The 57,671-nt window shown below is 52.1% G+C and carries 44 protein-coding genes (2 of these 44 running past the window's edge); 29 read left to right on the plus strand and 15 right to left on the minus strand.

Annotated elements, in window-relative coordinates; genetic code table 11:
• Nucleotides 1-685: the final stretch of an ATP-dependent endonuclease gene (locus tag ACIP6T_RS02745; protein WP_097094381.1), read on the plus strand. Its footprint begins 956 nt before the window's first position; only the last 685 of its 1,641 coding nucleotides appear in the window; the start codon falls outside the window, past its left edge; its stop codon occupies nt 683-685.
• Nucleotides 686-775: 90 nt separating this feature from the next.
• Here ACIP6T_RS02745 and cspD read toward each other — a convergent pair whose 3' ends face one another.
• Entirely contained in the window at nt 776-1,003 is a 228-nt protein-coding gene (gene cspD / locus ACIP6T_RS02750; protein WP_007887624.1) for a cold shock-like protein CspD, read from the minus strand.
• A gap of 323 nt (nt 1,004-1,326) precedes the next feature.
• Here cspD and clpS point away from each other — a divergent pair, with 323 nt between their 5' ends.
• Together clpS and clpA are read left to right on the plus strand one after the other, a co-directional pair.
• The gene (clpS, locus tag ACIP6T_RS02755; protein ID WP_007887621.1) at nt 1,327-1,647 is read left to right on the plus strand and encodes an ATP-dependent Clp protease adapter ClpS; all 321 of its coding nucleotides are present in this window, start codon (nt 1,327-1,329) and stop codon (nt 1,645-1,647) included.
• Between the two features lie 55 nt (nt 1,648-1,702).
• Complete coding sequence (clpA, locus tag ACIP6T_RS02760; RefSeq protein ID WP_097094380.1) at nt 1,703-3,982, plus strand: ATP-dependent Clp protease ATP-binding subunit ClpA; 2,280 nt, start codon at nt 1,703-1,705, stop codon at nt 3,980-3,982.
• Nucleotides 3,983-4,072: 90 nt separating this feature from the next.
• Here clpA and infA read toward each other — a convergent pair whose 3' ends face one another.
• From infA to trxB, 5 genes are all read right to left on the minus strand, one after another.
• Nucleotides 4,073-4,291: a translation initiation factor IF-1 gene (gene infA, locus ACIP6T_RS02765; RefSeq protein WP_002211347.1), complete on the minus strand. Its 219-nt coding sequence runs from the start codon at nt 4,289-4,291 to the stop codon at nt 4,073-4,075.
• 346 nt (nt 4,292-4,637) lie between these two features.
• The gene (gene aat, locus ACIP6T_RS02770; protein ID WP_400455245.1) at nt 4,638-5,330 is read right to left on the minus strand and encodes a leucyl/phenylalanyl-tRNA--protein transferase; all 693 of its coding nucleotides are present in this window, start codon (nt 5,328-5,330) and stop codon (nt 4,638-4,640) included.
• A gap of 33 nt (nt 5,331-5,363) precedes the next feature.
• On the minus strand, nt 5,364-7,094 hold the full coding sequence (gene cydC / locus ACIP6T_RS02775) for a heme ABC transporter ATP-binding protein/permease CydC (RefSeq protein WP_345829906.1): 1,731 nt from the start codon (nt 7,092-7,094) through the stop codon (nt 5,364-5,366).
• Nucleotides 7,094-8,863 (minus strand): cysteine/glutathione ABC transporter permease/ATP-binding protein CydD, encoded by a 1,770-nt coding sequence (gene cydD, locus ACIP6T_RS02780; RefSeq protein WP_400455248.1) that lies wholly within the window; start codon nt 8,861-8,863, stop codon nt 7,094-7,096. The genes cydC and cydD overlap by 1 nt, the downstream gene beginning before the upstream one ends.
• Before the next feature lie 145 nt (nt 8,864-9,008).
• Nucleotides 9,009-9,974 (minus strand): thioredoxin-disulfide reductase, encoded by a 966-nt coding sequence (gene trxB, locus ACIP6T_RS02785; RefSeq protein ID WP_097097562.1) that lies wholly within the window; start codon nt 9,972-9,974, stop codon nt 9,009-9,011.
• Nucleotides 9,975-10,493: 519 nt separating this feature from the next.
• Here trxB and lrp point away from each other — a divergent pair.
• The 6 genes from lrp to ACIP6T_RS02815 all read left to right on the plus strand — a co-directional run bounded on the left by lrp (nt 10,494) and on the right by ACIP6T_RS02815 (nt 19,490).
• Entirely contained in the window at nt 10,494-10,988 is a 495-nt protein-coding gene (lrp, locus tag ACIP6T_RS02790) for a leucine-responsive transcriptional regulator Lrp (RefSeq protein WP_006118610.1), read from the plus strand.
• Between the two features lie 119 nt (nt 10,989-11,107).
• Nucleotides 11,108-14,494, plus strand: coding sequence for a DNA translocase FtsK 4TM domain-containing protein (locus ACIP6T_RS02795; protein WP_400455251.1), 3,387 nt, complete (start codon nt 11,108-11,110; stop codon nt 14,492-14,494).
• A 174-nt stretch (nt 14,495-14,668) separates the two neighbouring features.
• The gene (lolA, locus tag ACIP6T_RS02800) at nt 14,669-15,280 is read left to right on the plus strand and encodes an outer membrane lipoprotein chaperone LolA (protein ID WP_097094376.1); all 612 of its coding nucleotides are present in this window, start codon (nt 14,669-14,671) and stop codon (nt 15,278-15,280) included.
• A gap of 7 nt (nt 15,281-15,287) precedes the next feature.
• A complete protein-coding gene (locus tag ACIP6T_RS02805) occupies nt 15,288-16,634 on the plus strand; it encodes a replication-associated recombination protein A (protein ID WP_345826975.1) in 1,347 nt (448 codons plus the stop codon).
• A gap of 97 nt (nt 16,635-16,731) precedes the next feature.
• A complete protein-coding gene (serS, locus tag ACIP6T_RS02810) occupies nt 16,732-18,024 on the plus strand; it encodes a serine--tRNA ligase (RefSeq protein ID WP_097094375.1) in 1,293 nt (430 codons plus the stop codon).
• Between the two features lie 314 nt (nt 18,025-18,338).
• Nucleotides 18,339-19,490, plus strand: a complete 1,152-nt coding sequence (locus tag ACIP6T_RS02815; protein ID WP_400455253.1) for an MFS transporter — start codon at nt 18,339-18,341, stop codon at nt 19,488-19,490.
• 54 nt (nt 19,491-19,544) lie between these two features.
• Here the strand turns inward: ACIP6T_RS02815 and pflA are convergent, their stop codons facing one another.
• From pflA to ycaO, 4 genes are all read right to left on the minus strand, one after another.
• Entirely contained in the window at nt 19,545-20,285 is a 741-nt protein-coding gene (pflA, locus tag ACIP6T_RS02820; RefSeq protein ID WP_097094373.1) for a pyruvate formate lyase 1-activating protein, read from the minus strand.
• Nucleotides 20,286-20,447: 162 nt separating this feature from the next.
• Nucleotides 20,448-22,730, minus strand: coding sequence for a formate C-acetyltransferase (pflB, locus tag ACIP6T_RS02825; RefSeq protein ID WP_097094372.1), 2,283 nt, complete (start codon nt 22,728-22,730; stop codon nt 20,448-20,450).
• A gap of 68 nt (nt 22,731-22,798) precedes the next feature.
• The gene (focA, locus tag ACIP6T_RS02830; protein WP_097097560.1) at nt 22,799-23,659 is read right to left on the minus strand and encodes a formate transporter FocA; all 861 of its coding nucleotides are present in this window, start codon (nt 23,657-23,659) and stop codon (nt 22,799-22,801) included.
• Nucleotides 23,660-24,016: 357 nt separating this feature from the next.
• Complete coding sequence (ycaO, locus tag ACIP6T_RS02835; protein WP_400455257.1) at nt 24,017-25,780, minus strand: 30S ribosomal protein S12 methylthiotransferase accessory factor YcaO; 1,764 nt, start codon at nt 25,778-25,780, stop codon at nt 24,017-24,019.
• 311 nt (nt 25,781-26,091) lie between these two features.
• Here ycaO and serC point away from each other — a divergent pair, with 311 nt between their 5' ends.
• From serC to ACIP6T_RS02895, 12 genes are all read left to right on the plus strand, one after another.
• Complete coding sequence (serC, locus tag ACIP6T_RS02840) at nt 26,092-27,177, plus strand: 3-phosphoserine/phosphohydroxythreonine transaminase (protein WP_400455260.1); 1,086 nt, start codon at nt 26,092-26,094, stop codon at nt 27,175-27,177.
• 81 nt (nt 27,178-27,258) lie between these two features.
• On the plus strand, nt 27,259-28,545 hold the full coding sequence (aroA, locus tag ACIP6T_RS02845) for a 3-phosphoshikimate 1-carboxyvinyltransferase (RefSeq protein WP_097094369.1): 1,287 nt from the start codon (nt 27,259-27,261) through the stop codon (nt 28,543-28,545).
• Between the two features lie 199 nt (nt 28,546-28,744).
• Nucleotides 28,745-29,425: a (d)CMP kinase gene (gene cmk / locus ACIP6T_RS02850; RefSeq protein ID WP_097094368.1), complete on the plus strand. Its 681-nt coding sequence runs from the start codon at nt 28,745-28,747 to the stop codon at nt 29,423-29,425.
• A 120-nt stretch (nt 29,426-29,545) separates the two neighbouring features.
• Nucleotides 29,546-31,222: a 30S ribosomal protein S1 gene (rpsA, locus tag ACIP6T_RS02855; protein WP_049851017.1), complete on the plus strand. Its 1,677-nt coding sequence runs from the start codon at nt 29,546-29,548 to the stop codon at nt 31,220-31,222.
• A gap of 86 nt (nt 31,223-31,308) precedes the next feature.
• Nucleotides 31,309-31,593, plus strand: coding sequence for an integration host factor subunit beta (ihfB, locus tag ACIP6T_RS02860; protein WP_003849360.1), 285 nt, complete (start codon nt 31,309-31,311; stop codon nt 31,591-31,593).
• A 201-nt stretch (nt 31,594-31,794) separates the two neighbouring features.
• Entirely contained in the window at nt 31,795-34,053 is a 2,259-nt protein-coding gene (locus tag ACIP6T_RS02865) for a DNA internalization-related competence protein ComEC/Rec2 (protein WP_400455265.1), read from the plus strand.
• Between the two features lie 34 nt (nt 34,054-34,087).
• Nucleotides 34,088-35,836 (plus strand): lipid A ABC transporter ATP-binding protein/permease MsbA, encoded by a 1,749-nt coding sequence (gene msbA, locus ACIP6T_RS02870; protein ID WP_097094366.1) that lies wholly within the window; start codon nt 34,088-34,090, stop codon nt 35,834-35,836.
• Nucleotides 35,833-36,834: a tetraacyldisaccharide 4'-kinase gene (gene lpxK, locus ACIP6T_RS02875; RefSeq protein ID WP_097094365.1), complete on the plus strand. Its 1,002-nt coding sequence runs from the start codon at nt 35,833-35,835 to the stop codon at nt 36,832-36,834. The genes msbA and lpxK overlap by 4 nt, the downstream gene beginning before the upstream one ends.
• A gap of 22 nt (nt 36,835-36,856) precedes the next feature.
• Nucleotides 36,857-38,074 carry a winged helix-turn-helix domain-containing protein gene (locus ACIP6T_RS02880; RefSeq protein WP_400455269.1) on the plus strand — a complete coding sequence of 406 codons (1,218 nt, stop codon included), beginning with the start codon at nt 36,857-36,859 and terminating at the stop codon, nt 38,072-38,074.
• Between the two features lie 89 nt (nt 38,075-38,163).
• Nucleotides 38,164-38,346: a Trm112 family protein gene (locus tag ACIP6T_RS02885; protein ID WP_039332435.1), complete on the plus strand. Its 183-nt coding sequence runs from the start codon at nt 38,164-38,166 to the stop codon at nt 38,344-38,346.
• Nucleotides 38,343-39,092 carry a 3-deoxy-manno-octulosonate cytidylyltransferase gene (gene kdsB / locus ACIP6T_RS02890; RefSeq protein WP_097094363.1) on the plus strand — a complete coding sequence of 250 codons (750 nt, stop codon included), beginning with the start codon at nt 38,343-38,345 and terminating at the stop codon, nt 39,090-39,092. The genes ACIP6T_RS02885 and kdsB overlap by 4 nt, the downstream gene beginning before the upstream one ends.
• Before the next feature lie 110 nt (nt 39,093-39,202).
• A complete protein-coding gene (locus tag ACIP6T_RS02895) occupies nt 39,203-40,096 on the plus strand; it encodes a YcbJ family phosphotransferase (protein WP_400455272.1) in 894 nt (297 codons plus the stop codon).
• Here the strand turns inward: ACIP6T_RS02895 and elyC are convergent.
• Complete coding sequence (gene elyC, locus ACIP6T_RS02900) at nt 40,076-40,861, minus strand: envelope biogenesis factor ElyC (RefSeq protein WP_345826965.1); 786 nt, start codon at nt 40,859-40,861, stop codon at nt 40,076-40,078. The genes ACIP6T_RS02895 and elyC overlap by 21 nt on opposite strands.
• Nucleotides 40,862-40,985: 124 nt before the next feature.
• Between elyC and cmoM the strand changes: the two genes are divergently transcribed.
• The 7 genes from cmoM (at nt 40,986) to ACIP6T_RS02935 (ending at nt 51,657) form a co-directional block, all read left to right on the plus strand.
• Nucleotides 40,986-41,756: a tRNA uridine 5-oxyacetic acid(34) methyltransferase CmoM gene (gene cmoM, locus ACIP6T_RS02905; RefSeq protein ID WP_400455276.1), complete on the plus strand. Its 771-nt coding sequence runs from the start codon at nt 40,986-40,988 to the stop codon at nt 41,754-41,756.
• An 11-nt stretch (nt 41,757-41,767) separates the two neighbouring features.
• The gene (gene mukF / locus ACIP6T_RS02910; RefSeq protein WP_097094360.1) at nt 41,768-43,090 is read left to right on the plus strand and encodes a chromosome partition protein MukF; all 1,323 of its coding nucleotides are present in this window, start codon (nt 41,768-41,770) and stop codon (nt 43,088-43,090) included.
• A complete protein-coding gene (mukE, locus tag ACIP6T_RS02915) occupies nt 43,071-43,805 on the plus strand; it encodes a chromosome partition protein MukE (RefSeq protein WP_097094359.1) in 735 nt (244 codons plus the stop codon). Before mukF ends, mukE begins: the two co-directional genes overlap by 20 nt.
• The gene (gene mukB / locus ACIP6T_RS02920) at nt 43,802-48,268 is read left to right on the plus strand and encodes a chromosome partition protein MukB (protein ID WP_400455279.1); all 4,467 of its coding nucleotides are present in this window, start codon (nt 43,802-43,804) and stop codon (nt 48,266-48,268) included. Before mukE ends, mukB begins: the two co-directional genes overlap by 4 nt.
• A gap of 156 nt (nt 48,269-48,424) precedes the next feature.
• Nucleotides 48,425-50,251, plus strand: coding sequence for a L,D-transpeptidase (gene ldtD, locus ACIP6T_RS02925; RefSeq protein WP_345826963.1), 1,827 nt, complete (start codon nt 48,425-48,427; stop codon nt 50,249-50,251).
• A 188-nt stretch (nt 50,252-50,439) separates the two neighbouring features.
• On the plus strand, nt 50,440-50,991 hold the full coding sequence (locus ACIP6T_RS02930; RefSeq protein ID WP_097094356.1) for a YcbK family protein: 552 nt from the start codon (nt 50,440-50,442) through the stop codon (nt 50,989-50,991).
• A 36-nt stretch (nt 50,992-51,027) separates the two neighbouring features.
• Entirely contained in the window at nt 51,028-51,657 is a 630-nt protein-coding gene (locus ACIP6T_RS02935; protein WP_400455282.1) for an MBL fold metallo-hydrolase, read from the plus strand.
• Nucleotides 51,658-51,696: 39 nt separating this feature from the next.
• Here ACIP6T_RS02935 and ACIP6T_RS02940 read toward each other — a convergent pair whose 3' ends face one another.
• From ACIP6T_RS02940 to pncB, 4 genes are all read right to left on the minus strand, one after another.
• Nucleotides 51,697-52,887: an amino acid aminotransferase gene (locus tag ACIP6T_RS02940; protein WP_097094354.1), complete on the minus strand. Its 1,191-nt coding sequence runs from the start codon at nt 52,885-52,887 to the stop codon at nt 51,697-51,699.
• Nucleotides 52,888-53,086: 199 nt separating this feature from the next.
• Nucleotides 53,087-54,199, minus strand: a complete 1,113-nt coding sequence (gene ompC / locus ACIP6T_RS02945; RefSeq protein WP_345826958.1) for a porin OmpC — start codon at nt 54,197-54,199, stop codon at nt 53,087-53,089.
• A 299-nt stretch (nt 54,200-54,498) separates the two neighbouring features.
• Entirely contained in the window at nt 54,499-55,899 is a 1,401-nt protein-coding gene (gene asnS / locus ACIP6T_RS02950) for an asparagine--tRNA ligase (protein WP_345826956.1), read from the minus strand.
• A gap of 152 nt (nt 55,900-56,051) precedes the next feature.
• Nucleotides 56,052-57,257, minus strand: coding sequence for a nicotinate phosphoribosyltransferase (gene pncB, locus ACIP6T_RS02955; RefSeq protein WP_176519189.1), 1,206 nt, complete (start codon nt 57,255-57,257; stop codon nt 56,052-56,054).
• A gap of 253 nt (nt 57,258-57,510) precedes the next feature.
• On the opposite strand from pncB, the gene pepN reads away from it, so the two are divergent.
• A protein-coding gene (gene pepN / locus ACIP6T_RS02960; RefSeq protein ID WP_400455286.1) for an aminopeptidase N crosses the window boundary here: on the plus strand, nt 57,511-57,671 show its 5' end (the start). 2,455 nt of this gene lie beyond the right edge of the window; the window shows 161 of its 2,616 coding nt (coding positions 1-161); the start codon lies at nt 57,511-57,513; its stop codon lies off the right edge, out of view.

A 57,671-nucleotide genomic window follows, 5' to 3' on the forward strand; every position in this document is an offset into this window, starting at 1 on the left:
GGGTGAACTGCTTTCGCAAGTACCGCTGGAGAACGTGTGTCGCCTGGTGCGTGAACCTACCCGCGTGGCGGCATGGCGCATTGGTCCTGAAGGCTTGAGTGCTGAAGAGAGTCGTCGCATCGGTTTTCATATTCGTGTTAATCGTCCCTCCGCGCTCTTTGCCCGCTGCTGGCTTTTGGTGGAGGGCGAAACGGAAGTGTGGATCATTAATGAACTGGCACGGCAACACGGCTATCACTTTGCGGCGGAAGGCGTAAAAGTGATTGAGTTTGCGCAGTCGGGTCTTAAGCCTTTACTGAAGTTTGCCCAACGAATGGGCATCGCCTGGCATGTTCTCACCGATGGAGATCAGGCGGGCAGCAAATATGCTGCTACCGCCCGCAGTCAGCTCCCTTCGCACGGTCGCGAAGAGGAACATCTCACACAATTTCCGGCACCGGACATTGAGCATTTTCTCTACAAGCAGGGTTTTAGCGATATTTATCATCAAATGGCGCACCTGCCGTTAAACGTCCCCATGAATCCGCGGCGTATTATTACTAAAGCGATTCAACACAGCTCAAAGCCTGAGTTAGCGATTGCCGTTGCCATGGCCGCGGCAGAACGTGGGCCTGGCGCCATCCCGCCGCTGCTTGAACAGTTGTTTTCCCGCGTAATGTGGTTAGCGCGTGGTCGAGCAGATTAAGGAAGGCGGAGTTCGCCAAATAAAAATGCCAGCGTCTGCGGCTGGCATTTTTTTTCGGGAGTGGTCAGAATACGTGAAACAGCATGCGCGTTAAGCGACCGCGGCTTGCGTGGCTTCACAGGGCACTATCAAGCTGGCGTGATTGCCTTTTGGTCCTTCATGGACATCAAACTGAACCTGCTGGCCAGCTTTCAGCGTTCTGTATCCCTCCATCTGGATCGTGGAGTAGTGTGCGAAGATATCGTCGCCGCCGCTAATCGGACAGATAAAACCGAAGCCTTTGGCGTTGTTGAACCATTTTACTGTACCCGTCTCCATGCTTTTACTTCCCTCGCAAGACATTTTGATAAGTAGGTGAGGTCATTGAAGCTGTGAGTCGAGCTTGTTTAAAACTCAATCAGCTTGTGTTAGTAGAATGTAGAGAAACGGACCTTATCGTCAAGCAAACGGCCCTGGCGGATGGGGATAAATTCATCAAAATTTGAGGCAGTTAACGCTATTGCAAATTTTGTGATACAGGTCGCGCATGTGCTTTTAGGGCCACTTTTTAGCAAGTAAAAGCCGGCTTGACAGGCATGTTAAACTTTAGGAATGGGCGCAGAAATGTGCACAACCGTAACGCAGAATTTCGACGGAACATTATGGCAAACACAAACGACTGGCTTAATTTTGAACATCTCGCCGAAGATAAAGTACGCGAAGGGTTAAAGCCGCCTTCAATGTATAAAGTCATTCTGAATAATGACGATTATACACCTATGGAATTTGTTATTGACGTTCTGCAAAAGTTCTTTTCTTATGATATTGAACGTGCAACGCAGCTGATGTTGAAAGTTCACTACCATGGAAAAGCAATCTGTGGTGTATTCACTGCAGAAGTGGCGGAGACCAAAGTAGCCCAGGTGAACAATTACGCACGAGATAATGAACATCCGTTGCTGTGTACGCTAGAAAAAGCCTGAGACCATCTCCATATAGGAAATAGGTTGTCAGAGCGATAATTGTGGGAGGTGCCAAATGCTCAATCAAGAACTGGAACTCAGTTTAAACATGGCTTTCGCCAGAGCGCGCGAGCACCGTCATGAGTTTATGACCGTCGAGCATCTGTTGCTGGCATTGCTCAGTAACCCGTCGGCCAGAGAGGCACTGGAAGCCTGTTCGGTGGATATCGTGGCTCTGCGTCAGGAACTCGAAGCCTTCATCGAACAAACCACACCGGTGCTGCCAGCCACTGAAGAGGAGCGCGATACCCAACCTACGCTCAGCTTCCAGCGTGTGCTGCAGCGTGCAGTATTCCACGTCCAGTCCTCCGGTCGCAGCGAAGTCGCCGGCGCCAATGTGCTGGTCGCGATTTTCAGCGAGCAGGAGTCACAAGCGGCTTATCTGCTACGGAAACACGAAGTGAGCCGTCTCGATGTGGTGAACTTCATCTCCCATGGTACGCGTAAAGATGAACCCGGCCAGCCGCAGAACAATGCGGAGAATCCGGTTAACGAAGAGCAAGCAGGCGGGGAGGATCGTATGGAAAACTTCACCACCAATCTTAATCAGCTTGCTCGTGTCGGCGGAATCGATCCGCTGATCGGCCGCGATAAAGAGCTGGAGCGTGCCGTACAGGTATTATGCCGTCGTCGTAAGAATAACCCGCTGCTGGTGGGCGAATCGGGCGTAGGTAAAACCGCGATTGCTGAAGGTCTTGCCTGGCGTATTGTGCAGGGCGACGTGCCTGAGGTGATGAAAGAGTGCACCATTTACTCTCTCGACATCGGCTCGCTGCTGGCCGGTACTAAATATCGGGGTGATTTTGAAAAACGCTTCAAAGCGCTGCTGAAACAGCTGGAACAGGACAGCAATAGCATCCTGTTTATTGACGAAATCCATACCATTATCGGTGCCGGTGCGGCATCGGGTGGCCAGGTGGATGCGGCAAACCTGATCAAGCCATTGCTCTCCAGCGGTAAAATCCGCGTGATGGGTTCAACTACTTATCAGGAGTTCAGCAACATCTTTGAGAAAGATCGTGCGCTGGCGCGTCGTTTCCAGAAGATCGATATCACCGAGCCTTCTGTGGAAGAGACCGTGCAGATCCTCAATGGTCTGAAGCCGAAGTACGAAGCGCATCATGACGTGCGCTATACCGCGAAAGCGGTGCGTGCGGCGGTGGAGCTGGCGGTGAAATATATCAACGATCGTCATCTGCCCGATAAGGCAATTGACGTGATTGATGAAGCGGGTGCGCGTGCGCGTTTGGTGCCGGTGAGTAAGCGTAAGAAAACGGTCAATGTCTCTGACATCGAAACGGTGGTGGCGCGTATTGCACGTATTCCCGAGCAGAGCGTGTCACAAACCGATCGTGATACGCTGAAAAATCTCGGTGATCGTCTGAAGATGCTGGTGTTTGGTCAGGATAATGCGATTGAAGCACTGACTGAAGCAATCAAAATGAGCCGTGCTGGTTTGGGGCAGGATCGTAAGCCGGTGGGTTCGTTCCTGTTTGCTGGACCTACGGGTGTGGGTAAAACCGAAGTCACGGTTCAGCTGGCAAAAGCGCTGGGCATTGAGCTGCTGCGTTTTGATATGTCCGAGTATATGGAGCGTCACACCGTTAGCCGTTTGATCGGTGCACCTCCGGGTTACGTCGGCTTCGATCAGGGTGGTTTGCTGACCGATGCGGTGATTAAGCATCCACATGCTGTGGTGTTGCTGGATGAAATCGAGAAAGCACACCCGGATGTGTTCAACCTGCTGCTGCAGGTGATGGACAACGGTATGCTGACCGATAACAACGGCCGCAAAGCAGATTTCCGCAACGTGGTGCTAGTGATGACCACCAATGCTGGCGTGCGTGAAACGGAACGTAAGTCGATTGGCCTGATTCATCAGGACAACAGCACAGACGCGATGGAAGAGATTAAAAAGATCTTTACGCCAGAGTTCCGCAACCGTCTCGATAACATTATTTGGTTCCGTCACCTGTCACAGGAGGTGATTCATCAGGTAGTGGACAAATTTATCGTCGAGTTGCAGGCTCAGCTGGATGCTAAGGGCGTATCGCTTGAAGTGAGTGATGATGCGCGAGATTGGCTGGCTGATAAAGGTTATGACAAAGCGATGGGTGCGCGTCCGATGGCACGTGCCGTCCAGGAAAATCTGAAGAAACCGTTGGCGAATGAACTGCTGTTTGGTTCGCTGGTTGATGGTGGATCGGTGTCAGTCGCGCTGGATAAAGAGAAAAACCAGCTTACTTATCATTTCCTGAGTGCGGAAAAACGTAAAACCGAAGGTACCGTTCACTGATTGTGGCGTAGATATGAAAAAGGCCGGATGCGAATCCGGCCTTTTTTTCGCGCTAAATAAAGGTAACCAACGCGAGGTGTGAACAGTTACTTAGCGACTACGGAAGACAATGCGGCCTTTGCTCAGGTCGTACGGGGTCAACTCGACAGTCACTTTGTCGCCCGTCAGGATGCGGATGTAGTTTTTGCGCATTTTACCGGAGATATGAGCGGTAACCACGTGCCCGTTTTCAAGCTCTACGCGGAACATGGTGTTCGGTAACGTATCCAGTACGGTACCTTGCATTTCAATATTGTCTTCTTTGGCCATCGAATCCTCTGGGTGTACTACCAAACTGTTGAACCGGCAAGATAATGCCGAATTCCATGATTTATGTAAAGAACCGTTGATGATTTTGCCAACGCTTCGCCGTGCGTCGCGCCGTTGCGCGTGCAGTACGGATAAATTAGGGTGTTTTTTGACGTCTGCGGGGGATTAGCGGGCTAAGAATCTGTAGCAATCGGCATCAGGTGCACAATCAAAACAGCTTCGGGAAATGTGTGAGATTCCCAACCTGGCAATTCCGGCTCGCCACAGCGAAGCGCGGACGACATACCAAACTCGCTTATTGTATCACTTTTGTCGGGAATTGTGTGCAAAACATCTGGGAGCAATGTCAAAAAAGGGTTTGTGTTTGCCAGCAATGATCTAAAACGGGTTGCCACGCCAGCGTTTGCACGTACTGTAAGTAATCAACACGCGGAATTTCAACCGCTCCCAGCGATGCAGTATGCGGATTCAGTAACTGGCAATCTATTAACCGCCCATGATGAGCAAGAAAATGCTGCGAGAACACCCAAAGCGCAGTTTTTGAGGCATTTTCCTGGCGACTAAACATCGACTCGCCGCAAAAGATTTGTCCCAGCGCCAATCCATACATGCCACCTACCAGTTGCTGATCGTTCCACACCTCAATCGAATGCGCATGGCCTAATTCGTATAAACGTAACCAGGCGCGTTTCACTTCAAAAGTGATCCAGGTACCTTCCTGGCGATTGCTGGCGCAGCCTTCCAGCACCTGAGGAAAGGCATGATTCATGGTGACACGATAAGGCGATCGCTTATGGAAGCGCGCCATACTGCGGCTGAGATGGAATGATTCCGGCAACATCACTGCGCGAGGATCCGGCGACCACCAAAGTATGGGATCGCCAGGAGAAAACCACGGGAAAATGCCACGCTGATAAGCATTCATTAAACGGGCAGGGGAGAGATCGCCGCCCATCGCCAATAATCCATTTGGCTCGCGCAGTGCCATTTCAGGGGGGGGGAAATTTAATGAATCCCGTGAAAGCTGTATCAGTCTCATTGCATTAATCACACTCAGTGCTGTTGGCTAAGACTATAGCGTAAAGCGCTGATGGAAACGCCAGTAGCGGCCTGCTTTTGAGATTAATTCGGCGTGGGTACCGGATTCAACAATCTGCCCCTGATCCATCACGCAAATACGATCCATTGCGTCTAAACCGGTCAAGCGATGCGTCACCATAATCAACGTTTTACCGCTGCTCACGTGCCGCAACAGCGCAAGAATCTGCTGTTCGGTGCTGGCATCCAAACCTTCGGTGGGCTCATCGAGTAACCATAAATCGCCATCGTGCAGCAATGCACGAGCAATCGCCAGGCGACGCATTTCGCCGCCGGATAGCGGTCGGCCGCCATCACCCATCCATGCATTCAAACCTTCGCTCTGTTCGACAAGCTGTGGCAAACCAACGTGATGCAGCACCTCAACTAACTGCTCATCAGTGGCGTTTGGTTTGGCCAGCAACAAATTATCGCGCAATGTTTGGCTGAACAAATGTACGCGCTGCGTAACGACGCTAATGCGGCTTCGCAACGTTGCTTCATCCCAATCAGCCAGCGCGATGTCATTCAACGTGATTGAGCCTCGTTGTGCTTCCCATCCTCGGGTAATCAGGGCTAACAGACTCGATTTGCCGCAGCCAGTCGGCCCAAGGAGTGCCACATGTTCGCCAGCACGAAGTGATAAGGAGAAATGCTGTAATACGGGTTCTGGACGTTGCGGATAGCTGAAGCAGATGTTTTCCAGTTTTAAGTGAATACCCGCAGCGCTTTCAACCTTAACGCTGGGGAAACGAATGGCTGCGGGTTGTTCAATGATCTCCTGCACGCGCTGTGCAGCGCCGCTCACCTGCGCCAGAGGCAGAAAGGCGGCGGCAACCGGTGCAAGGGCTTCAAAGGCCGCTAATCCACAGAATACAAACAGCGCAATCAGTGCACCTGGAGCAGAATTATCGCCTACGCCGTTGGCAGAAATCCACAGCAGAAGCGTGACCGTAGCTCCACTGATCAGCATTAACAGACTTTGCGCCAGCGCCTGCAAACGATGCTGCCGGCGTTGTGCCTGTTGCCAGCGGAACTCTTCTAGATTGAGATGTTTGCGCCATAGCTGCGCTGCGCCATAGATCTTCAGCTCAGATAATCCGGTAAGCCAATGTGTTAATTGCATGCGCCAGCGGGATTGATGTTGCGCAATTTGATGTCCAGATGCCGTACCTAAACGCCAGAAAAGCGGTGGCATAAGTAGCAGCGTAAGTAGCATGACGCCTCCCAACAGCAGTGCTAACGGGACATCCAGCAGGGCTAAACCGCAGGTGACGACCACGATGACGACGGCTGCGCCAACCAGGGGGGAAATCACCCGCAGATAAAGGTGATCTAGCGTATCCACATCGCTGACGAAGCGGTTCAGTAATTCACCCTGACGAAAACGCGCTAACTGTTCAGGTGCCAACGCAATAAGTTTGCTGAAGGTGAATACCCGCAAATGTTGTAGTACGCGGAAGGTGGCATCATGGCTTACCAAACGCTCAAAATAGCGTGCTGCCGTCCGCGTGATAGCCGCGCCTCGCACGCCTGCGGCAGGCAGCATGTAATTGAAGCTGTAAAGTCCAGCGACACCCGCCAGGGAAGATGCGGCGAGAAACCAGCCTGATAGCGTTAGTAGTCCAATGCTAGCGAGTAAGGTGACGATCGCGAGAATAATGCCAAGTCCCAGTCGCCACGGGTGACGACGAAAAAGACGCAGAAAGGGCAATAAGCTGTTCATCATGCGATCTCCTTCAGACGATGTTTAACCATTTGGCGTAACGGTCCATCCTGTGCAATCAACTGCTGCCAATGACCTTGCTGGATCAACTGCCCCGCCTGCATGACCCACACTTCGTCCCAGTTCTCCAGATCGTTAAGTTGATGGGTGATCATGAGCGTGGTCTGTTGTGATGCCGCCTCGTGTAATGCGTTGATAACGTGTTGTTCACTTTGACTATCAAGGCCAGATCCGGGCTCATCAAGCAGCAACAGTTGCGCGGGTTTAAGTAGCGCACGCGCAACAGCAACACGCTGCGCCTGACCAACGGAAAGGCCAATTCCTCCATCGCCCAGAACGGTATCTAATCCTTGTGGCAGACGGTCTAAAAACTCAGTTACTCCCGCTTTCTGAAGCACAGCTTTAAGCGTGACGTCATCCACATGGTTGTTCAGCAGCAAGTTTTCACGCAGCGTTAAGGCAGGTAAATGCGGATTTTGTCCTACCCATGCGAGATGGTGTTGCCAGCTATCGCGATTGATCTCCCGCAGTTCCTGACCATTTATCCACAGAGAACCCTGGTAAGGCAGGAAGCCGAGCAGTACGTTCATCAACGCCGTTTTCCCGGCACCGCTTTGTCCTACCAAGGCGACACGCTTACCAGCAGCAAGGGTGAAATTCAGCGGCTGCGATAATGCTTCACCTCTGGCGGTCATCACGACCAAATTCTTCGCCTGTATCACCAGCGGTGCAGCGAGGGAAAGCACAGTCGAATCTTGTTCAGTAGCGGCATCGGGGCTTTCGCGGAGAAACTGATCCAGCGCATCTGCTCCACCAATCGCCTGGGCTTTAGCGTGATAGAAGGTGCCTAAATCGCGCAAGGGTTGGAAAAACTCCGGTGCCAAAATCAACGCCAGGAATCCGGCAAAGAGCGTTACGCCGGTACTGTAATGGCCAAAATTTAATTCGCCAAGATAGGAGAAGCCGAAATAGACCGCCACGACCGCTATCGCCAGAGAAGCGAAAAACTCCAGCACGGCGGAGGAGAGGAAAGCCAGGCGCAACACTTCCATGGTGCGCTGGCGGAAATCTGTAGTGCTATTGGCGATTGCCTGCTCTTCGGCGGCGGCACGATGGAACAGGCGCAGCGTTTCACGACCCCGCAAACGATCGTAGAAATCGCCGCTAAGCCTTGCCAGGGCCAGGAAGTTACGACGATTCGCATCCGCTGCCCCCATACCGACCATTGCCATAAACAGCGGAATGAGCGGCGCGGTCACGAGTAGAATCAGCCCGGCTGCCCAATTGATTGGGAATAGGGCAATCAAAATGGCCAGCGGAATAAAGATAGCGAGTGACATTTGCGGCAAATAGCGCGCGTAATATTCCTGCATCTCTTCGATTTGTTCGAGCAGCAGTGTAGCCCAGCTACCAGCGGGCTTGCCCTGTATCCAGGCGGGGCCTAATGCATTGAGCCGATCCAGCACCTGCTGACGTAGCGCACGACGAATCGCGACGCCAGCACGATGCCCTGCCATTTCGCGTGCATAGTGCAAACCTGCTCGTAGAACAAAACACAGCAGTAATAGCAGGAAATCGTTGAGAAGCGTTGCGCGAGGCTGTTGTGCCACAATCAGATTTTGTAAAAGCGACGCCAGTAGCCAGGCTTGCGCGATAATCACTAATGCGCCAGCAAAACCCAACAGTGAAGCCACGCGTAAGCTGCGCGCACCATGATGCCGTTGCTGACGAAGCCAGCGGAGAAGTTCTTGTTGCCGTGATTTGTTCATGCGATGCCGTTTGGTAACTCAAAAGAGATATGAATCCCGGATGAAAACCCAGCAATGTCGGGCGCCTGAACTGTAGCATGCAGGTAACAAAAAAGGCGACCAAAACTGGCCGCCTCGTAGCGATTATGATCAGGTTATTAACAACTTACTTATCGTTTTTAACCAAGCCATCGAGGAAACGTTCGGCATCCAGTGCTGCCATACAACCGGTGCCAGCGGAAGTGATCGCCTGGCGATAGATATGGTCCATAACATCACCGGCAGCGAACACCCCAGGAATACTGGTTTGCGTGGCATTGCCGTGCAAGCCGGACTGCACTTTGATATAGCCATTTTCTAAATCCAGCTGACCATCAAAAATCGCAGTATTTGGGCTGTGGCCGATGGCGACAAAGAGGCCCGCGACGTCGAGGGACTCTGGTGCCTCGCCTTGAGTCGACAGCAGTTTTACCCCCGTTACGCCCATTTGATCGCCAACCACTTCGTCGAGTGTACGGTTGGTGTGCAAAACGATATTGCCACTGCGTACTTTTTCCATCAGACGATCGATGAGAATTTTTTCGGCGCGGAAGCTATCGCGCCGGTGAATCAGATGTACTTCAGCAGCGATATTTGCCAGATAGAGGGCTTCCTCAACCGCGGTGTTACCCCCGCCTATCACGGCAACTTTCTGATTGCGATAGAAGAAACCATCGCAGGTGGCGCAGGCTGAGACGCCTTTACCTTTGAAGGCCTCTTCAGAAGGTAAGCCGAGATAGCGTGCTGATGCGCCTGTCGCAATGATCAACGCGTCCGCGGTGTATTCTCCGCTATCTCCCACCAGACGGAACGGGCGGTTCTGTAGATCAACGGTATGGATATGGTCAAAAATGATCTCGGTGTTGAACTTTTCGGCATGCTCTTGCATGCGTTCCATCAGCGCTGGCCCCGTCAGGTCGTTGGGATCACCCGGCCAGTTTTCTACGTCGGTAGTGGTGGTGAGCTGGCCGCCTTTTTCCAGTCCGGTAATTAAAACCGGGTTCAGATTAGCGCGCGCTGCATAAACCGCAGCGGTATAACCGGCAGGACCGGAGCCCAGAATGAGCAGCTTACTGTGTTTGGCCGTACTCATACGTTCCTCAATATTTTTGACAACATAGTTTTTGATTGTAGGGAAATTAACGCTGCAAAAAAAGGTTTCAGCAATTTTGTTAACAATCACTGCAAATGGCGTAGACGATGAGCGGAGATTCTGCACGCGCGTTGCGCTAAAAGGGGGCAATGCTCGGCAATTAGTGGTGCAGCAGCATAAAAATTCTCATTTAAAAACAGCAACCCAGATCTCTATCTGGCATCTTGTACTGAATTTGGATGTTTTACTTTGACAATCGCCTGCGCTTTTGCGAAAACATTGGGAGAAGCAGAGAATATTTAGCGATTCGAAACAGAATTTCCTTTCTGTTTTGGGCTTTTTAGCCGAATAAACTCAGCCTGACATTGGTAATGACGCATGGTGTGGACAGACAACATGCGTCATACGGATGGATGCATCACTGCACAGGCTTAATGTCTTCACTTCAGTAAGGCCCTGAACAATGAGCGTTTTCAGGGTGTGGCAGGTAAAGGGAAGGAATTAAGAGAGACAATAATAATGGTAGACAATAAGAAACGCCCCGGAAAAGATTTAGATCGTATCGACAGAAATATTCTGAATGAGCTGCAGAAAGACGGTCGTATTTCCAATGTCGAGCTATCGAAACGGGTTGGATTATCGCCGACACCTTGTCTTGAGCGCGTGCGTCGCCTGGAGCGTCAGGGCTTCATTCTGGGTTACACCGCTCAGCTCAACCCACATTATCTGGACGCTTCACTGCTGGTATTCGTTGAGATTACTCTGAATCGTGGCGCGCCTGATGTGTTTGAACAATTTAACGCCGCAGTGCAAAAACTTGAGGAAACTCAAGAGTGTCACCTGGTTTCAGGTGACTTTGACTACCTGCTGAAAACGCGCGTACCTGATATGTCCGCCTATCGTAAGCTGCTGGGTGAAACCTTGCTACGCCTGCCGGGCGTAAACGACACCCGTACCTACGTGGTGATGGAAGAGGTCAAACAGAGCAATCGTCTGGTGATTAAAACCCGGTAGTGCAGGGCAGGTGCAAAGCTTGCAGGATTTCGGTACACTCCTGTGAATTCATACAGGACCAGCGTCGGGCATGCCCGACGTTGTTGCCTTCTTAATTTACAGGCACCTGGAGAGTTCTCTTGAGCCAGGAATATACAGAAGATAAAGATGTTTCGTTACAACCGCTGAGCAGTGGACGTCGTCTGCTGGAAGCGTTGCTCATTCTTGTGGCCTTGTTCGCCATCTATTTGATGGTGTCGCTGGTTAGTTTTAACCCTTCAGATCCAAGCTGGTCACAAACCGCATGGCACGAGCCCATCCATAATCTGGGTGGCAGCGTCGGCGCATGGCTGGCAGATACGCTGTTATTCATTTTCGGCGTGATGGCCTACGCCATTCCTCCGGTCATTATTGGTCTTTGTTGGATCACTTTCCGTCAGCGTGACCGCCAGGATTACATCGACTACTTTGCCGTTGGTCTGCGCCTGATTGGTGTGCTGGCATTAGTCGTGACGACTTGCGGTCTTGCTGCGCTGAACGTCGATGACATCTGGTATTTTGCCTCAGGCGGCGTTATTGGCAGCCTGGTAAGCAATGCCATGGCACCCTGGTTTAGTTCAGCGGGCGGCACGCTGACGCTGCTGTGTGTATGGGCGGCAGGCATCACGCTGTATACCGGTTGGTCCTGGCTGACTATCGCTGAAAGAATCGGCGGTGTCGTGATGGGTGTTCTGACGTTTGCCAGTAATCGCTCACGACATGAAGAACCGTGGCAGGAAGAGGAGTATGACGACGAGGAGCAGTCTGATGATGTGCCGGTTTCATTGCCTGCAGCTCAGTTTGAAAGCGCAGACGATGATGTATTGTTGGCGAAACCCCGCAAAATTAGCGAACCCGTTATAGAAGCGTTAGGTGATGATCCGCTGCTGGCCAAAGCCAGTGCCGCAACTGCCGCTGCGATTGCTGTCACCACGCAAGCCGCACAACAAGCGCCAGCAGCCGCGCAGCCAGGGAACAGCGCGTCCGTAGAACCTGCACCTGTACCACGTTCTGTTGAACCCGTGCCAGCGTCGACTTTTGCTCCCGAGCCCGTTACTGCGACACCGGAACCGGTCGTGCAATCCTCGACGCCGCGTTATCGCTTCGAAGTGCCAAATGAACCGGTGCCTTCACCCTTTTCGCCTGCCGAGGATGACGAAGGCCCAAGCATGGGCAACTGGCAGGATGCAGCCCCGTCTTCAGCGCCATTAAATACCGCCGCTGCCGCATCATTGGCCGCGGGGGCGATAAAAACGGCGTCATCAACTTCGGCCTACTCGCCAGCATTTGATATCGTGCCCGAGCGTGATTACAACCCGCAAGTGAAGCAGGGCATTGGCCCAGAATTGCCGCGTCCGAACAAAGTCAAATTACCAACGCGTCGTGAATTGGCGTCGTATGGTATTAAGCTGCCTTCACAACGTATGGCGGAAGAGCAGGCAAAAGAAGCTGAACAGCAGCAGCCTGAGGTGACGGCCAGCTATAGCGCGACGTCGCATGAGGATGATGTTGCGTTACAGGAAGCGCAATTGCGTGAGGCCTTCCAGTCTCAGCAGCAGAATCGTTATGGTGAAAGCTGGCAGAATGTGGCTGAGCCCGAAGATGAAGATGCGTTGCAGCAAGCGCAACTTGCTCGTCAGTTTGCCGATCAGCAGCAGCAACGCTATAACGAACCTGCGGAAAAGGAGACTCCAGTCTTTAATCTGGATACGTCTTCTGCCTTTGATTTCTCACCAATGAAAGATTTGGTTGATGATAGCCCAAGCGAGCCGCTGTTCACGCTTTCTGCAGCTCCAGAGGCTGAAGAGCCAGCGCATTGGCAGCAACCTGAGCCGTCACAACCTAAACCGATGCCTTCATTGAGTGAAGAAAGCAGCCCCTGGTCTTCGCCCGAGCAGGAAGCGTATTCTGCGCCGGCGGCCCCCGTAAAACCTGCCGCGCCGGTTCAGGACAGTTTGTTCCACCCGTTCCTGGTTCGCCATGAGCAGCCGCTGGAAAGACCGTCTACGCCGCTGCCAACATTGGATTTGCTCACGCCGCCGCCATCAGAGGAAGAACCCGTTGATATGTTTGCGCTCGAGCAAACGGCGCGTTTGGTTGAAGCGCGACTGGCCGATTATCGTGTGAAGGCCGAAGTCGTTGGTATTTCACCGGGCCCAGTAATTACCCGTTTCGAACTCGATTTGGCGCCGGGCGTTAAGGCTTCACGCATCTCAAATCTGTCGCGAGACCTGGCCCGCTCACTCTCTGCCGTCGCAGTACGCGTAGTGGAAGTGATCCCCGGTAAACCTTACGTTGGGCTTGAGTTGCCTAATAAACATCGTCAAACCGTTTATCTGCGCGAAGTGCTGGATTGCCCTAAGTTCCGTGAAAATCCTTCTCCGCTTGCGGTGGTGTTGGGTAAAGACATCGCTGGCCAGCCGGTCGTGGCTGATTTGGCGAAAATGCCTCACTTACTGGTTGCTGGTACTACCGGTTCCGGTAAATCAGTGGGCGTTAACACCATGATCATCAGTATGTTGTATAAAGCTACCCCGGAAGAGGTGCGCTTTATCATGATCGACCCCAAAATGCTGGAGTTGTCAGTCTATGAAGGCATTCCGCATCTGCTGACCGAAGTCGTTACCGATATGAAAGATGCGGCGAATGCGCTGCGCTGGAGTGTGGGTGAGATGGAGCGTCGCTATAAGCTGATGTCAGCATTGGGCGTGCGTAACCTTGCGGGTTACAACGAAAAGATTGAGCAAGCTGCAGCGATGGGCCGACCAATCCCCGATCCATTCTGGAAGCCGGGCGATAGTATGGATACCACGCCACCGGTACTGGAAAAACTGCCGTACATTGTGGTGTTGGTCGATGAATTTGCCGATCTGATGATGGCCGTGGGTAAGAAAGTCGAGGAGTTGATTGCTCGTCTGGCACAGAAAGCGCGTGCGGCGGGTATTCACTTGGTGCTGGCGACGCAGCGTCCTTCAGTTGACGTCATCACCGGTCTGATCAAAGCCAACATTCCAACACGTATTGCCTTTACAGTTTCCAGTAAGATTGATTCACGCACCATTCTTGATCAGGGTGGCGCGGAATCACTGTTGGGGATGGGTGACATGCTCTACATGCCGCCTAACTCCTCCATGCCTGTGCGTGTGCACGGTGCGTTTGTACGCGATCAGGAAGTGCATGCAGTGGTTCAGGACTGGAAAGCACGTGGTCGTCCGCAGTACATCGAGAGTATCACCGCCGGTGAAGAGAGCGAGGGCGCTGCGGGTGGGATGATGGGCGATGAAGAGTTAGATCCGCTGTTCGACCAGGCCGTCTCTTTCGTGGTGGAAAAACGGCGTGCATCAATCTCCGGAGTTCAGCGCCAATTCCGCATTGGTTATAACCGTGCAGCGCGCATCATCGAGCAGATGGAAGCGCAAGGCATTGTTTCTGAACCAGGACACAATGGTAACCGCGAAGTGCTTTCGCCGCCGCCACACGAGATGTAATTTCTGCGTACAGTTGTTTGCTCATGGGCCAGTTAACGCTGGCCCATTGTTTATCTGTTGGTCGATCCCCATATTTTCGGGAGCTTTCGGCTTTTTCTCCTGTCGAAGAGACAGGGCGGCAACTACGTTTAATGTTGTAAGTGTCGGGAAACAATGAATAAGGAATCGAATCAGATGAAATTACGCGTTATTGCCTGCGGCCTATTGGCCAGTTTTGTTTCCGCTTCAGCTTTGGCGGATGCGTCTAGCGATTTACAACAGCGTCTAAATAAAGTGAACAGCTTCCACGCCAGCTTTAGTCAGAAAGTGACTGATGGCAGCGGTGCGAATGTGCAGGACGGTGAAGGCGAACTTTGGGTCAAACGCCCGAGTCTGTTTAACTGGCACATGACTGCGCCAGACGAAAGCGTAATTATTTCTGATGGTAAGAATCTGTGGTTCTATAATCCATTCGTTGAGCAAGCGAGTGTCAGCCTGCTGCAAAATGCCGCGAGTAATACCCCGTTTATGCTTATTGCTCGTAATCAGCCAAGTGACTGGAAGCAATACAATATCTCGCAGAAAGGCGATAACTTCGAGCTGACCCCAAAAAGTAGTGACGGCAATCTTAAGCAGTTCACTATCAATGTTACCTCCTCCGGCACAATCAATAAGTTCAGTGCTGTTGAGCAAGATGGTCAGCACAGCGATTATCAGCTAAAAAGTCAGAATAATGGCGCAATTAGCCCGGATAAATTCACCTTTACTCCGCCAAAAGGAGTAACGGTGGACGATCAACGACAATGAGGTAATGGTGAGTAATCTGTCTCTGGATTTTGCCCCATCAAATGAGTTTCAACCGCTGGCCGCACGCATGCGGCCGGCTACGTTGCAACAATATATTGGGCAGCAGCATCTGCTGGCGCCTGGCAAACCACTGCCGCGCGCCATTGAGGCAGGACATCTGCATTCAATGATTTTATGGGGACCACCAGGGACAGGTAAAACAACGCTCGCAGAAATTATTGGTCATTATGGCAAAGCCGATGTGGAGCGCATCTCTGCCGTGACCTCTGGTGTCAAAGAGATACGTGAAGCCATTGAGCGAGCACGTCAAAATCGACAGGTGGGACGGCGTACTATTCTGTTTGTCGATGAAGTGCATCGCTTCAATAAAAGCCAGCAGGATGCTTTCCTTCCACACATCGAAGACGGCACGATAACCTTTATTGGTGCCACGACAGAAAACCCCTCATTTGAGCTGAACTCGGCGCTGCTTTCGCGTGCGCGCGTATATTTACTCAAATCTCTTACCACGGCCGACATTGAGCAGGTTTTGCTGCAAGCCATGCAAGATGACGATCGCGGTTACGGTAAGAGCGATATTCTGCTACCGGATAATACGCGTCGCATGATTGCCGAGCTGGTGAACGGTGATGCACGGCGTGCGTTGAACACGCTGGAAATGATGGCGGATATGGCAGAGAACAATGCGCAAGGCCAGCGTGAACTAACGCCACAACTGCTCAATGAAGTATCAGGTGAAAGGGCGGCGCGCTTTGATAATAAAGGCGACCGTTTCTACGATTTGATTTCCGCCTTGCATAAATCTGTTCGTGGCTCTGCACCGGATGCTGCGCTTTATTGGTATGCCCGTATCATCACTGCAGGTGGCGATCCTCTGTATGTCGCACGTCGTTTGCTGGCTATCGCTTCGGAAGATGTCGGCAACGCCGATCCACGAGGCATGCAGGTTGCGCTTGCTGCCTGGGATTGCTTCACTCGCGTTGGTCCTGCTGAAGGCGAGCGAGCTATTGCACAGGCTATTGTTTACCTCGCCAGCGCCCCCAAAAGTAATGCCGTTTACACCGCTTTCAAAGCAGCGATGCGTGATGCGCGCGAATTTCCAGATTATGATGTGCCGGAACATTTACGCAATGCTCCAACCAAGTTGATGAAAGAGATGGGACTGGGCAAAGAGTATCGCTACGCACATGATGAAACCAACGCCTATGCGGCCGGGGAAGTCTATTTTCCACCTGAAATGGCTAAGACGCGATATTACCAACCTACCAATCGCGGGCTTGAAGGAAAAATTGGTGAAAAACTCGCCTGGCTCGCTGAGCAGGATCAAAATAGCCCGATAAAACGCTACCGCTGATAAACACCTTACGGTAAGGTGAGCAAGGATTTCATTGCATTCCATAGGGATGCGTCCCGCCTTTCATTCAATCAACCTTTTATTACACAGGATTAGCATGCTCGATCCCAACCTGCTGCGTAATGAGCCAGACGCAGTCGCAGAAAAACTGGCACGCCGAGGATTCAAACTGGATGTGGAAACGTTACGTTCGCTCGAAGAGCGTCGTAAAGTCTTGCAGGTAGAAACTGAAAATCTACAGGCTGAGCGTAACTCCCGATCCAAATCCATCGGTCAGGCCAAAGCACGTGGGGAAGATATCGAGCCGCTGCGTCAGGAAGTGAACGCACTAGGCGAACGCCTGGATGCGGCTAAAGCAGAACTGGATGTCCTGCAGAATGAAATTCGTGATTTTGCTCTCGCGTTGCCAAATTTGCCGGTTGATGAAGTTCCACTGGGTAAAGATGACAGCGAGAATCAGGAAATCAGCCGTTGGGGACAGCCGCGTCAGTTTGATTTCCCGGTAAAAGATCACGTCGAGCTGGGTGAAGCCGCCAAAGGCCTGGATTTTGCCGCAGCGGTAAAACTGACCGGCTCACGTTTCATTGTGATGCAAGGGCAAATCGCGCGTCTGCATCGTGCGCTGAGCCAATTTATGCTGGATCTTCATACGCAGCAGCACGGTTATCTCGAAACCTATGTTCCGTATCTGGTGAATCAGGAAACGTTATTTGGTACCGGGCAGTTGCCCAAGTTTGGTGAAGACCTGTTCCACACCAAACCTTTGGGTGAAGAAGCGGGAAGCAGTAATTATGCTCTGATCCCAACGGCGGAAGTGCCACTGACTAATCTGGTGCGTGATGAGATTGTTGAGGAAGAAGCGCTGCCAATTAAACTCACCGCACACACGCCATGCTTCCGTTCAGAAGCGGGCTCATACGGACGTGATACGCGTGGTTTAATTCGTATGCACCAGTTCGACAAAGTTGAGATGGTGCAGATTGTTGCGCCTGAAACCTCAATGGATGCACTCGAAGAGCTAGTCGGCCATGCAGAGAAAGTGCTGCAGCTGCTGAATCTACCTTACCGCAAAGTGTTGCTATGTACGGGCGATATGGGCTTTGGTTCAGCCAAAACATACGACCTGGAAGTGTGGTTACCTGCGCAGGATACCTATCGCGAAATCTCATCATGTTCCAACATGGGTGATTTCCAGGCGCGCCGTATGCAGGCGCGCTGCCGCAGTAAAACCGACAAAAAGCCACGTTTGTTGCATACCCTTAACGGTTCAGGCTTAGCGGTTGGCCGTACCTTGGTTGCGGTGCTGGAAAATTATCAGCAAGCTGATGGCCGTATTGAGGTACCTGAAGTGTTGCGCCCCTACATGGGTGGCCTGGAATTTGTAGGCTAATTAACACTCTGATATACAAACCCGGCAATGCCGGGTTTTTTTATAACTTAAGCGGTAAAATAATTATTTTTTAGTCGAAATTAATCACAAATAAACGTTATCGACATTATTTGCATGCCAATGGCTAAAAACACTAAATTCAAGTAGATAGATATCCACTCAAGACCGTTCTTATCTCTTCTAACCTGCTGAAGATAAGAAAAATAAATTGTTCCGCAGCAAATCGTGCTGCGACTATTTTTTGCACGTTGACTTTACATTAGCGGATGGCAAACTGCGCGCAATTATCTTCATCTCTTTTGGTTTTACTCCCTATGTCAACCTGGTCGCGCCCCGTCGTTTTGCTGCTCTGTGGCTTAATGCTTATGACGGTGTCTATCGCTGTGCTCAATACGCTGGTACCGCTATGGCTTACTCACGATCTGCTGCCAACCTGGCAAGTCGGTATGGCGAGCTCATCGTATTACACCGGTAATTTGCTGGGCACTCTGTTGGCTGGCTGGTTGATCAATCGTTATGGTTTTAATCGCTGCTTCTATCTGGCCAGTGTTCTGTTTGCCTTGGCGACCATGGGTATGGTGCTGCTTGATGGGTTCTACAGCTGGACGATGCTGCGTTTCACCGCAGGTGTAGGTTGTGCATTGATTTGGGTTGTCGTGGAAAGTGCTTTGTTGTGCTGCGGTACCGTACGTAATCGGGGCCAACTGCTCGCTGCTTACATGATCATCTACTATCTGGGAACTGTCGCTGGCCAGTTGCTGGTCAGCCGTGTCTCTACAGAGCTGCTGCATGTTATTCCGTGGGTTACTGCTCTGATTATCTGTGCTGTATTACCGGTGGTTTTTGTACAGGTTACTGTCACTGCGGCAACCGAAGAGGCATCAACTGGGCGCATCTGGATTATGCTGCGCCGTCGCAGTTCTCGTTTAGGAATTAATGGCTGCATCATTTCCGGTATCGTTCTGGGTTCTTTATATGGCCTGATGCCACTTTATCTGTCTCATCAGGGCATGAGCGATGCTACCGTCGGTTATTGGATGGCGCTGCTAGTCAGCTCAGGCATTATTGGCCAATGGCCGGTTGGACGTCTTGCCGACCGTTTCGGACGTCTGATGGTACTGCGCGTGCAGGTTTTTGTGGTCATTTTGGGGGCTATCGCCATGCTTAGCGGTGCCGCGATGGCACCGGCGCTGTTCGTACTCGGTCTGGCTGGCTTTACGCTCTATCCGGTGGCGATGTCATGGGCATGTGAAACTGTGGCCCACCATGAGCTGGTGGCGATGAATCAGGCCTTACTCTTCAGCTATACCGTAGGAAGCTTAGTGGGACCCGGGATGACCGCGCTGCTGATGCAGAATTACTCTGATCGTCTACTGTTTGTGATGATTGCTGCTGTCGCGCTGGTTTATTTGGTTATGCTGTTGCGTAAGGCCGATCATCAGGCAACGCCCGTTGCCCATGCGTAACGTAATCAACATATTAAAAAGGGGAGCCAATGTGGCTCCCCTTTTATTATACGTTTAGTACATCACTTCGTGACCGTAGCTGGCGAGAATATTCTTTACTCGCTCCATAGTTTCTTTGCTCGGCGGCTTAACGCCGTCTAACTTGTACTCTTCACCCATGGCAATCCATTTGTGTTTGCCTAATTCGTGGTAGGGAAGGAGTTCAATCTTTTCGATGTTATCCATATCTTTGGTGAACTCGCCCAGACGGTGAACAGAATCATCATCATCGGAGTAACCGGGTACGACGACAAAACGAATCCAGGTGCGCTTACCCTTCTTCTGCAAATAACGTGCAAAATCCAGGGTGCGATGATTGGAAACACCGACCAGAATCTGATGCACATCATCGTTAATCTGTTTCAGGTCGAGCATCACTAAATCAGTGGCTTCCAGAAGTTCATCGATTACAGGGTCGTAACGGCGAACAAAGCCATTCGTGTCCAGGCAAGTATGGATCCCTTCTGCCTGGCAGGCGCGAAACCAGTCTCGTACAAATTCGGCTTGTAAAATCGCCTCACCACCTGATGCCGTAACGCCACCGCCTGATGCATTCATAAAGTGACGATAGGAGAGGACATCCTTCATCAACTCATCAACGGTGATTTCCTTACCGCCATGCGTATCCCAGGTGTCGCGATTATGGCAGTAAAGGCAGCGCATCAGACAGCCCTGGAAAAAGGTGATAAAACGGATGCCTGGGCCGTCAACGGTACCGCAGGATTCAAAAGAGTGGATACGACCGATGGTTGACATTGCGATGTATTCTCCAGGTAAGCCTGAGTATCAGGCAGCACAATCTTTGTTGTGCTTAAAGTGAAAGTCGATTTTGCCAGATTGCCGGAACAAGCAAGCTGGCAAAACAGACTTGTGAAGAAAAGGCCCCCGCAGGAGCCTTTAAATCTTAGCGAAAAGCGATTACAACGACTGAGTGAAAGTACGAGTAATTACATCTTTCTGCTGCTCTTTAGTGAGCGAGTTGAAGCGAACAGCGTAACCAGATACACGGATGGTTAACTGAGGATAGTTCTCAGGATGTTCCATTGCATCCAGCAACATCTCACGGTTCATCACGTTGACGTTAAGGTGCTGGCCGCCCTCAATGTTGGCTTCGTGATGGAAATAACCATCCATCAGGCCAGCAAGGTTGGTTTTACGCACGTTATCATCTTTACCCAGCGCATTTGGCACGATGGAGAAGGTATAAGAGATACCGTCTTTAGCGTAAGCGAACGGCAGTTTCGCGACTGAAGTCAGTGATGCAACGGCACCTTTCTGGTCACGACCATGCATTGGGTTAGCACCTGGTCCGAATGGCGCACCAGCACGGCGGCCATCTGGGGTATTACCGGTTTTCTTGCCGTAAACCACGTTAGAAGTAATGGTCAGTACCGACTGGGTTGGAACCGCGTTACGGTAGGTTTGCAGTTTCTGAATTTTCTTCATGAAACGTTCAACCAGATCGCAAGCCATGTCATCAACACGCGAGTCATTGTTACCGAACTGCGGATATTCGCCTTCAATTTCGAAGTCTACCGCTAAGCCATCAGCATCACGGATGGTTTTAACTTTGGCATACTTAATTGCAGACAGGGAATCAGCCGCAACCGATAGGCCAGCGATACCACAGGCCATGGTGCGATAGACGTCGCGGTCATGCAGCGCCATGAGTGAAGCTTCATAGCTGTACTTATCGTGCATGTAGTGAATGATGTTCAGGGAAGTGACGTACTGTTTCGCCAGCCAATCCATGAAATGATCCAGGCGAGCCATTACGGTATCGTAATCGAGCACTTCGTCAGTGATTGGCGCTTCTTTCGGGCCAACCTGCATTTTCAGTTTCTCATCCACACCGCCGTTGATTGCGTACAGCAGTGTTTTTGCCAGGTTGGCACGCGCACCGAAGAATTGCATCTGTTTGCCGACAATCATCGGGCTCACACAGCAGGCGATAGCATAGTCATCGTTATCAAAATCAGGACGCATCAGGTCATCATTTTCATACTGCAATGAAGAGGTATCGATGGAGACTTTTGCTGCGTATTTTTTAAAGTTAACCGGCAGTTTTTCTGACCACAGAATGGTCATGTTAGGTTCCGGAGATGGACCCATAGTGTACAGCGTGTTCAGGAAACGGAAGGTACTTTTGGTGACCAGCGTACGGCCATCTACGCCCATGCCTGCCAGCGATTCTGTCGCCCAGATTGGGTCACCTGAGAACAGCTCATCGTATTCAGGGGTACGCAGGAAACGCACCATACGCAGTTTCATCACCAGATGGTCAATCAGTTCCTGTGCAGCTTCTTCGGTGAGCTTACCTGCTTGAATATCGCGATCGATGTAAACATCAAGGAAAGTGGATACGCGACCAAAGGACATTGCCGCACCGTTCTGCGATTTCACTGCCGCCAGGTAGCCGTAATAGGTCCACTGTACTGCTTCTTGTGCGTTCGTGGCTGGCAGAGAGATATCCGAACCATATTTTGCCGCCATCTCTTTAATCTGGCCCAGCGCACGATGCTGTTCAGAGATCTCTTCACGCAAACGGATGGTGGCTTCCAGATTAACGCCATTCTCCATGTCACTTTGCAGTGAATTGAACTGCGCTACCTTATCTTTCATCAGGTAGTCGATGCCGTACAGCGCAACGCGACGATAGTCACCAATGATACGGCCACGGCCATAAGCATCTGGCAAGCCGGTCAATACACCTGATTTACGGCAGCGCATGATATCTGGAGTATAAACATCGAAAACACCCTGGTTATGGGTTTTACGATAATCTGTAAAGACTTTTTTCAGCGCTGGGTCCAGCTCGCGGCCATAAACCTTACAGGAACCTTCAACCATTTTGATGCCGCCAAACGGTATGATGGCACGTTTAAGAGGCGCTTCAGTTTGCAGACCGACGATTTTTTCCAGCGATTTGTTAATGTAACCGGCGTCGTGAGAAGTAATGGTTGATGCCAGGTCGGTATCAAAATCAACCGGAGCATGGGTGCGGTTCTCAATTTTGATGCCTTCAAGCACGCTATCCCACAATTTAGTGGTTGCCGGAGTCGCACCGGCCAGGAAGGACTCATCGCCTTCATACGGTGTGTAGTTTTTCTGGATAAAATCACGGACGTTGACACTATTCTGCCATTCGCCGGCGCTAAATCCTTCCCAGGCTGACGCCATTTTTTCATTCAGTTCGGACATGATATACCTGCCTTATTTAGGGAGACTTTGACGATGGCGCGCTAACTCAGCACGCCCGTATCAATTAATTAATGCACCGACTCATTGCCACGCAGATAGATTACCCAGTAGGTCAAACCGACGAGCAATCCTCCGCCAATAATGTTGCCGATGGTCACTGGAATGAGGTTGTTAAGAATAAAATCGCTAATACTGAGTGCTGGAAATTGTGCTGCACTTGCCCCGGCCATTTGCCAGAACTCAGGGCTGGCAAAATCACGAATAACAATGGCCATCGGAATCAGGAACATGTTGGCGATACTGTGTTCGAAGCCAGAAGCAACAAACATCGCGACGGGTAAGATCATCGCGAACATCTTATCCATTAAGCTGCGGCCGGAATAACTCATCCAGACAGCCAGACAAACCAATAGGTTAGCCAGCGTACCAAGACAGACAGCTTCAATAAAGGTGTGATGCATTTTATGGTCGGCCGTTTGCAGAACATTTAAGCCCCAGGCTCCATTCGCCACCATGTGTTCACCAGCGAACCAAATTAGCGCCACGAAGAACAACGCGCCAAACAGGTTGCCGACATAGACGTTTAACCAATGTCGACCCAGTTGCAGCCAGGTAATACGTCCGCTAGCTTTAGCCACCACGATCAGTACGGTCGAGGTGAAGAGATCCGCACCGCATACAACGACCAACATTAAACCTAATGAAAAACACACACCGCCGATGAGCTTGGCTATACCATAGGGTATCGCTCCACTACCGGTTGTCGCAGTGATGTAGAAAACAAAAGCAATTGAAATAAATACGCCAGCAGTGATGGCCAGGAAGAAAGTGGTTAAAGGGTGTTTTGTTGCTTTATAAATGCCGGCCTCTTCTGCAACTTTCGCCATGGCTGCCGGTAATAATGAATTAAAAGGGTTGTCAGCTTTCACACTAACGCTCTCCAAAAATTGCCTGTAAAGATACTAACAAAGGAGTATAGGTCAGAAATTGACATGGATCATATTTGCCCGAAGGGTGGGTAGTAAGCGAAGCGTTTTGGAGTGAAATTTTTGGTTAAGCACTTGAATATAAATGAATAAATAATTTTTAATTTATGCGAAATAAGTTGAATGGCTATCTATTCCTTACTGTGAATTGTTAAATTGCATTAATAAATGAAGCTCAGTTGTTATTTATTTTTCGGCAAAACGGCTGCTGAATTTGCATTATATAAAAATGGCACTGATTTCTTTCAGTGCCATTTACGTTTGAGCTAATCAGCATGTTTAAAAATTAAATAATGATGATTATTTTTGTGACCAATAACGACGCTTAGCGGCCTGCAGTTTTTCATAAGCTGCTAACAGTGATTGATGCGCAGGGAACGCTTTCAAATCCAGGTCTACAGCTTGCAATCCATAGAATGGTGCTTCGCCGCTGATTGCCGCGGAAGCCGCATCAACAGCTGATTCGCCATACATACGAATAAAGGCGCGATGATATTGAAGCGGATCGCGTTCTTCTTCCATTGCCAGCAGCAGCAGAGTTTGCAGGCAACGGTAATAGTTAGCGCGCTCTTCGCTGAAGATCGACTGATTGAATTCCATTGTCCATTCAGTCCAAATCAACGCCTGGTCCAAATCACCACCGGCCAGAGCCAGCATCGCTTTTAACTCACCAATACGCAGTGTGTACCAGCCATTGTCTTTGCCCGATGCCAGACCTAATAACTCGCGCACGCGGGTAAAATCATCGTGACCTTCTTCATCCAACTGCTCGATAAGCTCGAGGTAGGCTTCAGGGTCCCATTGGCTTTCTGGTAATGCGAGCAAGGTCTCACGCAGCGATGCGCCCATGCTGTTATTAGCTAATAAAAGATCTTCAGCAGGATAGATATCGGACATGCCAGGCACGATGATGCGACAGGCGTAAACGCTCAAGTGCTCGTAATCAGCGATATACACTTCTTTATCTTCCGCACGGAAGATTGCCATTAGTGTATCGAACTCTTCCTGAGTTGTACCCGCAAAGCTCCAGTCGACAAAGGGATAATCCGCATCGTCTTTAAACAGATCCCAGGAAATCAGGCCGCTGGAATCGATGAAATGCGTTTCGAGATTCGCGTGCTCTGCAACTTCTTCATCATCAAAAGTAGGTGGCGTAAAGACATCGAGATCTTTCAGACCACGACCCTGCAATAGTTCAGTTACGGTACGCTCCAGCGCAACGCCGAAGTCTGGATGTGCACCGAACGAGGCGAAGCAGGTGCCGTTTTTTGGATTAAATAGCACAACGCAAATAACCGGATATTTGCCACCCAACGAAGCGTCATAGGAGAAGATGGGGAAACCTTCAGCTTCAAGACGTTCTATCGCTTCAATCACGCCCGGATAGCGCTGCATCACCGCTTCAGGAATCTCTGGCAGACTAATGGATTCTGCGATAATACGATTCTTGATATGGCGCTCAAACACTTCAGACAGGCCTTGCACGCGCGCTTCATTGGCGGTGTTACCCGCAGACATACCATTCGAAACGTACAGATTACCGATGATGTTCATCGGAATATAAACGGTTTGCTGATCTGATTGGCGGGTAAAAGGCAGGCCGCAAATGCCGCGCTCGTTGTTGCCCGATTGCAGATCAATCAGTTCTGATGCACCCAGGCTCTCTTCAGGATCGTAGAACTTGCGCAGACGCGCATCCAGAATGCCTTCCGGCAAGCTGTCATCTTGCGTGAGCGGGAACCATTTTTCATTTGGATAGTGAACGAAGTCACCGTTCGCAATAGATTTACCCAACCAAAAATCCGCGAAGAAATAGTTAGTTGAGAGGCGCTCAAAATATTCGCCCAGCGCTGAAGCCAGTGCCGCTTTTTTGCTGGCACCTTTGCCGTTCGTAAAGCATAGCGGGCAATCGCGATCGCGAATGTGCACTGACCAGACGTGTGGTACCGGGTTCAGCCAGGAAGCTTCTTCAATGTTGAAACCCAGGTCTTGCAGTTTCTGCTGAAAGCGGGCAATGGAATCTTCCAATGCGGCGTCTTTACCGGGGATAAACGTTTGCGTCATGATGGCGCTCTCTCAAGTCAATGGGGTGGGCGTAAAGCGCGCAATAATACGGGTTTTACGCATGCTTCGCTATTCAGTACGCCAAATTTATCTCTGCATGATGATGGCGTATACGCCATCTGCCCTTCTGATTTTGACTTCAGGAAGCCGCCTCACAAAATTCCAAAGCTTAATGCATTTATGACATAAGCTGCGGTGGAGCCGGCTCTGGAAATGTGATCGCTGCCGGATTAATGATTGCAGCCATTCGGAGGCAATGATAAAACCGGGGAAGTATTCATAACCGTTCGATATGACAGTGGTGAGGGGAAATGACGCAGGTTTATAATTTTAGCTCCGGTCCGGCTATGCTGCCGGTGGAAGTGCTCCGTCGCGCAGAACAAGAACTGACAAACTGGCATGGATTAGGCACCTCGGTGATGGAAATAAGTCACCGCAGTAAAGAGTTTATTGCTGTCGCGGAAGCGGCCGAACAAGATTTTCGCGATCTGCTGAAGATCCCAGCCAACTACAAAGTTTTGTTCTGCCACGGCGGTGCGCGTGCGCAGTTCGCGGCGATCCCAGGAAACTTACTGGGTGACGCTAAAACGGCGGATTACATCGACGGCGGTTACTGGGCTTATAGTGCCATCAAAGAAGCCGAAAAATTCTGCGTACCCAATACTATTGATGTAAAAACCACGCGTAACGGCAAACGCGCTCTGTTGCCTATGCGCGAATGGCAGTTGAACAATGATGCGGCTTATGTTCATTTCTGCCCGAACGAAACCATTGATGGTATTGCTATTGATGAAGAACCCGATTTTGCCGATAAAGTTGTGGTCGCGGATCTCTCTTCAACTATTTTATCGCGTCCAATTGATATCAGCCGCTATGGCGTTATCTATGCCGGTGCGCAAAAAAATATCGGTCCGGCGGGTTTGACGCTGGTCGTTGTGCGTGAGGATCTGCTAGGTAAAGCACAGCGTTATGTGCCCTCAATTCTTGATTACAAAGTACTAGCTGAAAACGAATCAATGTTTAATACCCCGCCGACTTTTGCGTGGTATCTCTCTGGGCTGGTATTTAAATGGCTGAAAGAGAAGGGCGGTGTTGCTGAGATGGACAAGCTGAATCAATCTAAAGCCGATCTTTTATATGGCGTGATTGATAACAGTACGTTTTATCGCAACGATGTCGCAACCGAAAACCGCTCGCGTATGAACGTGCCATTCCAGCTTGCGGATTCGGCTCTGGATAAAGTGTTTCTTGAGGAGTCTCTTAACGCCGGTCTGCACGCGTTGAAAGGCCATCGCGTGGTTGGCGGTATGCGTGCATCGATCTACAATGCGATGCCGTTGGAAGGTGTTAAAACACTGACTGAATTTATGGTCGACTTCGAACGTCGCCACGGTTAATCCCTCTTTTCATGCCAGTCTGACTGGTATCAGGCCCCGTCACACGATGGGGTCTCGTATTTTCTGGAGATTTGGTTTCACATGCAGGACTCCCTGACTCTACAACCGATTACTCGCGTTGACGGCACGGTAAATTTGCCGGGTTCCAAAAGTGTTTCTAACCGCGCACTTTTGCTGGCTGCACTTGCAAAAGGCACTACGCGCCTGACCAATTTGCTTGATAGCGATGACGTCAAACATATGCTGAACGCGCTACATGCGTTAGGTGTCCAATTCACCCTCTCAGCCGATCGCACGGTGTGTGAAGTTGTAGGTAAGGCTGGACCTTTGCACGCAGAAAAATCGCTCGAGCTATTTCTCGGTAATGCAGGAACGGCAATGCGCCCATTGGCGGCTGCGCTGTGTTTGGGCCAGCAATCGGTAGTGTTGACTGGCGAACCGCGTATGAAAGAACGCCCGATTGGCCACCTGGTTGACGCACTGCGTCAGGGTGGGGCGAATATCGATTATCTGGAGCAGACCGACTATCCACCCGTGCGTCTGAATGGTGGATTTGTGGGCGGTGAAGTTAGCGTAGATGGCAGTGTTTCCAGCCAGTTCCTAACCGCATTGCTGATGACTGCACCGCTGGCAGAGCAAGATACTATTATCTCCATCAAAGGCGATTTGGTTTCCAAGCCCTATATCGACATCACGCTGCACCTGATGCGTAGTTTCGGCGTAGATGTTGATAACCAAAACTATCAGCGATTTGTCGTTCAGGGACAGCAGCAGTACCTGTCGCCGGGTGAATACCTTGTGGAAGGTGATGCGTCTTCAGCCTCATATTTTCTCGCTGCGGCAGCCATTAAAGGTGGTACGGTGCGCGTGACGGGCATTGGTCGCAACAGCGTTCAAGGTGACATCCGTTTTGCAGATGTACTTGAAAAAATGGGCGCAGTGATTGAATGGGGAGATGACTACATCTCTTGCACACGTGGTTCACTTAACGCAATCGACATGGATATGAACCATATTCCCGATGCGGCGATGACTATTGCCACGACCGCTTTGTTCGCTCAAGGCACCACCCTGATGCGTAACATTTATAACTGGCGCGTGAAAGAGACCGATCGTCTGGCTGCCATGGCTACTGAATTGCGTAAAGTCGGCGCTGAAGTGGAAGAGGGACACGATTTTATTCGCGTTACACCACCTGAACAGCTGCAGCATGCGGACATCGGTACGTATAACGATCACCGGATGGCAATGTGTTTCGCTCTTGTCGCGCTTTCCGATACGCCGGTAACGATCCTTGATCCCGGCTGTACGGCGAAAACCTTCCCGGACTATTTCCAGCAGCTGGCGAAAATTAGCCACGCTTCTTAATGACCCAGCCCGGTGCATCATACCGGGCTTCTTTGTTCTCACCTGGCCTTATCAGGGCGGAAATTTCTCTGAATCTGTCTATATTTCTAGCGCTGTCTAAGCTAAAGGGTAACGAACCTCTCGCAGGCAGCGTATAATGCCGCGCAATCCAAGGCGGCCAAGAAGGCTGACAATAAGCACGCAGCAACAGGAGAGAACAATGACGGCAATCGCCCCGGTTATTACCATCGATGGGCCAAGTGGCGCGGGTAAAGGGACATTATGTAAAGCGATGGCGGAGTCGTTGCAGTGGCACTTGCTGGATTCAGGCGCCATTTATCGCGTTTTGGCGCTGGCTGCCCTTCACCATCAGGTTGATATCGAATCTGAAGAAGCATTGGTGCCGATGGCTGCGCACCTCGACGTGCGTTTTTTATCGGTAGAGGGTGAAATGCAGGTTGTGTTGGAAGGTGAAGATGTCACTGGTGAAATACGTACGCAAGAAGTGAGTAATACCGCATCGCGGGTTGCCGCTTTTCCACGTGTACGTGAAGCGCTTTTGCGCCGCCAACGAGCCTTCCGCGAAGAGCCCGGTTTAATCGCCGATGGAAGAGACATGGGCACGGTGGTTTTCCCTGATGCTCCAGTGAAAATCTTCCTCGACGCCAGCTCGGAAGAGCGCGCGCACCGCCGTATGCTACAGTTGCAGGAGAAGGGCTTTAATGTTAACTTTGATCGCCTTTTATCCGAGATAAAGGAACGTGATGACCGCGATCGTAGTCGCGCAATCGCGCCTTTAGTGCCTGCCACAGATGCCTTGGTACTGGATTCAACCAGTATGTCTATCGAGCAAGTGATTGAAAAGGCACTTGATTATGCCAAAAGTAAATTAGGCATTTAATCGTCGGCAAATGAATTGCTGTAACCCTGTACCAAGGACCCGGTGCAGGGCATGTGAAACAACCCCATCCGACAATGAAGTCAGGTGGACGTTAAATTGAAGAATCCTAAGATTATCAATATGACTGAATCTTTTGCTCAACTCTTTGAAGAGTCCCTGAAAGAAATCGAAACCCGTCCGGGTTCCATCGTTCGTGGCGTTGTTGTCTCTATCGACAAAGACGTAGTTCTGGTTGATGCGGGTCTGAAATCTGAATCTGCTATTCCTGCAGAGCAGTTCAAGAACGCAGCCGGCGAACTGGAAATCCAGGTGGGCGACGAAGTTGACGTTGCGCTGGACGCAGTAGAAGACGGCTTCGGTGAAACCCTGCTGTCCCGTGAGAAAGCTAAACGTCATGAAGCCTGGATCACGCTGGAAAAAGCTTACGAAGACGCTGAAACCGTTACCGGTGTTATCAACGGCAAAGTTAAAGGTGGCTTCACAGTTGAGCTGAACGGTATTCGTGCGTTCCTGCCAGGTTCACTGGTAGACGTTCGTCCGGTTCGCGACACACTGCACCTGGAAGGCAAAGAGCTTGAATTCAAAGTAATCAAGCTTGATCAGAAACGTAACAACGTCGTGGTTTCACGTCGCGCGGTTATCGAATCTGAGAACAGCGCTGAGCGTGATCAGCTGCTGGAAAACCTGCAGGAAGGCATGGAAGTTAAAGGTATCGTTAAGAACCTCACTGACTACGGTGCATTCGTGGATCTGGGTGGTGTTGACGGCCTGCTGCACATTACCGATATGGCTTGGAAACGCGTTAAGCATCCGAGCGAAATCGTCAACGTGGGCGACGAAATCACTGTTAAAGTGCTGAAGTTCGACCGCGAGCGTACCCGCGTATCTCTGGGCCTGAAACAGCTGGGCGAAGATCCATGGGTAGCTATCGCTAAGCGTTATCCGGAAGGCACCAAGCTGACCGGTCGTGTAACCAATCTGACTGATTACGGCTGCTTCGTTGAAATCGAAGAAGGCGTTGAAGGTCTGGTACACGTTTCAGAAATGGACTGGACCAACAAAAACATCCATCCGTCTAAAGTTGTTAACGTAGGCGACGTGGTTGAAGTAATGGTTCTGGACATCGATGAAGAACGTCGTCGTATCTCCCTGGGTCTGAAGCAGTGCAAATCTAACCCATGGCAGCTGTTCGCAGAGACCCACAACAAAGGCGATCGTGTTGAAGGTAAAATCAAGTCAATCACTGACTTCGGTATCTTCATCGGCCTGGACGGTGGCATCGACGGTCTGGTTCACCTGTCTGACATCTCCTGGAACGCGACTGGCGAAGAAGCCGTTCGTGAGTACAAAAAAGGCGACGAAATCGCTGCCGTTGTACTGCAGGTTGATGCAGAGCGCGAGCGCATCTCTCTGGGCGTGAAGCAGTTGGCTGAAGATCCATTCAACAACTACATCACCCTGAACAAGAAAGGCGCTATCGTGACGGGTAAAGTCACTGCAGTTGACGCGAAAGGTGCTACAGTAGAATTAGCTGACGGCGTAGAGGGTTACCTGCGCGCTTCTGAAGCTTCTCTGGACCGCATCGAAGACGCAACTCTGGTTCTGAGTGTTGGTGACGACGTTGAAGCGAAATTCACCGGCGTTGACCGTAAGAACCGCGTTGTAAGCCTGTCTGTTCGTGCTAAAGACCAGGCTGATGAGAAAGAAGCTATCAACACTGTTAACACTAAACAGGATGAAGGCAGCAACTTCTCTAGCGCAATGGCTGAAGCGTTCAAAGCGGCTAAAGGCGAGTAATCGACCTAAAGCACCGGACGATGCAAATCGTCCGGTTTCGGTAAAAGCTGTCATACCTTTCCAAACAAGGATTAACCGGAGGTTACATGACCAAGTCAGAACTGATTGAAAGACTTGCTGGCCAGCACACTCATATTCCGGCGAAAGTCGTTGAGGATGCGGTCAAAGAGATGCTTGAGCACATGGCCACTACGTTGGCACAGGGCGAGCGCATTGAAATCCGGGGATTCGGCAGCTTTTCTTTGCATTACCGTGCACCACGTACCGGGCGTAACCCGAAAACGGGTGATAAAGTGGATTTGGAAGGTAAATACGTTCCCCACTTTAAGCCGGGCAAAGAATTGCGTGACCGTGCGAACATCTACGGCTAAGCCGTTACCGAACGATAAAACGACACTTTCGAGTGTCGTTTTTTTTGACTGTAACCAGGCGTGTGCTTTAGCTCCCAAAATGCTGTTGCAGCAAATGTAATATCTGAAAAACTTCTGAATCCCTCTCTGTAAGCCACTTTTTCACCAAAGCTAAATGTTCGTCTGCGATGCAAACTCTTACTCTTCTCAAGGAGAGTAACAATGCAGATGAGCTGGATAGTGCTGGCCAGAATAATGATAGTGGCAGCGTTGCCATTAGGAGTATTGCCGCATATACCCCAAACCAGCGTAATAATCGCCACCGTGGGATTTGCTGTTCTGCTCGGACTGATGCCGCAGCAATGGTTACGTCTGGCCGGCGTTGGCTTATTAATGCTGGCTTGGGCGCTGATGGAAGCCCGGCATATTATCAATACCATCGAGTATTTGGCTGCTGCCCCTGTAGACGCAACAGTACGTATCACCGACGTTCGCGAAGAAAAGCAGCAGTTAACCGTACAAATCATGCGTGTCGGCGAGCGTTATCAGTTTCCGCCAATATATGCCTCACTTAACTATGTCGCGGCGGAACAACCATTCTGCGCCGGTCAACGCTGGCAGATGAAGCTGCGATTACGTGCTATTCACGGCAGGCTAAACGAAGGCGAGTTCGATATTCAGCGCTTTGCATTATCCAACCATATACCGCTGCAAGGTCGAATTATCAGCCAGCGGCCAGAATCGCTAACTTGTAGTTGGCGAACGCGCTTAATCAATTATCACTTGCCTGCTTTTTCTGCATTACAGCAACCTGCAATTGTGCAGGCCCTCGCGTTTGGTATACGTGACAATATGACCGATGAGCAGCGACGGCTGCTGCGTGAAACCGGAACGGCTCATTTGATGGCAATCTCTGGCATGCATATCGCGCTTGCGGCTAGCGTGGGGTGGCTGTTGGCGCGTGTCATACAGGGGATCCTACCGGCACATTTAATGAGCTATTTGTTTCCGCTAGCAGTCAGCGCTTTTACCGCAGTAACTTATGGCTGGATCTCCGGCAACCATGCCCCGGCACAGCGCGCGTTGCTAGCCCTCATGCTCTGGATAGCAATCCGTGCTGCCGGTTGGCAAATGAGTGGATGGCAAGTTTGGACGCTCTGCATTGCGGGATTACTGTGGCTTGATCCGCTAACCGTGTTATCAGAAAGCTTTTGGTTATCGGCACTTGCGGTGGCAATGTTGATTGCATGGTATCAGTGGTTTGCTTTAGCGCATCATTTTCGCAGTAAGCGACGATGGTTACCTCTGCAACTGCTGCACCTCCAGTTAGGCATGATGATCCTGATGGCACCGTTACAGATTTTTCTGTTCCAGGGAATTAGCCTAAGTGCTCTGATCGCGAATCTTATCGCGGTCCCCGTCGTCTCTTTTATCACGGTGCCATTGATATTGTTGGCCATGCTCTTTCCTTTGCCATCGATTTCGAATGGGTTGTGGCACCTGGCCGATTTTTCGGTAAGTAAAGTGATGCAAGGATTACAGTGGTTACCTGCGGGCTGGTGGGCATGGAGCGATACGTTACCCGCTCTCATGCTGATTTGGGGGGGATTGCTGTTCTGGCGTAGCGGGTTGATTTATCGCAGCATAATGCCTTGTATTAGTTTGACCGTCGTCCTTTTCCTTTGGCGTAGTAATACACAGCGTGATGATTGGCAAATCGACATGATTGATGTAGGCCACGGTTTAGCGATTGCCATTACGCAGGGTGATGACGTGATGCTGTATGACACTGGCCCCGGTTGGAAGCAGGATGATGCGGGGGCGCGCGTTATTCTGCCGTGGCTGCACTATCACGGCCGCAAGCTGCATTCACTGATATTAAGCCACAAGCATCTGGATCACCGCGGTGGACTACACTCACTCGTTAGCGCTAATCCGAGCATAGAAATTCGTAGCGCCTTGTCAGAAGCGGGGCATATGCCTTGCCATCGCGGGCAGCAATGGCAATGGGGTAAATTGCAATTCACCGCCATATGGCCGCTAGTTAATCAAACGGAAGGGCAAAATAATGATTCATGCGTGGTACGCGTCGACGATGGACGAGTGAGTCTTTTACTCACGGGAGATATTGAGTTAGAAGCGGAGAGAAAAATTGTCGCGCTGGAAAAAGAGTCGCTGAAAGCGACGTTGTTACAGGTTCCTCATCATGGCAGTCGCACATCTTCGGGACCATTACTGTTACGTAATGTTGCAGGGCAGGCGGCATTTGCTTCGGTGGCACGTTATAACGCCTGGCGTATGCCGGCACAAGCCGTAGTCCAGCGCTATCTTCAGCAGGGTTACATGTGGTTTGACACCGCTCAATCTGGGCAGATTCATATCAGTGTCAGGCAGGGGCATTGGCAAATTAAGGGGTTAAGAGAACAAATAAAGCCTCGTTGGTATCATCAGTGGTTTGGCGTCAAACGTGATTCCAGGTAGAATGAGCGGCTATTTCAAACAGCGTGAATAAATAATGCATCAAGATAAAGATCTCTCAACGTGGCAGACATTCCGCCGACTCTGGCCGATGATTGCGCCCCACAAGGCTGGCCTCTATGTGTCAGCAGTGGCGCTGATACTCAATGCGGCAGGCGACACCCTGATGCTCTCTCTGTTGAAACCTTTACTGGATGACGGCTTCGGTAAAGCTGACAGATCCGTAATGCTGTGGATGCCGCTGGTGGTGATCGGCCTGATGTTGGTCCGTGGCGTAACCAGCTATATCTCAAGCTACTGCATATCCTGGGTTTCCGGCAATGTGGTAATGAACATGCGCCGTCGTTTATTCGGCCATATGATGGGCATGCCGGTAACATTTTTTGACCAGCAATCAACGGGTACCTTGCTGTCACGCATTACCTATGATTCTGAACAGGTTGCCTCATCTTCTTCGAGCGCACTGGTCACGGTCGTGCGTGAAGGTGCTTCGATCATCGGCCTGTTCATCATGATGTTTTACTACAGTTGGCAACTTTCACTGATTCTCATCGTGTTAGCTCCAATTGTCTCCTTTGCGATTCGTACTGTTTCCAAACGCTTCCGCAGCATCAGCAAAAATATGCAGAACACGATGGGACAAGTCACCACCAGTGCCGAGCAAATGCTGAAAGGTCATAAAGAAGTATTGATCTTTGGTGGCCAGGAAGTGGAAGCCAACCGTTTTTCTCAGGTGAGCAATAAAATGCGTCAGCAGGGCATGAAACTGGTGTCTGCATCTTCTATCTCTGACCCTGTTATTCAGCTGATTGCATCGCTGGCGCTTGCTTTCGTGTTATATGCAGCAAGCTTCCCAAGCGTAATGGATACGCTCACCGCCGGTACCATTACCGTGGTGTTTTCTTCCATGATTGCGCTGATGCGACCGCTTAAGTCGTTAACCAACGTAAACGCGCAGTTCCAGCGCGGTATGGCAGCTTGTCAGACCCTGTTCTCGATTCTCGACAGCGAACAGGAAATTGACGAAGGTAAACGTGAAATAGAACGTGCTCATGGTGATGTTGAATTCCGGAATGTGACCTTTACTTATCCAGGGCGTGAAATCCCCGCGCTGCGCGATATTAATCTGTCGCTGCCTGCTGGCAAAACAGTGGCGCTGGTGGGCCGTTCAGGTTCTGGTAAATCCACTATGGCCAGTTTGCTGACGCGTTTTTATGATATTGATAGCGGTGAAATTCTGCTTGATGGTCACGATCTGCGTGAATATACGCTGCGCTCATTGCGTAATCAGGTGGCTCTGGTTTCTCAGAATGTGCATCTTTTCAACGATACCATTGCCAACAACATCGCCTATGCCCGCAACGGTCAGTACACCCGTGAACAGATTGAACAGGCCGCAACCATGGCACATGCCATGGACTTCATCAAAAAGATGGATAATGGTCTGGATACAGTGATCGGTGAAAATGGTGTGCTGCTCTCAGGGGGACAGCGCCAGCGTATTGCCATTGCCCGTGCATTGCTGCGTGACTGCCCAATTTTGATTCTTGATGAGGCAACCTCCGCGCTCGATACCGAATCAGAACGTGCGATTCAGGCCGCGCTGGATGAGCTGCAAAAAAATCGTACCTCGCTTGTTATTGCGCATCGCCTGTCGACCATTGAAAAAGCCGATGAAATCGTCGTTGTGGAAGATGGTCGCATCGTGGAACGCGGCACGCACAGTGTGCTGTTAGAACAGAAGGGCGCGTATGCGCAACTTCACAAGCTGCAGTTCGGTCAATGATTGAACGCATCTGGAGCGGGCGCTCACCGTTATGGCTGCTGCTCTGGCCGTTGAGTGTATTGTATGGGGCGATCACCTGGCTGATTCGCCTCAGCTTTCAACGCGGCTGGCGTAAAAGCTGGCGTGCGCCATGCCCCGTTGTGGTAGTCGGTAATCTTACCGCGGGTGGTAATGGTAAAACACCGGTGGTGATCTGGCTGGTGCAGGCATTACAACAACGCGGGTTACGCGCTGGCGTAGTGTCGCGTGGTTACGGTGGTAAGGCAGATCGTTATCCACTACTGGTAACGGGGGAGACCTCTACGGCATTAGCCGGGGATGAACCGGTATTGATCGCGCAGCGTACTCAGGCGCCAGTTGCCGTTGCCCCCCAGCGTCGGCTGGCTGTGGAAGGCTTGCTTGCTGTACACGATCTGGACGTCATCATTACCGATGATGGCCTGCAGCACTATGCATTGCAGCGCGATCGCGAAATTGTGGTGGTGGATGGTATGCGCCGCTTTGGTAATGGCTGGTGGTTACCGGCTGGGCCAATGCGAGAGCGCGCCTCTCGGCTGAGGGAAGTTAATGCGGTGATCGTTAACGGTGGGGAGGCGCAAGGCGACGAAATCGCTATGACATTGCAGCCGGGTCAGGCAATAAATCTCATGAGTGGTGCCACCGCATCGCTGGACCAATTACCTGAAATCGTGGCAATGGCTGGCATTGGACATCCTCCTCGCTTCTTCAATACGCTCAAACAGCAAGGCATCAAGGCGGTAGCAGAAATCGCCTTTGCCGACCATCACGCATACAGCGAAGACGAATTATCCCGGCTGACAGATGCTAAACAATGCCTGCTCATGACGGAAAAAGATGCGGTGAAATGCCGTCAGTTTGCCCAACCTAATTGGTGGTACCTGCCAGTAGATGCTCATTTGCAAGGTGCAACCGTTTCAACCTTGTTAGACGATATCGTCCAACTCTGTTCGATGGCGCGCTACGCCCGCTCGCACTAACCTTCGCAAGGGGAAAAGAGTTATGAACCTCACTGCTTCCCTGTCACTACAAACCGCTCGCCATTTGCACCTAGCTGCCCAGGGACTGTTACGCCCTTTGGGCCGGCGCGCACGTTTCACCGATATTCACGCTACCGTGCGCCAGATGTCCTTGCTGCAAATTGACACAATAAATGTTGTGGCGCGTAGCCCTTATCTGGTGCTGTATAGCCGTCTTGGCGCTTATCCTGCCCATTGGCTGGAGGAGGCGCTGGCAGCCGGTGAGTTGTTTGAGTATTGGGCGCATGAAGCCTGCTTTATCCCCTTCGAAGATTACCCCTTGCTTCGCCATCGTATGTTGCAACCGCAGCAACTTGGCTGGAAGTACAGCGCGCAATGGGTAGATGAACATCAGCAGGAAATTGCTGAGCTACTGGCGCACATTGCAGCTAATGGTCCGGTACGCGCCGCCGACTTTAGCCATGATAAACAAACCAAACCCGGCTGGTGGGCGTGGAAGCCTCACAAACGGCATTTAGAAAACTTATTTAGCGCCGGTGAGTTGATGGTGGTGGAGCGACGCAATTTCCAGCGGGTTTACGATCTGCATAGCCGCGTGATGCCAGACTGGGTTGATGAACAGCATGCCTTAAGCGAAGAGGAAGCGGTAATACAGATGTTGCATCACAGCGCGCGCAGTCTTGGCATTTTTCGCGTCAGTTGGTTAGCGGATTATTATCGTCTTAAACGTGCGCCGCTAAAAACGTGGCTGGCGGAAACTGCAGCGCGTGGAGAGATAGTTCGCGTTGAGGTGGAGCAGCTCGGGGAAATGTGGCTGCACCAAACACTGCTTCCGTTGCTGGAAAAGCCGCTGTCGGCAACGCATACCGTCCTGCTCTCGCCGTTTGATCCGGTGGTTTGGGATCGGCGGCGCGCGCTAGAACTGTTTAATTTTGATTACCGTATTGAGTGTTACACGCCCGCAGAGAAGCGCAAGTATGGCTATTTTGTCTTGCCGGTATTGCATCGCGGGGCACTAAAGGCTCGCATTGATGCCAAAATGGAGCGCCAGGCACAGCAGCTGGTCATTCGCGCATTCTGGCTGGAGCCGGGTGTGCGCCTGAGCAACACCTTTCTTAATGACGTAAAGAAGGCCATTAATCGCTTTGCTCAGTGGCAAGGTGCTACAGAAGTGATTATCGAAAATGCGCCTGCTGAATTGCTGGCAGCGTGGTCAAGCCGCTGGTTGATTGGATGCTGAAGCCGTTGTGATACGGGCGTCGGTACGCCCATTTCGCGCACGCTATTATGATATGCTAATCGTCTGAATCGGTCCTGAAGGAGAAGATAATGGATCATCGTTTACTCGAAATCGTTGCCTGCCCGGTTTGCAACGGAAAACTGTATTTCAACAAAGAGCAGCAAGAGCTGATCTGTAAACCTGATGGCCTGGCTTTCCCGGTACGTGACGGGATTCCGGTACTGCTCGAAGTAGAAGCTCGTACGCTCTCTGTTGAAGAGATCCATCCATGAGTTTTGTTGCCATTATTCCGGCGCGTTTCGCCTCAACACGCCTGCCGGGTAAACCGCTGGTGGATATTCAGGGCAAACCCATGGTGCTGCACGTAATGGAACGCGCCCGTGAATCGGGAGCCGATCGGGTGATTGTCGCGACCGATCATCCTGATGTGGCTGCGGTCGTAACGGCAGCGGGTGGCGAAGTGTGCATGACGCGCGTGGATCATCAATCGGGTACCGAACGTCTGGCCGAAGTCGTTGAGAAGTATCAGTTTGCTGACGATACCATTATCGTCAATGTTCAGGGCGACGAGCCAATGATCCCGGCGGAAATAGTACGCCAGGTGGCCACCAATTTGGCACAGTCCGAGGCGGGCATGGCAACGCTGGCGGTACCGATTATCGATGCGGAAGAGGCATTCAATCCTAACGCCGTTAAGGTCGTCATGGATGCTAAAGGTTACGCGCTGTACTTCTCGCGAGCCACCATTCCATGGGATCGTGAACGTTATGCCCGTTCGCGTGAGCAGATTGGCGACACGCTGCTACGGCACATTGGTATTTACGCCTATCGCGCCGGTTTTATTCGTCGCTATATAGCATGGGAACCTTGTCCGCTAGAGCACATTGAGCTACTCGAACAGCTGCGGGTGCTATGGTACGGTGAGAAAATTCACGTCGCGGTGGCAAAAGCCATACCCAGTGTTGGGGTGGATACGCCGGAAGACCTTGAGCGGGTTCGCCTCGCGATGCAAGGTTAATCTCCGACCGGCCAGCGGCTCTCGCTGGCCTTAAAGTTTGATCTGGCGCTAAGTTTCTCGCCACCATCACCTCCAGCATATTCTAGCCTTTTGACTTCGGAGGATATCGCATGGAACAGCTCCGTTCAGAACTGGCGCTGGTGCTGGGTGAAAGCATCAGCCGCCTCGAAACTATTAGCGAGCAGGCGCATACGCGGCTGTACGCGCTTTACGATAACGCCGGCAAGCCGATGCCGCTGGTGGCGAAGTATTTTCGTCATCAGGGACGCGCCGCGCTGGAAGCGAAGAAACTCACGATGCTGGGCCATGATGGCTTGATCGCCGTGCCTGCGGTATTTGGATTGGTGCTTAGCCAGCAAAAACCCGCGCATGAGATGCTGCTAATGGCGCGTTTTAATGGCGTATCGGCGGAAGCCCCAACGCGCAACGCCGCGCGCTGGGAGCAATTATGCGAACAAATTGTGGAAGGCGTGCTGGCATGGCACCGCATCGACAGTCAGGGTTTAGTCGGCAACGTCGACAGCGTACAAGAAAATACCTGGCCCGCATGGTATCGCCAGCGAGTTGATGTGCTGTGGTCGACGCTAGGATATCTGACGCCGCCCTTTTTCACGCTGGAAGATCGGCAGATTTTGTTCCGCAGTCGCCAACTATTGCCGCGCTTTTTTAATGGATTCGACGATCCGTGCGTGTTAATTCACGGCAACCTTCGCCTCGCCAGCATGTTAAAAGATGCACATAGCGATCAGCTGATTGCGATGATGCAGCCTGGCAATATTCTCTGGGCTCCGCGCGAATATGAGCTGATGCGGCTGGCGGATAGCGGAGCCGAAGCGTCATTATTGCAACACTATTTACAGCGTGCGCCTGTTGCAGAAGGGTTTATCTGGCGCCGCTGGTTATATCAGCTGTGGGATTGCGTCGACACGCTGGTGAGTAGCGGACAGTTTGACCGTCCGCGCTTCGATCACGCGCGCACGCAATTACTCCCCTGGTTGGGTTGAGCTGAGCTCGTCACCGCGCAGTTTCTGCCAGATTTGCCCCAGCGATTCATAGATCGCGCGCTCACTGTGGCCAAGCCACAATGGCGACGGGATTGCGCGTTCCCACCAGTTCAATGGCGAGGTTACCGCCAGTTGATTAGCCGGTGCTGCGAGCGGATTCATGCCGGCGCTTTGGAAGAACTGCATTGCGCGTGGCAAATGATTGGCAGAGGTCACGAGCAGAAAGGGATGTTCGCCAATGGTTTGTTTCACCGCCCGCGCTTCCCCAAGGGTATCTCGGGGCTGATCCAGTTGGATTATCGCGCTGCGCGGCACGCCAAGACTTTCTGCCACTTCAGCAGCAACGCTGGCGCTGCTGCGTGGATTCTCTCCTGCGGCCGCACCTGTAAAGATCATTTTTGCCTGCGGATAGCGTCGCCACTGGCGAACACCTTCGGCCACGCGCGGCAGGCTATTGCTGATTAAGTTGGAACTCGGCGCCCAATTCGGATTGAAGGTGTAGCCGCCACCCAGCACCACGATATAATCAACCGGCTCATGACCGTTCCAGGTCGCATAGTGCGTTTCCAGCGGCGACAGCAGGCGATCGGCCACCGGTTGCAGGCTCAGCAGCAACAGCAGCAGCCAGCTGCAAGAGATGAAGATTTTACCGCTTTTTTGCCAGCGGCTGAACCAGAGCAGCAAAAGTCCCGCTGCCATCAGTAATAACAGCAGCGGCAAGGGTAGCAACATCCCACCAATGACTTTTTTTAATGCGAAAAACATTGAATATTGCTCCTTTTGTCCGAAAAAACAGCAGCCAGACAGTTACTGCGGCATGAAAGGTTCATTCTTGATGAGCCTGTGACAAAATAGCACAAGTTGAATGCAGCAAAGCGGAGCCATCATCATGCAGGATCGTAACTTTGACGATCTGGCGGACAAATTCTCACAGAACATTTATGGCACGCGCAAAGGCCAGGTACGGCAGGCGATTGTTTGGGACGAGCTGGAAGCTCTGCTGCCAACGTTGCCCGCCGGGCCGCTTTCGGTGCTGGATGCCGGTGGGGGCGTTGGACAAATCTCCAGCGGCTTAGCCGCGCGCGGTCATCAGGTGCTGCTGTGCGATCTCTCTGCCGAGATGTTGAAGCTGGCGGAAGCCCATGCGCATAACGCGGGTGTGAGCCACAACATGCAATTCAAACAAATTAGCGCCCAGCAGGTGGGCGAACATTTGGATACGCAGGTTGATCTGGTATTGTTTCACGCGGTGTTGGAATGGGTCGCGCAGCCAGAAGAGGTGCTGCAGGCGTTATGGCATACGTTAAAGCCCGGCGGCGTGCTGTCTCTGATGTTTTATAACGCACACGGCTTAACCTTCCGCACCCTGACACTCGGCAATTTCGGCTATATGCGCGCCAATATGAGCAAACGCAAAAAGCGTACTTTGTCGCCGGATTTCCCACGCGATCCTGATGATGTGACGCGCTGGCTAACACACTGCGGATTTGAAATTGAACGACGTGCGGGCATTCGCGTCTTCTGCGATTACATGAAGCCGCAACCTGGCGAAGGGAAGAGCGTTGAGGAAATCATTGAGATGGAACGGCGTTTCTGTCGCCAGGAGCCCTTTTTAAGTTTAGGGCGCTATATCCACGTGACCGCGCGCAAACCCAGCTAGAAGGATCAACTATGAGCGAATTTTCCCAGACGGTCCCCGAATTGGTGGCATGGGCGCGCAAGAACGACTTTTCGCTTGCGTTGCCGGTAGAACGTCTGGCCTTTTTGCTGGCTATCGCCACCTTAAACGGTGAGCGCATGGACGGCGAAATGAGTGAAGGCGAGCTGATTGACGCGTTTCGTCACGTTAGCAAGGCTTTCGAGCAAACCCACGAAACCGTGCAGGTGCGTGCTAACAACGCCATCAATGACATGGTGCGTCAGCGCTTGCTCAACCGCTTTACCAGCGAGTTGACGGAAGGGCACGCTATCTATCGCCTGACGCCGCTGGCCATTGGCATTACCGACTATTACATTCGTCAGCGTGAGTTCTCTACGCTGCGTCTCTCGATGCAGCTGTCGATCGTGGCGCAGGAGCTGAAACGCGCCGCCGATGCCGCCGAAGAAGATGGCGACGAATTCCACTGGCATCGCAACGTCTTTGCGCCGCTCAAATATTCGGTAGCGGAAATCTTCGATAGCATCGATATGACGCAACGCCTGATGGATGAGCAGCAGCAGGCGGTGAAAACCGATATCGCCGATCTGCTCAACAAAGATTGGCGCGCGGCGATCTCCAGCTGTGAAATGCTGCTGTCAGAAACCTCCGGTACCCTGCGCGAGCTGCAGGATACGCTGGAAGCCGCGGGTGATAAACTGCAGGCCAATCTACTGCGCATTCAGGACGCCACGCTCAGCAGCCCCGATCTCGGCTTTGTCGATAAGCTGGTGTTTGATCTGCAAAACAAGCTGGATCGCATCATCAGTTGGGGTCAGCAGGCTATCGATCTGTGGATCGGCTACGACCGCCACGTACACAAATTTATTCGTACCGCCATCGACATGGATAAAAACCGCGTTTTTGCGCAGCGTTTGCGCCTGTCGGTGCAAAACTATTTCGACCAGCCGTGGGCGCTAACTTACGCCAATGCCGATCGTCTTTATGATATGCGCGACGAAGAGATGACGCTGCGTAATGACGAAGTGATGGGCGAGCTGCCGCCGGAAATGGAATATGAAGAGTTTAATGAGATTCGCGAACAGCTGGCCGCGATGATCGAAGAGGCGCTGCAGATCTACAAGCTGGAGCAGAAGCCACTACATCTTGCCACGGTGATGCGCGACTACCTGTCGCAGTATCCACGCGCGCGTCATTTTGATCTGGCGCGTATCGTCATTGATCAAGCAGTACGACTCGGCGTGGCCGAAGCTGATTTAGCAGGTCTGCCCGCGCAATGGCAGGCCATTAATGATTACGGAGCCAAGGTGCAGGCACATGTCATCGACAAATATTGAACAAGTGATGCCAGTTAAACTGGCGTTGGCCCTGGCAAACCCGATTTTCCCGGCGCTTGATAGCCAGTTACGCGCGGGTCGCCACATTGGTATTGAAGAGCTGGATAATCACGCTTTTCTGATGGATTACCAGGAATATCTTGAAGAGTTTTACGCGCGCTACAACGTGGAGCTGATCCGCGCGCCGGAAGGCTTTTTCTACCTGCGTCCGCGTTCTACCACGCTGATTCCACGCTCGGTGCTCTCCGAACTGGACATGATGGTGGGCAAAATTCTTTGTTATCTCTATCTCAGCCCGGAACGATTGGCGAATGAGGGGATTTTTACCCAGCAGGAGCTGTACGACGAACTGCTGTCGCTGGCGGATGAGAGCAAACTGCTCAAGCTGGTAAACCAGCGTTCCACGGGTTCCGATCTTGATCGCGCCAAGCTGCAGGAAAAAATGCGCGCCTCGCTCAGCCGCCTGCGCCGCCTCGGCATGGTGTGGTTTATGGGCAACGACAGCAGCAAATTCCGCATCACCGAATCGGTATTCCGCTTTGGCGCTGACGTGCGCAGCGGTGACGATGCGCGTGAAGCGCAGCTGCGCCTGATTCGTGACGGCGAAGCGATGACGCTGGAAAGTGCGCCAGCTGCGGCAGAAAACGATGAAGCGGATAATGATATTGACGCTGAAAGCGACGCGAGTGATAACGCGGAGGATGAGCAAGCATGATTGAACGCGGTAAATTTCGTTCGCTAACGCTGATTAACTGGAACGGCTTCTTTGCCCGTACCTTTGATCTTGATGAATTGGTGACCACGCTGTCGGGCGGTAACGGTGCCGGCAAATCCACCACCATGGCCGCCTTCGTCACGGCGATGATCCCAGACTTAACGCTGCTGCACTTCCGTAACACCACCGAAGCCGGTGCAACATCGGGTTCTCGCGATAAAGGTCTGCACGGCAAACTGCGTGCCGGCGTCTGCTATTCAGTGCTGGATGTGGTCAACTCCCGCCACCAGCGCGTGATAGTGGGCGTGCGTCTACAACAAGTGGCGGGACGCGATAAAAAAGTCGATATCAAACCGTTCAGTATTCACGGTTTGCCGACCGATTCGCAGCCGACCGATATGCTGACTGAAATCCTTAATAGCCGTCAGGCGCGAGTGTTACCGCTGTCGGAAGTGAAGGAACGCGTTGAAGCGCAGGAAGGCGTGCAATTCAAACAGTACAACTCCGTAACCGACTATCATGCGGTGCTGTTCGAGCTTGGCGTGGTGCCGCGTCGCCTGCGTAACGCTAGCGATCGCAGCAAGTTCTATCGCCTGATCGAAGCCTCACTCTATGGTGGTATCTCTAGCGCTATTACCCGCTCGCTGCGCGACTACCTGCTGCCGGAAAACGGCGGCGTACGCAAAGCCTTCCAGGATATGGAAGCGGCGCTGCGCGAAAACCGCATGACGCTCGAAGCCATTCGCGTCACGCAGTCAGATCGCGATCTGTTTAAGCATCTGATCTCGGAAGCCACCAGCTATGTTTCCGCCGACTATATGCGCCACGCCAACGAGCGACGTATTCATCTCGACGGCGCGCTGCAGCTGCGTAATGAGCTGTTCACCAGTCGCAATCAGCTGATCTCCGAGCAGTATCGCCATATTGAAATGGCGCGAGAACTCTCTGAACACAACGGCGCCGAGAGCGATCTGGAAACCGATTATCAGGGCGCCAGCGATCACCTGAATCTGGTGCAAACCGCGATGCGTCAGCAGGAGAAAATCGAGCGTTACGATGCCGATCTGGAAGAGCTGACTTACCGCCTTGAAGAGCAGAACGAAGTTGTTGCCGAAGCGCGTGACGTGCAGGAAGAGAATGAAGCGCGTGCCGAAGCGGCTGAAATTGAAGTGGATGAGCTGAAAAGCCAGCTCGCCGACTTCCAGCAGGCGCTCGACGTACAGCAAACGCGTGCTATTCAATATCAGCAGGCCTTACAGGCGCTGGAAAAAGCGCGTACGCAGTGCCAGCTGCCTGACCTCAGCATTGATAACGCCGCTGAATGGCAGGAGACTTTCCAGGCGCGTGAAGAGGAAGCCACCGAGCAACTGTTGCGTCTGGAACAAAAACTGAGCGTTGCTGAAGCGGCACACAGCCAGTTTGAACAGGCGTTAGCATTAGTGACCAGCATCGCGGGTGACGTGAGTCGTCAGGATGCGTGGCAGGTAGGGCGCGAATTACTGCGTGACGCGGGCAATCAGCGCCACCATGCCGAACAACTCTCCTCGCTGCGTTTACGCCTCAATGAATTAGAAACGCGTCTGCGCGAGCAGCACGATGCCGAACGTTTACTGGCGGATTTTTGTAAACGTCAGGGACAGCAATACGATGCGGATGCGCTGGAAGGTTTGCAGCGTGAGCTTGAAGCGCAGATTGAACAGCTGAATGAGAGCGTATCGGATGCTGGCGAACGCCGCATGTTAATGCGTCAGGAGCTGGAGCAGCTGCGTGAACGGATTACCGCGCTTACCGCGCGTGCACCGCACTGGCTGGCGGCCCAGGAGATCCTCACCCAACTCAGCGAGCAGACCGGCCAGGAGCTGACCAGCAGCCAGCAAATCACTGAATTTATGCAGCAGCTGCTGGAGCGTGAGCGTGAAACCACCGTTGAGCGCGATGAACTGGCGGCGCGTAAGCGTGAAGTTGAGCAGCAGATTGAACGCCTGAGCCAACCGGGCGGTGCGGAAGACGCGCGCCTGACGCAGCTGGCGGAACGTTTTGGCGGCGTGCTGCTCTCTGAAATTTATGATGATGTCACGCTGGATGACGCGCCTTACTTCTCAGCGTTGTATGGTCCTTCGCGTCACGCCATTGTGGTGCCGGATCTGTCGCTGGTGCGCGAACTGCTCGATGGTTTAGACGAGTGCCCGGAAGATCTCTACCTGATTGAGGGTGATCCGCAGGCGTTTGACGATAGCGTATTCAGCGTTGAAGAGCTGGAAAAAGCGGTGGTCGTCAAAGTGGCGGAGCGGCAATGGCGCTACTCCCGCTTCCCGAAAGTGCCGCTGTTTGGCCGTGCGGCGCGTGAAAATCAGCTGGAACTGCTGAACAATGAACGTGAACAGCTGGCTGAGCGTTATGCCACGCTGTCGTTTGACGTACAGAAAACTCAGCGTCTGCACCAATCCTTCAGCCGCTTTATCGGTAGCCATTTAGCGGTGGCTTTTGATGAAGATCCCGAAGCGCTGATTCGTCAACTCAACAGCCGTCGCGGCGAGTTAGAGCGGGCTTTGGCGCAGCATGAAAACGACAATCAACAGCAGCGCGCGCAGTTTGAGCAGGCAAAAGAGGGCGTCAGCCAGCTGAACCGCCTGTTGCCGCGCGTTAATCTGCTGCTCGACGACACGCTTGGCGACCGTTGTGAAGAGATCCGTGAGCGCGTGGAAGAAGCGCAGGAAGCCGCGCGTTTCCTGCATCAGCATGGCAGCAAACTCAGCAAGCTAGAGCCGCTGATTTCGGTATTGCAGAGCGATCCGCAGCAGCATGATCAGCTGCAGCGTGATTATCAGCAAGCCCAGCAGCAGCAGCGTGAGGCGCGCCAGCAGGCCTTTGCGCTGACAGAAGTGGTGCAGCGTCGGGCGCACTTCAGCTACGAAAGTTCAGCGGGAATGTTAGGCGGTAATACCGATCTCAATGAACAGTTGCGTCAGCGTCTGGAGCAGGCGGAAGGCGAGCGCAGCCGCGCGCGCGAACGTCTGCGCGGACATCAGGCGCAGCTGACGCAGTATTCGCAGGTATTGGCATCGCTGAAAAGTTCTTACGATGCTAAACGCGACATGCTGAAAGAGCTGCAGCAAGAGATGCAGGACATTGGTGTGCATGCAGATGCCAGTGCGGAAGAGCGGGCGCGTATTCGTCGTGATGAGCTGTATACCGCGCTGAGCCACAACCGTGCGCGTCGTAACCAGCTGGAAAAACAGATCACCTTCTGTGAAGCCGAAATGGAGAGTTTGCAGAAGAAACTGCGCAAGCTGGAGCGCGACTATCACCAGATTCGTGAGCAGGTGGTGAGCGCCAAAGCGGGCTGGTGTACGGTGCTGCGCATGGTTAAAGAGAACGGCGTTGAGCGTCGTCTGCATCGTCGTGAACTGGCGTACCTCAGCGGTGATGAGCTGCGATCCATGTCGGATAAGGCGCTCGGTGCACTGCGTCTGGCGGTGGCGGATAACGAACATCTGCGCGATGTGCTGCGTATGTCAGAAGATCCGAAGCGTCCTGAACGCAAGATTCAGTTCTTTATTGCGGTGTATCAGCATCTGCGCGAGCGTATTCGTCAAGACATCATTCGTACCGACGATCCGGTTGAAGCGATTGAGCAGATGGAGATTGAGCTGAATCGTCTGACGGAAGAGCTGACGGCGCGCGAACAGACGCTGGCAATCAGCTCACGCAGCGCGGCGAACATCATTCGTAAAACCATCCAGCGCGAGCAGAACCGTATTCGTCAGCTGAACCAAGGCTTGCAGGCCGTGAGCTTTGGCCAGGTACGCAGCGTGCGTCTCAACGTGAACGTACGTGAAGCGCACTCCACGCTGCTGGATACGCTGTCGGAAGAGCATGAGCAGCATCAGGATCTGTTCACCAGCAATCGCCTCACCTTCTCGGAAGCGCTGGCGAAACTCTATCAACGTCTGAATCCGCAGATCGATATGGGGCAGCGTACGCCGCAGACCATCGGTGAAGAACTGCTCGACTACCGCAACTATCTGGAGATGGAAGTGGAGGTCAACCGTGGTTCGGATGGCTGGCTGCGTGCAGAAAGTGGGGCGCTCTCGACCGGTGAAGCGATCGGTACCGGGATGTCAATTCTGGTGATGGTGGTGCAGAGCTGGGAAGAAGAGTCGCGTCGCCTGCGTGGCAAAGATATTTCACCCTGCCGCCTGCTGTTCCTCGATGAAGCGGCACGCCTTGACGCACGCTCTATCGCCACGCTGTTTGAACTCTGCGAACGACTCGAGATGCAGCTGGTGATTGCTGCACCAGAAAATATCAGTCCTGAGAAAGGCACCACCTATAAGCTGGTGCGTAAGGTATTTAACAACACTGAACATGTGCATGTGGTGGGACTGCGCGGCTTCTCGGCAGATCCTTCGCCGGTGAAACAGGAAAATACGGGAATAGGACTGCAAACCGAAAATACCTAGCGCTGAATCTGGTTAAAAAACGGCACTACGTTTAATCTGTAAGCGGCATTTGCACTCAGAGGCAGATGCCGTTTTTTATTCGTATACTCAATATTAAGAGTGTGGCTGTACATGGCGATTACAGGGCGCCGTGTCTTTGGTGAGAAGGGGGCAGGGATGTTGCTAAACAATAAGATCAAAATGAGTCGTGCTGCAGTAGCACTCGGTTTATCACTGCTGTTGTCGCCGTTAGCAGTAAGCTATGCGGCGATCACCTCAACGTTGCCGAAGTCAACGCACAATACCCTCTCGGTTGCTGCGAGCCAGCAGCAGATCCAGCAGGCGTTTAGCCCAACTGAACAACCTTTCTATTTACCTGGCCTTGCGGGCATTTATGCGGCGCGCGATATGGCGCCGTTATGGCAAGACCAGCAGGCAGTGCAGGTTTTCCAGCAGCAGCTGGCGGAAGTCGCACTTTCCGGTGTACAGCCGCAGTTTACCCGGTGGGTGGAGCGGTTAACGAATCCCAATATTAAAGGCTTAGCGCGCGATATCGTGCTCAGCGATGCCATGCTGGGCTACCTGCAATTTGTAGCGAATGTACCAACGCAGGGTGAAACCTGGCTTTATAGCAATGTGCCCTATAAGTTGACCATGCCAACGCTGGCGGCTATTAACCAATGGCAGAATGCGGTCAATGCCGGTAACAGCCGTACATTTGTCGTTTCACTGCAGCCGCAGCATCCACAATATGCGCCCATGCACAACGCGTTGAAAATGTTACTAACTGATAATCGTCCGTGGCCGCAACTACGCGACAGCGCTACGCTGCGCCCGGGGCAAATCAGTAATGACGTGCCTGCGCTGCGCGAGATTTTGCAACGTACCGGCATGTTAACCGCCAGCCACAGTACGACACCAACGCCGGCGGAAGATGCGGTGCCTACGGCGCCCGTTCCGGTGGGGCAAAGCAATCAGCCGGTGGCGGTCAGTCCGTCTGCCGCAAACTTTGATGATATTGATGCCGGTTCGGCGCTCGCCACAACACCTGAAGTGGCAAATAATGTTGCTGCAGATCCGACAGCATCCGGCCCCAACGTGTATGACACCGCGCTGGTGGAGGGGGTGAAACGCTTCCAGCACTGGCAGGGATTGGCCGATGATGGCGCGATTGGCCCGCGCACACGTGAGTGGCTGAATGTGCCACCACAGATGCGAGCATCGCTACTGGCGCTGAATATCCAGCGCCTGCGACTACTGCCGGATGATATGCATAATGGCATCATGGTGAATATTCCCAACTATTCACTCACCTACTACAACAATGGTGCCACTATTCTGTCGTCACGGGTGATTGTAGGTCGTCCCGATCGTAAAACGCCGCTAATGCGCAGCGCACTGAATAATGTGGTGCTTAACCCGCCGTGGAACGTGCCGACAACGCTGGTGCGTCAGGATATTGTGCCGAAGGTGAAGCAGGATCCCTCTTATCTGTATAAGCATGGCTATACCTTGCTGTCGGGCTGGAGTGCGGACGCCGAGGTGATCGATCCGTCGATGATTGATTGGCACATGGTGTCAGCCGCGAATTTCCCTTACCGCATTCGTCAGGCGCCGGGCGCGACCAATTCGCTGGGACGTTACAAGTTCAATATGCCTAGTTCGGATGCCATTTATCTGCACGATACGCCAAATCATGCGCTGTTCCAGCGTGATATTCGTGCGCTTAGCTCGGGCTGCGTACGCGTTAATAAAGCCTCGGAATTGGCCGACCTTCTGCTGCAGGATGTCGGCTGGAATGATGGTCGTATTTCAGACACGCTGAAACAGGGTGATACTCGCTATGTGCCGATTCGTCATCGCATTCCGGTCAACCTTTACTATTTAACCGCCTGGGTGGCAGATGATGGGCAACCGCAATATCGTACAGATATTTACAATTATGATAATCCTGCCCGTTCAGGCAGTCAGGCACTCAAAAAAGCGGGGCAACTGCTGCTCTAGTGCTTGATTTGGCTGTTTTCTTAGCGGCGTAAACTCTTCAAAACCCGTGGCGAAAATTTGACTTCGCGCGGGTTTTGCTCATTCTGAGCCGTATTCCGGGTTGACTGAGATTTTGGCTGCGGTTAATGTTCGGCCTTGTGTACTTTTCGCACATATTTTATCCGCTTTAGATTAGGTAACTCCGCTTCATGGCTAATTTTGATTCTCAACGTCGTCGATTACTCCTGATTGGAGGGGCAGCAGCAGGTTTATCACTGCTTCCTGGCTCCGCACTGGCTTCGCTTTCCACCTCCCGCCCTCGAGTATTGACGCTTAGTAACCTTCACACCGGTGAAACCCTTAAAACTGAGTTTTTCAACGGTAAGCGTTATGACAAGGATGAGTTAGTCCGCTTAAATCACTTCTTCCGCGATTATCGTGCTAATCAGGTGAAGAACATCGATCCCCATCTTTTTGATCAGCTTTATCGCCTGCAGGCGCTGCTTGATACGCGTAAACCGGTGCAGCTCATTTCGGGATATCGCACGCTGGCAACCAATAATATGTTGCGTGAATCAGGGCCGGGCGTCGCCAAGCACAGTTATCACACCAAAGGACAAGCGATGGATTTCCATATTGAAGGGATTTCATTGAGCAATGTTCGCAAAGCGGCGTTATCTATGCGCGCTGGTGGTGTAGGATATTACCCGCGCAGCAACTTCGTACACATAGATACCGGGCCTGCAAGGCACTGGTCCTGATACCGGCAGCGCTGCGTGTGTCGGCCATGGAGCGCTATGAATTACCAAATTATTCCGGTTACCGCCTTTTCCCAGAATTGCTCAGTGATTTGGGATGACGAATCCCAACAAGCGGCCTTAGTCGATCCCGGCGGTGATGCGGAAACCATTAAAGCTGTGCTGGCAGAACGCGGTTTAACGCCGTCACAGATCCTGCTTACGCATGGACATCTCGATCACGTAGGTGCTGCTGCTGAACTCGCCGCACATTACCAGGTGCCGATTGTCGGCCCGCACCCGCTTGACGCCTTCTGGCTGGATAATCTGCCCACGCAAAGCCGTATGTTTGGTTTACCTGAATGCGCACCGCTTACTCCCGATCGCTGGCTGGAAGAGGGCGAAACCGTGCAGCTGGGCAACATCACACTGGAAGTGCTGCTTTGTCCGGGTCATACGCCGGGGCATATTGTGTTGCTGGATCGCGCGGGGCGTCTGCTCATTTCAGGCGATGTGATTTTCAACGGTGGCGTGGGACGTACCGATTTTCCACAGGGTAGCCACAGCGATTTGATCGACGCGATTAAAACCAAGCTGCTGCCGCTCGGCGATGACGTCACCTTCGTGCCGGGTCATGGACCTATCTCAACGCTCGGCCGTGAACGTATCAGCAATCCGTTCCTGCAATAAAAAATGGGCCAATATGGCCCATTTATTCGCTGAAAAGGATTACAGCACCGCGACAATCGCCTCACATAGCGCAGACATATTGTCTGGCGTCATTCCCGCCACGTTAACGCGACCGGAGTTCACGGCGTAAACGCCGAACTCCTCACGTAAACGTACCACCTGATCTTTGGTCAGGCCGCTGAACGAGAACATACCGTTTTGCTTGATGATAAAGCTAAAGTCTTGCTTAGCACCTTTCTCCGCTAGCGTATTCACAAACAGCTGACGCATACGCTGGATACGCTGACGCATATCGGTTAGCTCTTGAACCCAGATAGTACGCAATGCCTCATTGCTGAGGATTGTCGCCACCACTGCCGCACCGTGTGAAGGCGGGTTTGAATAGTTGGCGCGAATGGTGTATTTCACCTGGCTGAACGCCGTTTTTGCGATGTCGCTGTTAGCTGCAACTAACGTTAACGCGCCTACGCGCTCGTTGTATAAACCAAAGTTCTTCGAGAAGGAGCTGGCAACAATCAGTTCCTGGTGAGAGGCGGCAAAAATACGCAAGCCTTCCGCATCTTCATCCAGACCACGAGCGAAACCCTGGTAAGCGAAATCGAACAGCGGTAGCCAGCCTTTCTCTTGCGACAGCTGCGCCAGTTGCTGCCACTGCTCTGCAGAAGGATCAACGCCGGTTGGGTTATGGCAGCAGCCGTGGAACAGCACCACGTCGCCCGCTTTGGCTTCCTGCAGTGATGCCACCATGCCATCGAAATCAAGGCTATGGCTTGCTGCGTCGTAATAGTGGTATTCGCACACTTCCAGACCGGCAGCGTTGAACACATTCTTATGGTTTGGCCAGCTAGGGTTGCTCACCCAAACGCGTTTTACGCTGGTTTGATTCGCCAGAAAATCGGCTGCAACGCGCAGGGCTCCGGTACCGCCTGGCGTCTGTGCTGTTGTGGCGCGACCGTCAGAAATCAGCGAGCTCTCTTTTCCGAACAGTAGCTCCTGTGTACACCGCGCGAAATCTGCCAGACCATCAATGCTCAGGTAGTTCTTGGTGGTTTCGTTTTCCAGCAGATACTGCTCGGCTTTCTTAACGCTGGTAAGCACTGGCGTTTTACCGGTTTCATCTTTATAGACGCCAATACCAAGGTTGATTTTATTCGGGCGGTCATCGGCGCGAAAAAGGTCAGCCAGCCCAAGAATAGGATCGGCGGGTGCGGCAGAGATCGATTCAAACATGAGTCAGTTCCGTTTGGGTGAACTTTAGCGAAATGAGCTATCAGGTTAGCGTCAGACGAGAAGATTTCCAACCGCTGAAATAAAAAAGAAATAACTCCCGTGTATAAAGTAGTGGCGCTAATTGAGAAGCCGATCACTGAATAGCAAAACGGAGCCCGAAGGCTCCGTCTTTAGGTAATCCGCATTGCTAATCGAGTGATTAGAACTGGTATACCAGACCAACGCCAACAACGTCGTCGGTGCTCACGTTCTGAGCGCGGGTGTAATCGTTGTCGTCCAGCAGGTTGATTTTGTAGTCAACATACGCAGACATGTTTTTGTTGAAGTAGTAGTAGGTACCCACTTCGATGTATTTAACCAGGTCAGCATCGCCACCAGCAAAGGTTGCACCATTGTCGGTGTTAGTGTTGCCATTCAGCTGCTTGCCTTTTGACTGCAGGTAAGCGATGGATGGACGCAGACCGAAGTCGAACTGGTACTGTGCAACCACTTCGAAGTTCTGTGTTTTGTTAGCAGTCTGACGAGCGAAGCTACCGTAAGCGGTGGTGTTACGTGATTCACCGTAGAATGCTGCCAGATATACGTTGTTCGCGTCATATTTCAGACCGAAACCGTATGCGTCAGCCTTGTCGCCGTTGCCATCTGCAATCTGAGCGTTGGTACGGTCAGAAGAGAAGTAAGAACCGACAGCGCTGATACCCATACCGGTGTCATACGCTACAGAAGTACCCCAGCCGTCGCCGTTCTGCGCCAGTGGATCACGAGAACCTTCGTTTTTGCCTTGGTACTGTGCAGCGAAGCTCAGGCCGTTAACCAGACCGAAGAAGTTGCTGTTACGGTAGGTAGCCAGGCCACTTGAGCGACCGATCATGAAGTTGTCGTTGTCTTGATACAGGGTATCATCACCGAACACTGGCAGCTGGTCAGTGTAAGACATTGCGTCATAGATAACGCCGTAGTTACGACCGTAGTCGAATGAACCTGCATCACCAAATTTCAGGCCCGCGAAGCCCAGACGGGTTTTGTTGCCGTCTTGCGCGTCAGCGCCTTCGGTGTTGTTAGCCTGAACGTTGTATTCCCACTGGCCGTAACCGGTCAGTTGGTCGTTGATCTGAGTTTCACCCTTGAAGCCGAAGCGAACATACGTTGCATCGCCATCATTATTAGCGTCATCGGAGAAAGTGTGGCGCGCATCAACTTTACCGTACAGGTCCAGCTTGTTGCCGTCTTTGTTATAAATTTCTGCTGCGTTTGCTGCACCAGCAGCTAACAGAGCTGGGATAACCACTGCAAGAATGTTGCGCTTCATCATTTTTTATTACCCTCATTGGAGTTATTTGGACATCTGCCACTGCTGCCAAGAAATCTTTACAGAACCTTGAGAGAAGTTTGATGTCTCCTGTGTCTGCACGCATCTTTCCATCACAGGGTTGCTAATTCTAGCCCGAAGATGATTCAAATCTCGCAATTAAGTATCAAAAGGAAAAATTGTATGACAATTTGTAAAAATCCGGGAACTTTGTGAGAGAACTCTAAATTTACAAAAATAAAAAAAGGCCGGCTAAGCCGACCTCTTTATATATATGAATTACTTATAATTAATCGCGAAATTTAGAAATTCGCATTGCGTGGAGTACGTGGGAAGGGGATAACATCCCTTACATTTTGTACGCCGGTGACATAGGCGATTAATCGTTCGAAACCTAATCCAAAGCCAGCATGTGGCACGGTGCCGTAACGACGCAGGTCACGATACCACCAATAATCTTCTTTATTGAGGCCCATTTCTGCCAGTCGCGCATCTAGCACATCCAGACGCTCTTCACGTTGTGAACCACCGATGATTTCGCCGATACCCGGCGCCAGCACATCCATAGCCGCTACGGTTTTGCCATCGTCGTTCATACGCATGTAGAAGGCTTTGATGTCTTTCGGGTAGTTTTTCACAACGACCGGCGCTTTGAAGTGCTGCTCTGCCAGATAACGTTCGTGCTCGGATGACAAATCCACACCCCATGAAACCGGGTTCTCGAAGGTCTGGCCGCTCTGCAGGAGAATCTCTACCGCATCGGTGTAATCCACCTGCGCAAAGTCGGTCTGAACGAAACGTTCCAGACGGGCAACCGCATCTTTGTCTACACGCTCAGCAAAGAACGCCATATCATCGGCGCGTTCATTCAGCACGGCCTGGAATACGTACTTCAGCATGGCTTCAGCCAGCGCGGCCGCATCATCCAGCGTGGCAAAAGCGACTTCCGGTTCCAGCATCCAGAATTCCGCCAGGTGACGGCTGGTATTGGAGTTTTCCGCACGGAAAGTCGGACCGAAGGTGTACACCTTGGAGAGCGCGCAGGCATAGGTCTCAGCGTTGAGCTGACCCGATACGGTCAGGAAGGCTTCTTTGCCGAAGAAATCTTTGTCGAAATCAATTTTTCCCTGCGGGTCGCGCGGCAGGTTCTCCAGGTCCAGCGTGGAAACGCGGAACATCTCGCCTGCGCCTTCGGTGTCCGATGCGGTGATCAGCGGGGTCGACACCCAGAAATAGCCGTTTTCATGGAAGAAGCGATGCAGCGCCTGCGCCAGCGTATGACGCACGCGCGCCACGGCTCCCACGAGGTTAGTACGCGGGCGTAAATGGGCGACTTCACGCAGATATTCGATGCTGTGACGTTTGGCCGCCATCGGATAGGTATCCGGATCATCAACCCAGCCGGTGACCTCAACCTGGGTCGCCTGCAGTTCAAACGCCTGGCCTTCGCCCGGGGATTCCACCACTTTGCCGGTAATGATTACCGAGCAACCGGTGGTCAGACGCAGGACTTCGTCCTGATAATTATTCAGAGAATTATTGACGACAGCCTGAACGGGATTAAAGCAGGAACCGTCATAAACGGCGATAAAGGAAAGACCGGCTTTTGAATCTCTTCGGGTACGCACCCAACCACGTACGGTGACTTCACTGTCAACCGCGACACGGCCGTGCAGTACATCCGCTACAGGCACTACGCTCATAAATTTCTCTCTTTATATAAGGAGGTTGATAAAAAGCCCCTTTTCCGGGGTTTTGCTATGTTACTTGTGAGCCAACAGGAAACAAGCAAAATTGGCAGCAGAAAGGGAGATTTGTTGACGAGGAGCAGGGTGCAAGCACCCTGCATTAAGAATCAGCTGGCTCTTTTGACCAGCGGGAGATCAAAGGCCTTACGCAGGGCGCGTACAAAGGCTTTATCCTGACAAATGGTTTTGCCGGGGCTGTCGGAAAGCTTTGCCACCGGTTTGCCATTGCAGCTCACCAGTTTAATCACGATGTTCAGAGGCGTAACGCCGGGAATGTCGCACGTCAGGCGCGTACCGATGCCGAACACCACATTCGCACGTTGACCAAAGTGGCGATAGAGCGCCAGCGCTTTATCCAGATTAAGATTATCTGAGAACACCAGCGTTTTACTTTTCGGATCAATATCCAAACGCTGATAGTGCGCAATGGCTTTTTCACCCCATTCCACCGGATCGCCGGAGTCATGGCGCAGGCCCTGATAACGATGGGCAAAGCCTGGACCAAAATCGCGCAAGAAGGCATCCATGGTGATGCAGTCGGTCAGCGCGATGCCCAATTGATCGTCATACTCATCCAGCCAGGATTGCAGCGCGGCGCGTTGGCTATTCGCCAGCACCGGGCTGATTTGCTGATGCGCCTGGAACCACTCATGCGCTTGCGTACCCACCGGATTGAGCTGCAGGCGACGAGCCAAATCGTAGTTGCTGGTCCCCACCAGCCACGGAAATTCGGTTTTCAGCGTGCTAACTATCGCTTCCTGCACCGCTTTGGAGTAGCGGCGTCGCGTGCCGAAATCCATCAGCTGGAAGCGCGACATATCCAAATCGCCTACCTGCTCACGGAAATCCACCAGCTTGCGCTGCAAATGCGACACCGCCTGCTCCACACCCATTTGCGGGGTACGATGACGATGCACGACTTCACTGATCAACGCCAGCAGCGGGACTTCCCACAGGATGACTTCACGCCATGGGCCATGAATCTGAATCGTCAGACGGCCATGATCGTTACGCACATTAACCTGCGAAGGATCGAGGCGGAACTGGCGCAGCCAGTTAACGTAATCGGTTTGAAAGAAAGGGAGACCGCTGAGGTAGTGGTATTCATCGTCACTCAGTGCGAGCGCTTGCAGGGTTTCAATCTGTTCACGGATCTCGTCCGCATAGAAGCCCAGCAGTTCATCGCCACGGCAGCGAAATTCAGCCGTCACCGGGACATCGTAATAGCGATGATATACGGCCTGCTGCATATGAAGCTTGTACGCATCGGTATCAAGCAGCGTGGTTAAAATCGGGGAAGCATGTCCAGTCATGGTGCGTTTCAGCATCCTCTTCCGCGGAGCAGAGCCCGGTGTTCAACAAAGTCATAAAGACGCAGGAGTATAAAACAGTAATGACCGCGATCACACCATAATTGCGGGTGGCAGGTCGAGGGTCATTTGTGCCATTGTTAATGAATTGTAGCCTTTTCAACGAACGCACGCATTGTACGTGGCAACGAAGGCACAACCCGCTTAGACTTTGACGGGTCAACATATTAACGATTAAAAGATGCGAGAAGGATTTATGACGCAACAGCCGCAAATTAAATATCGCCACGATTACCGTGCGCCGGATTACACCATTACCGATATCGACCTGACTTTTGATCTGGATGCCGCCGCAACGCGCGTTAGCGCGGTGAGCCAGGTGAAGCGACTTGGCGCGGCGGATGCGGATCTGCGTCT

This window comes from Pantoea sp. NPDC088449, assembly GCF_044753225.1.
Classification (GTDB): Bacteria; Pseudomonadota; Gammaproteobacteria; order Enterobacterales; family Enterobacteriaceae; genus Pantoea; species Pantoea floridensis.

Bases quoted from the DNA above. Each gene is read 5' to 3' on its own strand.
- cspD (WP_007887624.1), bottom strand. From the start codon at position 1,003: ATGGAGACGGGTACAGTAAAATGGTTCAACAACGCCAAAGGCTTCGGT.
- clpS (WP_007887621.1), top strand. From the start codon at position 1,327: ATGGCAAACACAAACGACTGGCTTAATTTTGAACATCTCGCCGAAGAT.
- clpA (WP_097094380.1), top strand. From the start codon at position 1,703: ATGCTCAATCAAGAACTGGAACTCAGTTTAAACATGGCTTTCGCCAGA.
- infA (WP_002211347.1), bottom strand. From the start codon at position 4,291: ATGGCCAAAGAAGACAATATTGAAATGCAAGGTACCGTACTGGATACG.
- aat (WP_400455245.1), bottom strand. From the start codon at position 5,330: ATGAGACTGATACAGCTTTCACGGGATTCATTAAATTTCCCCCCCCCT.
- cydC (WP_345829906.1), bottom strand. From the start codon at position 7,094: ATGAACAGCTTATTGCCCTTTCTGCGTCTTTTTCGTCGTCACCCGTGG.
- cydD (WP_400455248.1), bottom strand. From the start codon at position 8,863: ATGAACAAATCACGGCAACAAGAACTTCTCCGCTGGCTTCGTCAGCAA.
- trxB (WP_097097562.1), bottom strand. From the start codon at position 9,974: ATGAGTACGGCCAAACACAGTAAGCTGCTCATTCTGGGCTCCGGTCCT.
- lrp (WP_006118610.1), top strand. From the start codon at position 10,494: ATGGTAGACAATAAGAAACGCCCCGGAAAAGATTTAGATCGTATCGAC.
- lolA (WP_097094376.1), top strand. From the start codon at position 14,669: ATGAAATTACGCGTTATTGCCTGCGGCCTATTGGCCAGTTTTGTTTCC.
- serS (WP_097094375.1), top strand. From the start codon at position 16,732: ATGCTCGATCCCAACCTGCTGCGTAATGAGCCAGACGCAGTCGCAGAA.
- ACIP6T_RS02815 (WP_400455253.1), top strand. From the start codon at position 18,339: ATGTCAACCTGGTCGCGCCCCGTCGTTTTGCTGCTCTGTGGCTTAATG.
- pflA (WP_097094373.1), bottom strand. From the start codon at position 20,285: ATGTCAACCATCGGTCGTATCCACTCTTTTGAATCCTGCGGTACCGTT.
- pflB (WP_097094372.1), bottom strand. From the start codon at position 22,730: ATGTCCGAACTGAATGAAAAAATGGCGTCAGCCTGGGAAGGATTTAGC.
- ycaO (WP_400455257.1), bottom strand. From the start codon at position 25,780: ATGACGCAAACGTTTATCCCCGGTAAAGACGCCGCATTGGAAGATTCC.
- serC (WP_400455260.1), top strand. From the start codon at position 26,092: ATGACGCAGGTTTATAATTTTAGCTCCGGTCCGGCTATGCTGCCGGTG.
- aroA (WP_097094369.1), top strand. From the start codon at position 27,259: ATGCAGGACTCCCTGACTCTACAACCGATTACTCGCGTTGACGGCACG.
- cmk (WP_097094368.1), top strand. From the start codon at position 28,745: ATGACGGCAATCGCCCCGGTTATTACCATCGATGGGCCAAGTGGCGCG.
- rpsA (WP_049851017.1), top strand. From the start codon at position 29,546: ATGACTGAATCTTTTGCTCAACTCTTTGAAGAGTCCCTGAAAGAAATC.
- ihfB (WP_003849360.1), top strand. From the start codon at position 31,309: ATGACCAAGTCAGAACTGATTGAAAGACTTGCTGGCCAGCACACTCAT.
- ACIP6T_RS02865 (WP_400455265.1), top strand. From the start codon at position 31,795: ATGCAGATGAGCTGGATAGTGCTGGCCAGAATAATGATAGTGGCAGCG.
- msbA (WP_097094366.1), top strand. From the start codon at position 34,088: ATGCATCAAGATAAAGATCTCTCAACGTGGCAGACATTCCGCCGACTC.
- lpxK (WP_097094365.1), top strand. From the start codon at position 35,833: ATGATTGAACGCATCTGGAGCGGGCGCTCACCGTTATGGCTGCTGCTC.
- ACIP6T_RS02880 (WP_400455269.1), top strand. From the start codon at position 36,857: ATGAACCTCACTGCTTCCCTGTCACTACAAACCGCTCGCCATTTGCAC.
- ACIP6T_RS02885 (WP_039332435.1), top strand. From the start codon at position 38,164: ATGGATCATCGTTTACTCGAAATCGTTGCCTGCCCGGTTTGCAACGGA.
- kdsB (WP_097094363.1), top strand. From the start codon at position 38,343: ATGAGTTTTGTTGCCATTATTCCGGCGCGTTTCGCCTCAACACGCCTG.
- ACIP6T_RS02895 (WP_400455272.1), top strand. From the start codon at position 39,203: ATGGAACAGCTCCGTTCAGAACTGGCGCTGGTGCTGGGTGAAAGCATC.
- elyC (WP_345826965.1), bottom strand. From the start codon at position 40,861: ATGTTTTTCGCATTAAAAAAAGTCATTGGTGGGATGTTGCTACCCTTG.
- cmoM (WP_400455276.1), top strand. From the start codon at position 40,986: ATGCAGGATCGTAACTTTGACGATCTGGCGGACAAATTCTCACAGAAC.
- mukF (WP_097094360.1), top strand. From the start codon at position 41,768: ATGAGCGAATTTTCCCAGACGGTCCCCGAATTGGTGGCATGGGCGCGC.
- mukE (WP_097094359.1), top strand. From the start codon at position 43,071: ATGTCATCGACAAATATTGAACAAGTGATGCCAGTTAAACTGGCGTTG.
- mukB (WP_400455279.1), top strand. From the start codon at position 43,802: ATGATTGAACGCGGTAAATTTCGTTCGCTAACGCTGATTAACTGGAAC.
- ldtD (WP_345826963.1), top strand. From the start codon at position 48,425: ATGTTGCTAAACAATAAGATCAAAATGAGTCGTGCTGCAGTAGCACTC.
- ACIP6T_RS02930 (WP_097094356.1), top strand. From the start codon at position 50,440: ATGGCTAATTTTGATTCTCAACGTCGTCGATTACTCCTGATTGGAGGG.
- ACIP6T_RS02935 (WP_400455282.1), top strand. From the start codon at position 51,028: ATGAATTACCAAATTATTCCGGTTACCGCCTTTTCCCAGAATTGCTCA.
- ACIP6T_RS02940 (WP_097094354.1), bottom strand. From the start codon at position 52,887: ATGTTTGAATCGATCTCTGCCGCACCCGCCGATCCTATTCTTGGGCTG.
- ompC (WP_345826958.1), bottom strand. From the start codon at position 54,199: ATGATGAAGCGCAACATTCTTGCAGTGGTTATCCCAGCTCTGTTAGCT.
- asnS (WP_345826956.1), bottom strand. From the start codon at position 55,899: ATGAGCGTAGTGCCTGTAGCGGATGTACTGCACGGCCGTGTCGCGGTT.
- pncB (WP_176519189.1), bottom strand. From the start codon at position 57,257: ATGACTGGACATGCTTCCCCGATTTTAACCACGCTGCTTGATACCGAT.